The 57,671-nt window shown below is 73.9% G+C and carries 51 protein-coding genes and 1 riboswitch (1 of these 52 running past the window's edge); of the genes, 41 read left to right on the plus strand and 10 right to left on the minus strand.

Annotated features, from left to right (window positions below; genetic code table 11):
* Positions 1-72: 72 nt before the first annotated feature.
* From DFQ13_RS16015 to DFQ13_RS16105, 19 genes are all read left to right on the plus strand, one after another.
* Entirely contained in the window at positions 73-1,635 is a 1,563-nt protein-coding gene (locus DFQ13_RS16015; protein WP_110080366.1) for a UDP-N-acetylmuramoyl-L-alanyl-D-glutamate--2,6-diaminopimelate ligase, read from the plus strand.
* Positions 1,632-3,092, plus strand: a complete 1,461-nt coding sequence (locus DFQ13_RS16020) for a UDP-N-acetylmuramoyl-tripeptide--D-alanyl-D-alanine ligase (protein WP_035280146.1) — start codon at positions 1,632-1,634, stop codon at positions 3,090-3,092. Before DFQ13_RS16015 ends, DFQ13_RS16020 begins: the two co-directional genes overlap by 4 nt.
* On the plus strand, positions 3,089-4,177 hold the full coding sequence (mraY, locus tag DFQ13_RS16025; RefSeq protein WP_035280148.1) for a phospho-N-acetylmuramoyl-pentapeptide-transferase: 1,089 nt from the start codon (positions 3,089-3,091) through the stop codon (positions 4,175-4,177). Before DFQ13_RS16020 ends, mraY begins: the two co-directional genes overlap by 4 nt.
* Positions 4,174-5,559: a UDP-N-acetylmuramoyl-L-alanine--D-glutamate ligase gene (murD, locus tag DFQ13_RS16030; RefSeq protein WP_035280150.1), complete on the plus strand. Its 1,386-nt coding sequence runs from the start codon at positions 4,174-4,176 to the stop codon at positions 5,557-5,559. The genes mraY and murD overlap by 4 nt, the downstream gene beginning before the upstream one ends.
* On the plus strand, positions 5,559-7,028 hold the full coding sequence (gene ftsW / locus DFQ13_RS16035; protein ID WP_035280152.1) for a putative lipid II flippase FtsW: 1,470 nt from the start codon (positions 5,559-5,561) through the stop codon (positions 7,026-7,028). The genes murD and ftsW overlap by 1 nt, the downstream gene beginning before the upstream one ends.
* Positions 7,025-8,167, plus strand: coding sequence for an undecaprenyldiphospho-muramoylpentapeptide beta-N-acetylglucosaminyltransferase (murG, locus tag DFQ13_RS16040; RefSeq protein ID WP_110080367.1), 1,143 nt, complete (start codon positions 7,025-7,027; stop codon positions 8,165-8,167). The genes ftsW and murG overlap by 4 nt, the downstream gene beginning before the upstream one ends.
* The gene (gene murC, locus DFQ13_RS16045) at positions 8,164-9,579 is read left to right on the plus strand and encodes a UDP-N-acetylmuramate--L-alanine ligase (RefSeq protein WP_035280156.1); all 1,416 of its coding nucleotides are present in this window, start codon (positions 8,164-8,166) and stop codon (positions 9,577-9,579) included. The genes murG and murC overlap by 4 nt, the downstream gene beginning before the upstream one ends.
* Positions 9,576-10,337: a cell division protein FtsQ/DivIB gene (locus DFQ13_RS16050; protein ID WP_035280158.1), complete on the plus strand. Its 762-nt coding sequence runs from the start codon at positions 9,576-9,578 to the stop codon at positions 10,335-10,337. The genes murC and DFQ13_RS16050 overlap by 4 nt, the downstream gene beginning before the upstream one ends.
* A 46-nt stretch (positions 10,338-10,383) precedes the next feature.
* Entirely contained in the window at positions 10,384-10,887 is a 504-nt protein-coding gene (locus DFQ13_RS16055; RefSeq protein WP_035280160.1) for a DinB family protein, read from the plus strand.
* Between the two features lie 197 nt (positions 10,888-11,084).
* Positions 11,085-12,470, plus strand: coding sequence for a cell division protein FtsZ (gene ftsZ, locus DFQ13_RS16060; RefSeq protein WP_035280162.1), 1,386 nt, complete (start codon positions 11,085-11,087; stop codon positions 12,468-12,470).
* A gap of 126 nt (positions 12,471-12,596) precedes the next feature.
* On the plus strand, positions 12,597-13,304 hold the full coding sequence (gene pgeF, locus DFQ13_RS16065; RefSeq protein WP_084175389.1) for a peptidoglycan editing factor PgeF: 708 nt from the start codon (positions 12,597-12,599) through the stop codon (positions 13,302-13,304).
* The gene (locus DFQ13_RS16070) at positions 13,301-14,029 is read left to right on the plus strand and encodes a YggS family pyridoxal phosphate-dependent enzyme (RefSeq protein WP_035280166.1); all 729 of its coding nucleotides are present in this window, start codon (positions 13,301-13,303) and stop codon (positions 14,027-14,029) included. Before pgeF ends, DFQ13_RS16070 begins: the two co-directional genes overlap by 4 nt.
* A 102-nt stretch (positions 14,030-14,131) precedes the next feature.
* Positions 14,132-14,788, plus strand: a complete 657-nt coding sequence (locus tag DFQ13_RS16075) for a cell division protein SepF (RefSeq protein WP_035280167.1) — start codon at positions 14,132-14,134, stop codon at positions 14,786-14,788.
* A 19-nt stretch (positions 14,789-14,807) separates the two neighbouring features.
* On the plus strand, positions 14,808-15,092 hold the full coding sequence (locus DFQ13_RS16080) for a YggT family protein (protein WP_035280169.1): 285 nt from the start codon (positions 14,808-14,810) through the stop codon (positions 15,090-15,092).
* A gap of 46 nt (positions 15,093-15,138) precedes the next feature.
* Entirely contained in the window at positions 15,139-15,969 is an 831-nt protein-coding gene (gene wag31 / locus DFQ13_RS16085) for a DivIVA-like cell division protein Wag31 (RefSeq protein ID WP_035280171.1), read from the plus strand.
* 76 nt (positions 15,970-16,045) lie between these two features.
* Positions 16,046-16,615, plus strand: coding sequence for a hypothetical protein (locus DFQ13_RS16090; RefSeq protein ID WP_110080368.1), 570 nt, complete (start codon positions 16,046-16,048; stop codon positions 16,613-16,615).
* Positions 16,616-16,732: 117 nt separating this feature from the next.
* Positions 16,733-18,061: an MFS transporter gene (locus DFQ13_RS16095; RefSeq protein WP_110080554.1), complete on the plus strand. Its 1,329-nt coding sequence runs from the start codon at positions 16,733-16,735 to the stop codon at positions 18,059-18,061.
* 151 nt (positions 18,062-18,212) lie between these two features.
* On the plus strand, positions 18,213-21,353 hold the full coding sequence (gene ileS / locus DFQ13_RS16100) for an isoleucine--tRNA ligase (RefSeq protein WP_110080369.1): 3,141 nt from the start codon (positions 18,213-18,215) through the stop codon (positions 21,351-21,353).
* Positions 21,354-21,509: 156 nt separating this feature from the next.
* A complete protein-coding gene (locus DFQ13_RS16105; RefSeq protein WP_233438434.1) occupies positions 21,510-23,138 on the plus strand; it encodes a penicillin-binding transpeptidase domain-containing protein in 1,629 nt (542 codons plus the stop codon).
* 21 nt (positions 23,139-23,159) lie between these two features.
* Here DFQ13_RS16105 and DFQ13_RS16110 read toward each other — a convergent pair whose 3' ends face one another.
* The 4 genes from DFQ13_RS16110 to DFQ13_RS16125 all read right to left on the minus strand — a co-directional run bounded on the left by DFQ13_RS16110 (position 23,160) and on the right by DFQ13_RS16125 (position 27,243).
* Complete coding sequence (locus tag DFQ13_RS16110) at positions 23,160-23,741, minus strand: class F sortase (RefSeq protein WP_233438435.1); 582 nt, start codon at positions 23,739-23,741, stop codon at positions 23,160-23,162.
* Positions 23,738-24,568 (minus strand): DUF4397 domain-containing protein, encoded by an 831-nt coding sequence (locus DFQ13_RS16115; protein ID WP_110080370.1) that lies wholly within the window; start codon positions 24,566-24,568, stop codon positions 23,738-23,740. The genes DFQ13_RS16110 and DFQ13_RS16115 overlap by 4 nt, the downstream gene beginning before the upstream one ends.
* A gap of 21 nt (positions 24,569-24,589) precedes the next feature.
* The gene (locus DFQ13_RS16120; RefSeq protein ID WP_110080371.1) at positions 24,590-26,395 is read right to left on the minus strand and encodes a glycosyl transferase; all 1,806 of its coding nucleotides are present in this window, start codon (positions 26,393-26,395) and stop codon (positions 24,590-24,592) included.
* A 371-nt stretch (positions 26,396-26,766) separates the two neighbouring features.
* Positions 26,767-27,243 (minus strand): hypothetical protein, encoded by a 477-nt coding sequence (locus tag DFQ13_RS16125; RefSeq protein ID WP_110080372.1) that lies wholly within the window; start codon positions 27,241-27,243, stop codon positions 26,767-26,769.
* A gap of 53 nt (positions 27,244-27,296) precedes the next feature.
* Between DFQ13_RS16125 and DFQ13_RS16130 the strand changes: the two genes are divergently transcribed.
* From DFQ13_RS16130 to DFQ13_RS16160, 7 genes are all read left to right on the plus strand, one after another.
* Positions 27,297-27,857, plus strand: coding sequence for a TetR/AcrR family transcriptional regulator (locus DFQ13_RS16130; protein ID WP_035280182.1), 561 nt, complete (start codon positions 27,297-27,299; stop codon positions 27,855-27,857).
* The gene (locus DFQ13_RS16135) at positions 27,857-28,129 is read left to right on the plus strand and encodes a DUF167 domain-containing protein (RefSeq protein ID WP_035280184.1); all 273 of its coding nucleotides are present in this window, start codon (positions 27,857-27,859) and stop codon (positions 28,127-28,129) included. Before DFQ13_RS16130 ends, DFQ13_RS16135 begins: the two co-directional genes overlap by 1 nt.
* A gap of 94 nt (positions 28,130-28,223) precedes the next feature.
* A complete protein-coding gene (locus DFQ13_RS16140) occupies positions 28,224-29,708 on the plus strand; it encodes a potassium/proton antiporter (RefSeq protein ID WP_407643171.1) in 1,485 nt (494 codons plus the stop codon).
* 71 nt (positions 29,709-29,779) lie between these two features.
* Positions 29,780-29,896, plus strand: a riboswitch (SAM riboswitch).
* 122 nt (positions 29,897-30,018) lie between these two features.
* On the plus strand, positions 30,019-31,374 hold the full coding sequence (locus tag DFQ13_RS16145; protein ID WP_110080558.1) for an aminotransferase class V-fold PLP-dependent enzyme: 1,356 nt from the start codon (positions 30,019-30,021) through the stop codon (positions 31,372-31,374).
* 47 nt (positions 31,375-31,421) lie between these two features.
* Complete coding sequence (gene lspA, locus DFQ13_RS16150; protein WP_233438436.1) at positions 31,422-31,991, plus strand: signal peptidase II; 570 nt, start codon at positions 31,422-31,424, stop codon at positions 31,989-31,991.
* A gap of 37 nt (positions 31,992-32,028) precedes the next feature.
* Positions 32,029-32,913, plus strand: coding sequence for an RluA family pseudouridine synthase (locus DFQ13_RS16155; protein ID WP_052020891.1), 885 nt, complete (start codon positions 32,029-32,031; stop codon positions 32,911-32,913).
* 98 nt (positions 32,914-33,011) lie between these two features.
* A complete protein-coding gene (locus DFQ13_RS16160) occupies positions 33,012-33,242 on the plus strand; it encodes a hypothetical protein (protein WP_110080373.1) in 231 nt (76 codons plus the stop codon).
* Here the strand turns inward: DFQ13_RS16160 and DFQ13_RS16165 are convergent.
* Positions 33,239-34,231 carry an AsnC family protein gene (locus tag DFQ13_RS16165; protein ID WP_233438437.1) on the minus strand — a complete coding sequence of 331 codons (993 nt, stop codon included), beginning with the start codon at positions 34,229-34,231 and terminating at the stop codon, positions 33,239-33,241. The two genes, DFQ13_RS16160 and DFQ13_RS16165, sit on opposite strands and share 4 nt — an antisense overlap.
* A gap of 68 nt (positions 34,232-34,299) precedes the next feature.
* Complete coding sequence (locus DFQ13_RS16170) at positions 34,300-34,935, minus strand: nucleoside/nucleotide kinase family protein (RefSeq protein ID WP_110080374.1); 636 nt, start codon at positions 34,933-34,935, stop codon at positions 34,300-34,302.
* A gap of 107 nt (positions 34,936-35,042) precedes the next feature.
* Here DFQ13_RS16170 and dnaE point away from each other — a divergent pair, with 107 nt between their 5' ends.
* From dnaE to DFQ13_RS16210, 8 genes are all read left to right on the plus strand, one after another.
* Positions 35,043-38,576: a DNA polymerase III subunit alpha gene (gene dnaE / locus DFQ13_RS16175; RefSeq protein ID WP_110080375.1), complete on the plus strand. Its 3,534-nt coding sequence runs from the start codon at positions 35,043-35,045 to the stop codon at positions 38,574-38,576.
* Between the two features lie 130 nt (positions 38,577-38,706).
* Positions 38,707-39,921 carry a cytochrome P450 family protein gene (locus DFQ13_RS16180; protein ID WP_035280213.1) on the plus strand — a complete coding sequence of 405 codons (1,215 nt, stop codon included), beginning with the start codon at positions 38,707-38,709 and terminating at the stop codon, positions 39,919-39,921.
* A gap of 155 nt (positions 39,922-40,076) precedes the next feature.
* Complete coding sequence (locus tag DFQ13_RS16185) at positions 40,077-40,784, plus strand: hypothetical protein (protein ID WP_110080376.1); 708 nt, start codon at positions 40,077-40,079, stop codon at positions 40,782-40,784.
* Between the two features lie 49 nt (positions 40,785-40,833).
* Complete coding sequence (locus DFQ13_RS16190; RefSeq protein ID WP_110080377.1) at positions 40,834-42,102, plus strand: adenosylmethionine--8-amino-7-oxononanoate transaminase; 1,269 nt, start codon at positions 40,834-40,836, stop codon at positions 42,100-42,102.
* 406 nt (positions 42,103-42,508) lie between these two features.
* Positions 42,509-43,249, plus strand: a complete 741-nt coding sequence (bioD, locus tag DFQ13_RS16195; protein ID WP_110080378.1) for a dethiobiotin synthase — start codon at positions 42,509-42,511, stop codon at positions 43,247-43,249.
* 99 nt (positions 43,250-43,348) lie between these two features.
* Positions 43,349-44,401, plus strand: coding sequence for a biotin synthase BioB (gene bioB / locus DFQ13_RS16200; protein ID WP_035283384.1), 1,053 nt, complete (start codon positions 43,349-43,351; stop codon positions 44,399-44,401).
* Between the two features lie 25 nt (positions 44,402-44,426).
* Positions 44,427-44,630 (plus strand): biotin synthase auxiliary protein BsaP, encoded by a 204-nt coding sequence (gene bsaP / locus DFQ13_RS16205; RefSeq protein ID WP_035283385.1) that lies wholly within the window; start codon positions 44,427-44,429, stop codon positions 44,628-44,630.
* 69 nt (positions 44,631-44,699) lie between these two features.
* Positions 44,700-45,353 carry a DUF2567 domain-containing protein gene (locus DFQ13_RS16210; protein ID WP_084175667.1) on the plus strand — a complete coding sequence of 218 codons (654 nt, stop codon included), beginning with the start codon at positions 44,700-44,702 and terminating at the stop codon, positions 45,351-45,353.
* 37 nt (positions 45,354-45,390) lie between these two features.
* Here DFQ13_RS16210 and DFQ13_RS16215 read toward each other — a convergent pair whose 3' ends face one another.
* Together DFQ13_RS16215 and DFQ13_RS16220 are read right to left on the minus strand one after the other, a co-directional pair.
* Positions 45,391-46,071, minus strand: a complete 681-nt coding sequence (locus DFQ13_RS16215; protein WP_035283386.1) for an LON peptidase substrate-binding domain-containing protein — start codon at positions 46,069-46,071, stop codon at positions 45,391-45,393.
* A 70-nt stretch (positions 46,072-46,141) separates the two neighbouring features.
* The gene (locus DFQ13_RS16220) at positions 46,142-46,843 is read right to left on the minus strand and encodes an NUDIX hydrolase (RefSeq protein ID WP_181400001.1); all 702 of its coding nucleotides are present in this window, start codon (positions 46,841-46,843) and stop codon (positions 46,142-46,144) included.
* Positions 46,844-46,902: 59 nt separating this feature from the next.
* Between DFQ13_RS16220 and nadA the strand changes: the two genes are divergently transcribed.
* From nadA to nadC, 3 genes are read left to right on the plus strand one after another with little or no spacing between them, the layout of a single operon-like run.
* Complete coding sequence (gene nadA, locus DFQ13_RS16225) at positions 46,903-47,910, plus strand: quinolinate synthase NadA (protein WP_110080379.1); 1,008 nt, start codon at positions 46,903-46,905, stop codon at positions 47,908-47,910.
* The gene (locus tag DFQ13_RS16230; protein ID WP_110080380.1) at positions 47,907-49,535 is read left to right on the plus strand and encodes an L-aspartate oxidase; all 1,629 of its coding nucleotides are present in this window, start codon (positions 47,907-47,909) and stop codon (positions 49,533-49,535) included. The genes nadA and DFQ13_RS16230 overlap by 4 nt, the downstream gene beginning before the upstream one ends.
* Positions 49,532-50,380, plus strand: a complete 849-nt coding sequence (gene nadC, locus DFQ13_RS16235; protein WP_110080381.1) for a carboxylating nicotinate-nucleotide diphosphorylase — start codon at positions 49,532-49,534, stop codon at positions 50,378-50,380. Before DFQ13_RS16230 ends, nadC begins: the two co-directional genes overlap by 4 nt.
* Before the next feature lie 9 nt (positions 50,381-50,389).
* On the opposite strand, the gene DFQ13_RS16240 is transcribed toward nadC, so the two are convergent.
* Positions 50,390-50,974 carry a TetR/AcrR family transcriptional regulator gene (locus DFQ13_RS16240; protein WP_035283391.1) on the minus strand — a complete coding sequence of 195 codons (585 nt, stop codon included), beginning with the start codon at positions 50,972-50,974 and terminating at the stop codon, positions 50,390-50,392.
* 71 nt (positions 50,975-51,045) lie between these two features.
* On the opposite strand from DFQ13_RS16240, the gene DFQ13_RS16245 reads away from it, so the two are divergent.
* A complete protein-coding gene (locus DFQ13_RS16245; RefSeq protein ID WP_110080382.1) occupies positions 51,046-52,353 on the plus strand; it encodes a cytochrome P450 in 1,308 nt (435 codons plus the stop codon).
* A gap of 609 nt (positions 52,354-52,962) precedes the next feature.
* On the opposite strand, the gene DFQ13_RS16250 is transcribed toward DFQ13_RS16245, so the two are convergent.
* Positions 52,963-53,739, minus strand: a complete 777-nt coding sequence (locus DFQ13_RS16250) for a carbon-nitrogen hydrolase family protein (RefSeq protein WP_110080383.1) — start codon at positions 53,737-53,739, stop codon at positions 52,963-52,965.
* Positions 53,740-53,783: 44 nt separating this feature from the next.
* Between DFQ13_RS16250 and DFQ13_RS16255 the strand changes: the two genes are divergently transcribed.
* From DFQ13_RS16255 to hisD, 3 genes are all read left to right on the plus strand, one after another.
* Positions 53,784-55,289 (plus strand): ABC transporter substrate-binding protein, encoded by a 1,506-nt coding sequence (locus tag DFQ13_RS16255; RefSeq protein ID WP_233438438.1) that lies wholly within the window; start codon positions 53,784-53,786, stop codon positions 55,287-55,289.
* Positions 55,259-56,479 carry an aminotransferase class V-fold PLP-dependent enzyme gene (locus DFQ13_RS16260; RefSeq protein ID WP_233438439.1) on the plus strand — a complete coding sequence of 407 codons (1,221 nt, stop codon included), beginning with the start codon at positions 55,259-55,261 and terminating at the stop codon, positions 56,477-56,479. The genes DFQ13_RS16255 and DFQ13_RS16260 overlap by 31 nt, the downstream gene beginning before the upstream one ends.
* 76 nt (positions 56,480-56,555) lie before the next feature.
* Positions 56,556-57,671, plus strand: partial view of a histidinol dehydrogenase gene (hisD, locus tag DFQ13_RS16265; protein ID WP_035286666.1) — the 5' portion only. 207 nt of this gene lie beyond the right edge of the window; 1,116 of the gene's 1,323 nt are visible here — the first part of the coding sequence; it begins with the start codon at positions 56,556-56,558; its stop codon lies beyond the right edge, outside the window.

Genomic DNA, 57,671 nt, shown 5'->3' on the forward strand with positions numbered 1-57,671 from the left:
CCCCATGCTCCCGGCACCGGGTGATCGAGGTGCCGCTCGGTAGCCCTCCGTGCGCAGGTAGCCTTCCGCCCCGTGCCCGCCAAGCTCGACGGCAAGGCTGTCACAGCGCCGCCTCGCCCCTCCCGAATCCTGCCCGTGCCACTGGCCACACTGGCCTCCCGCGCCTCGGCGCGACCACTCGCGCCGGGGAGCACCCCGGTGTCCGAAGTGGTCGTCACCGGTGCCGCGCTGCGCGCGCAGCACGTGCTGCCCGGCGACCTGTTCGCCGCCCTGCCCGGTGCCCGCGCGCACGGCGCCGACTTCACCGCCGACGCGGTGGCCGCCGGTGCCGTCGCCGTGCTCACCGACGAGGCGGGCGCGGCCCGACCCGCCGTGCGCGACAGCGGTCTGCCGGTGCTGGTGCACCCGGACCCGCGCGCCGCGCTCGGCCCGCTGGCCAGCCACATCTACGGCGAGCCGTCCCTGGCGCTCAAGGTCCTGGGCGTCACCGGCACCTCCGGCAAGACCACGACCTCCTACATGGTCGAGTCCGGCCTGGCCGCCGCCGGGCACCGCACCGGCCTGATCGGCACCGTGGAGACCCGGATCGCGGGCGAGCGCCTCGACAGCGCCTTCACCACCCCCGAGGCCCCCGACCTGCAGGCCCTGTTCGCGGTCATGCTCGAACGCGGTGTCACGCACGTGCCGATGGAGGTCTCCAGCCACGCGCTGGCCCTGGGCCGCGCGGCGGGCACCCGGTTCGCGGTGGGGGCGTTCACCAACCTCTCCCAGGACCACCTGGACTTCCACCCGGACATGGAGGACTACTTCCGGACGAAGGCGCAGCTCTTCGACGGCCGCTCCGCCGTCGAGGTGGTCTGCGTGGACGGCGAGTGGGGCCGCAGGTTGGTGACACCCGCAACGGTGACGGTCGCCACCACCGGTGATGCCCGGTGGACGGCGACCGACGTGCGCACCTCGCTCTCGGGCGAGCAGTCGTTCACCATCCACGGGCCCGAGGGGCGCACCCTGGCCGCGACGCTGCCGATCCCGGGCACCTTCAACGTGGCCAACGCCCTGCTCGCCGCCGCCGTGCTGCACGAGGTGGGCGTGCCGGACGAGGCGATCGTGGCCGGGCTGGCCGACGTGCGGGTGCCGGGCCGGATGGAGCGGGTGGCGCTCGGGCAGGACTTCACCGCCGTCGTCGACTACTCGCACAAGCCCGAGGCCGTCGCGGTCGCGCTGGACGCCATGCGCGCGCGCACCGACGGCCGGGTGATCACCGTGCTGGGCTGCGGCGGCGACCGCGACACCGCCAAGCGCCCGCTGATGGGCGCCGAGGCGGCCCGGCGCAGCGACCTGCTGGTCGTCACCGACGACAACCCGCGCACCGAGTCCCCGGCGGCCATCCGCGCGGCGGTGCTGGCGGGCGCGGAGTCCGTCCCGGCCGCGCAGCGCGGCGAGGTGCGCGACATCGGCGACCGCAGGCAGGCCATCGCGGCCGCGGTGGCCGCGGCCCGCACCGGCGACGTGGTCGTGGTGGCGGGCAAGGGGCACGAGACCGGCCAGGAGGTGGCGGGTGTCGTGCACCCGTTCTCCGACCGCGACGAACTGGAGGCGGCCATCCGCGAGCGACTGGGCACGGTGACCGGATGATCCCGCTGACCCTGCGGGAGGTCGCCGACGCCGTCGGCGGCCGACTGCACGACGCCGACCCGGACGCCGTGGTCACCGGCACCGTCGAGTTCGACTCCCGGAAGATCACCCCGGGCGGGCTGTTCCTGGCCCTGCCAGGGGAGAAGGTCGACGGGCACGACTTCGCCGCCCGGGCCGTCGCCGCGGGCGCGGTGGCGGTGCTGGCCGCCCGCGAGGTCGACGCCCCCGCCGTCGTCGTCCCGCCGGTCGACTCCGCGCACACCCGCTCGGTCGCGCTGGCGGGGGACACCGACGGCTCCGGCGCCGCCGTGCTGGCCGCGCTCGCCGCGCTGGCCAGGGTGGTCGTGGACCGGCTGACCCCCGGCGGCCTCACCGTCGTCGGCGTCACCGGTTCCTCCGGCAAGACCTCCACCAAGGACCTCATCGCCCAGGTGCTGACCCCGATGGGCGCGACCGTGGCGCCGCCGGGGTCGTTCAACAGCGAGCTGGGCCACCCGTGGACCGTGCTGCGCGCCGACGAGACCACCCGCCACCTGGTGCTGGAGCTGTCCGCGCGCGGGCCGGGGCACATCGCCGCGCTGTGCGACACCGCCCCGCCGCGCATCGGCGCCGTGCTCAACGTCGGCAGCGCCCACCTCGGTGAGTTCGGCTCCCGCGAGGACATCGCCCGCACCAAGGGCGAGCTGGCCGAGAAGCTGCCCGCCGACGGCGTTGCCGTGCTCAACGCCGACGACCCGCTGGTCGCCGCCATGGCCGAGCGCACCTCGGCGCGGGTCGTGCTGGTCGGCGAGGCGCCCTCGGCGCAGGTGCGCGCGGTCGACGTCGTGCTCGACGAGCAGGCCAGGGCGACCTTCCGCCTGGTCGCGCCGCAGGGCGAGGCGACCGTGTCGCTGTCGCTGCACGGCGCCCACCACGTCGGCAACGCGCTGTCCGCCGCCGCGATCGCCCTGGAGCTGGGGGCGACCCCGGCCGAGGTGGCCGCGCGGCTCTCCGGTGCCCGCCGGGTCTCGGCGCGGCGGATGGAGGTGATCACCCGCCCGGACGGCGTCACGGTGGTCAACGACTCCTACAACGCCAACCCGGAGTCGGTGCGCGCCGCGCTCAAGACGCTGGCGACGATGGCCCGCACGGGCAACCGACGCCGGTCCTGGGCCGTCCTGGGTGTGATGGGTGAGCTCGGCGACGACTCGGTCGCCGCGCACGACGAGGTGGGCAGGCTCGCCGTTCGACTGGACATCAACCGCCTGGTGGTGGTGGGCGACGAGGCCCGCGCCATGCACCAGGGGGCGAGCCTGGAGGGCTCGTGGGGAGAGGAGTCGGTGCTCGTGCCGGACGTCGATGCCGCGGTCGCGCTGTTGCGCGCCGAACTGGCACCCGGTGACGTGGTTCTCGTGAAGGCGTCCAAGGTCGCCGCCCTGTGGCGGGTCGCGGACGCGCTGCTGGAGGCGGGTCGGTGAAGAGCATCCTCATCGCGGCCGCGATCGCCATGGTCGCGTCCATCCTGCTCACCCCGTACCTGATCCGGGTCTTCTCCCGGCAGGGCTTCGGGCAGGAGATCCGCGAGGAAGGCCCCGAGGGCCACAAGAGCAAGCGCGGCACCCCCACCATGGGCGGGGTGGCGATCATCATCGCCATGTGGGTCGGGTACGGCGTCTCGCACATCGCCAACGCCACCTCCGCCACCCCCGGCGAGGCGCCGACCGCCTCCGGGCTGCTGGTGCTGATGCTGGCCACCGGCCTGGGCCTGGTCGGCTTCCTGGACGACTTCATCAAGATCCGCAAGCAGCGCAACCTGGGGCTGAACAAGACCGCGAAGCTGGTCGGGCAACTGGTCGTCTCCATCGGGTTCGCCGTCCTGGCGCTGCGCTTCCCCGACGAGCGGCAGCTCACCCCCGCCTCGGACAACCTGTCGTTCGTCCGCGACATCTCCATCGTGTCCTTCGGCGCGCTGGGCTTCATCGTGTTCTGCTACCTGGCCGTGTCGGCCTGGTCGAACGCGGTGAACTTCACCGACGGCCTCGACGGCCTCGCCGGTGGCTCCTCGGCGATGGTGCTGGGCACCTACGTGGTCATCTCGTTCTGGCAGTTCAGCCACGACTGCGGCCGGGTGGCCGAGGCCGCCTGCTTCGACGTGCGCGACCCGCTGGACCTGGCGGTGGTCGCCGCCGCGGCCATGGGTGCCTGCATCGGCTTCCTGTGGTGGAACGCCGCCCCGGCGAAGATCTTCATGGGCGACACCGGCTCGCTGGCGCTCGGCGGCCTGGTCGCGGGCCTGGCCATGGCCACCCGCACCGAGCTGCTGATGATCATCATCGGCGGCCTGTTCGTGGTCGAGATGGTCTCGGTCGTGCTGCAGATCGCGGTCTTCCGCACCACCCGGCGGCGGCTGTTCCGGATGGCGCCCTTCCACCACCACTTCGAACTCGCCGGGTGGGCCGAGACCACGGTCATCATCCGGTTCTGGCTGCTCGCGGGCGTCTGCGCGATGTTCGGCCTCGGCCTGTTCTACGCCGACTGGCTGTCCGCGGGCGGCGGCATATGACACCGGCCCGGCGGGTCCTGGTCGCGGGGGCCGGGGTCGCGGGCCGGGGGGTCGTCGCGGCCCTGCTTGCCGACGGCGCCTCGGTCACCGTCACCGACGGCAACGCCGAGCGGCTGGCGGCCTTCGCCGACACCGGCGCGCGGACCGCGCTGGGCCTGACCGAACCGCCCGCGGGCACCGACCTGGTGGTCACCAGCCCCGGCTGGCGCCCGGACAGCCCGCTGCTGCTCGCCGCCGCGGCCGCCGGGGTCGAGGTGATCGGCGACGTCGAGCTGGCCTGGCGGCTGGCGCGGCGGCTGCCGCGACCGCCGGTGTGGTTGGCCGTCACCGGCACCAACGGCAAGACCAGCACGGTCACCATGCTGGAGTCCATGCTGCGCGCCGCCGGGCTCAACGCCGTGGCCTGCGGCAACGTCGGGCTGCCGGTGGTCGACGCGGTGCGCGCGGGCCACGAGGTGCTCGCGGTGGAGCTGTCGAGCTTCCAGCTTCACTGGCAGTCGTCGATGCGCGCGCACGCCTCGGTCGTGCTCAACGTCGCCGAGGACCACCTGGACTGGCATGGCGGCATCGACGACTACGCCGCGGCCAAGGGCAAGATCCACACCGGGGCGAAGGTCGTGGTGCACAACACCGCCGACGAGTGGTCGGGCAGGCTCGCCGCCGCGCACGAGGGCACCCGGGTCGGCTTCGGCCTGGGCACACCGCGCCCCGGTGAGCTGGGCGTGGTGGAGGACCTGCTGGTCGACCGCGCCTTCGTCGACGACCCGGCCTCCACCGCGGAGGAGCTGGCCACCCTCGGCGACGTGCTCCCCGGCGGCCCGCACAACGTGGCCAACGCCCTCGCCGCAGCCGCCCTCGCCCGCGCCCACGGCGTCCCCCCGGAGGCGGTCCGCGACGGCCTGCGCGCCTACCGCCCCGGCCCGCACCGGGCCGCCCCGGTCGCCGAGGTCGACGGCATCCGCTACGTCAACGACTCCAAGGCCACCAACCCGCACGCCGCCGCGGGCTCGCTGCGCGCCTTCGAGTCCGTGGTGTGGATCGCGGGCGGGCAGCTCAAGGGCGCCTCGGTCGACGGCCTGGTCGCCGAGGTGGCCGGTCGGCTGCGCGGCGCGGTGCTGCTCGGCGCCGACGCCGACGTGGTCTCCGCCTCGCTGGCGCGACACGCGCCGGATGTCCCCGTGAGCAGGGTGCCGCCGGGAGACGATGGGGCCATGACCGCCGCCGTCCACGCCGCCCGCGCCCTGGCACGTCCCGGTGACGTCGTGCTGCTGGCGCCCGCCGCGGCCTCGCTCGACATGTACCGCGACTACGCCCACCGCGGCGACGCGTTCGCCGACGCCGTGCGCGGGCTGCTCACCGACGGCGGACCCGGGACCGGCTGATGGTCACCCAGGCCGAGGCCCGCCCCCAGGCCGAGCGGCCGCGCCGGACCGGGCGCGCGCCCGGTCGGGTGACCGCCTTCCGGGTCGCGCTGACCGCGTGGCTGGGCAGGCCGCTGGCCTCGTTCCACCTGGTGCTCGCCGTGTTCGGCCTGCTCACCGTGCTCGGCCTGGTGATGGTGCTGTCGGCGTCCTCAGTGGTCTCGTTCAACACCCCGGGGTTCGGCCTCTACACCGTCTTCTTCAAGCAGCTCATCTACGTCTCCGTCGGGGCGGTGCTGTTCTGGGTGGCGCTGCGCGTGCCGCTGGCCCGCATCCGCGCGCTGAGCCCGACCGCGATGGTGGGCAGCATCCTGCTGCTGATGGCCGTGCTGACCCCGCTGGGCGCCGAGCTGAACGGCACCAGGAGCTGGTTCGTGCTCGGCCCGGTGTCGTTCCAGCCGGTGGAGGTCTGCAAGCTGGCGCTGGCGCTGTGGGGGGCGCACGTGCTGGTGGTCAAGAAGGCCGTGCTGCACCGCTACCGGCACCTGCTGGTGCCCGTGGTGCCCGCCGCGCTGCTGATGTTCGCCCTGGTCATGCTGCAACCCGACCTCGCGGGCACGGTCACCCTGGGCATCGTGCTGGTGGCGCTGCTGTGGTTCGCGGGCGCCCCGGTGCGGATCTTCGGCGCGCTGGCGCTGGGCGGCCTGGCCGGGGTCGCGCTGCTCGCGGTGGGCACCGAGTACCGGCTCGACCGGGTGGTCAGCTTCCTCAACCCCGAGCAGGACCAGCTCGGCAAGGGCTTCCAGGCGGTGCAGGCGCAGCTCGCGCTGGCCGACGGCGGGCTGTTCGGCCGGGGGCTGGGCCAGGGGCCGTCGAAGTGGAACTTCCTGCCCAACGTGCACAACGACTTCATCTTCGCCCTCATCGGCGACGAGCTGGGCTTCCTCGGCTGCTCGCTGGTGCTGGGCCTGTTCGCCATGCTGGCGGTGGTCGGGATGCGGGTGGCGACCCGCAACATCGACCCGTGGATTCGGATGGTCGCCGCGACGCTGACCGTGTGGCTGGTCGCGCAGGCCGCCATCAACATCGGCTACGTCGTCGGCCTGCTGCCGGTCACCGGCATCACGCTGCCGATGATCTCCTCCGGCGGCACGTCCGCGGTGGTGACCATGGTGGTGTTCGGCCTGCTCGCCAACTGCGCCCGGCACGAGCCCGAGGCCGTGTCCGCGCTGCGCTCGCAGGGGCCGGGCCGGTTCGGCAGGCTCATGCGGCTGCCCGCGCCGGACCCGTACAAGCCGCCGAAGAAGCGCAGGCCCGCCCGACCGTCGGCGCCGCCGCGGGGCGTCGCGCGCTCGACGGTCGACCACAGCAGGCGTGGTGCCCCCGACGGGCGCACCATGTCCGGCCGGGTCGCGGGTGGTGCGCCCGCCGCCCGGCAGAAGAAGACGAACCGCGGTGCGCCGCGGACCGCTAAAGGAGGACGTCGTTGACCGTAGGTCCCACCGGTGGGAACAGGGCGGCCCGCAAGGGACCGTGCGTGGTGATCGCGGGGGGTGGCACGGCCGGGCACATCGAGCCCGCGCTGGCGCTGGCCGACGCGGTCATGCGGCTGCGCCCGGACGCCCGGGTCGTCGCGCTGGGCACCGAGCGGGGTCTGGAGAAGACCATCGTGCCCGCGCGCGGCTACCCGCTGGAGATGATCCCGCCGGTCCCCATGCCCCGTAAGCCGAACGTCGACCTGCTGAAGCTGCCGCTCAAGGTGCGCTCGGCGATCAAGACCACCCGGGAGGTGCTCGACCGCGTCGGCGCCGACGTGGTGGTGGGCTTCGGCGGCTACGTGTCGCTGCCCGCCTACCTCGCCGCCCGCGGCCGGGTGCCGATCGTGGTGCACGACTCCAACGCCAAGGCGGGTCTGGCCAACAAGGTCGGCGCCAAGTTCGCCGCCCGGGTCGCGGTGGCCGTGCCGGACACCGGGCTGCCCCGCGAGGAGGTCATCGGCATCCCGCTGCGGGAGTCGATCCTGCGGCTGGACCGGGCCGCGCTGCGGGCCGAGGCGCGCCGCTTCTTCGGCCTGCACCCGATCGCGCCGACGCTGCTGGTCACCGGCGGCTCGCAGGGCGCCCGCTCGATCAACGCCGCCGTCTCCGGGGCCGCCGCCGAGCTGGCCGCCGCGGGCATCGGCGTGCTGCACGCGCACGGGCGCAACAACACCCTGGCCGTGCAGCAGGTGCCGGGTGCGCCGCCGTACGTGTCGGTGCCCTACCTGGAGCGGATGGACCTGGCGCTGGCCGCGGCCGACGCCACCGTCTGCCGCTGCGGGGCGATGACCGTCGCCGAGGTGTCCGCCGTCGGCCTGCCCGCGGTGTACGTGCCGCTGCCGCACGGCAACGGCGAGCAGGCGCTCAACGCCGAGCCGGTGGTCCGGGCGGGCGGGGCGCTGCTGGTGCCGGACGCGGAGCTGACCCCGCGCCGGGTCGCCGAGTCGGTGATCCCGATCCTGCGCGACCGCGGCCGGACCGCCGCCATGTCCGCCGCCGCCCGGGGTTCCGGGCACCGCGAGGCGGCCGACGTGCTGGCCGCGATGGTGCTCGACGCGATCGAGAAGAACCCCGCGGGGGATTCCCGATGAACCCGGCCGACGGTGTGCTCGACCGCACCCACCTCGTCGGGATCGGCGGGGCGGGGATGAGCGGCATCGCGCGCATCCTGCTGGCCAGGGGCAAGGCCGTGTCCGGTTCCGACGCCAAGGACGCCCGGTCCAACCTGGCCCTGCGCGCGCAGGGCGCGCGGATCGCGGTCGGGCAGGCGGCGGCGAACCTCGACCTGCTCGACGGCGGCCCGACCGCGGTCGTGGTGTCCACCGCGATCAAGGAGGACAACCCGGAGCTGGTCGAGGCCCGCGCCAGGGGGCTGGCGGTGCTGCACCGGTCCGAGGCGCTGGCCGAGCTGATGGCCGGGCACCGGGTCGCCTGCATCGCGGGCACCCACGGCAAGACCTCGACCACCTCGATGCTCACCGTGGCGCTGCAGCGCTGCCGCCTGGACCCGTCGTTCGCCATCGGCGGCGACCTCAACGAGTCCGGCGCGAACGCCCACCACGGCAGCGGCGGGATCTTCGTCGCCGAGGCCGACGAGAGCGACGGGTCGTTCCTGGTGTTCTCCCCGTCGGTGGCGGTGGTGACCAACGTGGAGGCCGACCACCTCGACCACCACGGCACGGTCGAGGCGTACACGGCGGTGTTCGACGAGTTCCTCGGCCGGATCGAGCCGGGCGGCGTGCTGGTGGCCTGCGCCGACGACCCGGGTTCGGCCGCGCTGGCCGACCGGGCGCGGGACCGGGGCATCCGGGTCCGCCGCTACGGCCGCGACGCCAAGGGCCCGGAGGACGCGACGCTGCTGGACTACCGGCCCGAGGGCGGCCTGGGTGTGGCGCGGGTGTCGGTCTCCGGGCAGGAGCTGGAGCTGCGCGTCGCCGTGCCCGGTGAGCACATGGCGGGCAACGCGCTGGCCGCGTTCCTGGCCGGGCTGGAGCTGGGCGCCCCGCCCACCGAACTGGGCGAGGGCATCGCCGCGTTCGGCGGGGTGCGCAGGCGGTTCGAGTACAAGGGCACCGCGGGCGGCGTGCGCGTCTACGACGACTACGCCCACCACCCGACCGAGGTCGCCGCGCAGTTGGCCGCGGTGCGCCCGGCCGCGGCGGGCGGGCGGGTGGTGGTGGTGTTCCAGCCGCACATGTACTCGCGCACCGAGACCTTCGCCGCGGAGTTCGGCGCCGCGCTCGCCGCCGCGGACGAGGTGGTGGTGCTCGACGTGTTCGGCGCCCGCGAGGAACCCAAGCCGGGGGTCAACGGCGCGCTGGTCGCCGACGCGGTGCCGCTGCCCGCCGAGCGGGTGCACTACGAGCCCGCGTTCGACCGGGCCACCACGCTGGTGGCGGGCCTGGTGCGCGCGGGTGACCTGGTGCTGACCATGGGCGCGGGCGACGTCACGATGCTCGGCCCGGAGTTGGTGGCCGAGCTGGAGCGGCGGGCCACCGGATGAGCGCCACCGCCTCCCGGCGGACCGGGGACCGGGTGCGGCGCGACCCGCCCCGGCCCGCGCGGCGGGCGCCGGGGAGAGCACGTCCCCGGCGCCGGGTGCACCGCCGCTACCTGGTCCGCCGGTGGGCGGTGCTCGGCTCCTTCGCGTTCGTCGTCGGCGTCGTTGTGGTGGTGTTCTTCACCCCGCTGCTCGGCGCGCACGACGTCGAGGTCAGCGGCACCGACCAGCTCACCGCCGACGACGTGCGCGCGGCCGCCGCGGTGGCCCCGGGCACCCCGCTGGTGCGGCTGGACACCGACGAGGTCGCCGCCCGCGTCGCCCAGCTCCCCCGGGTGGACACCGTGCAGGTGCGCCGGTCCTACCCGGGCACCGTGCGGATCGCCGTCTCCGAGCGCACCCCGGTGCTGGCCGTGCAGGCGGGCGACGGGGTGCACCTGGTCGACGGCACCGGCCTGGACTTCAGCACCGTCAAGGCCGCGCCCCCGGGGCTGCCGGTCCTCAGCGCCCCCGACCAGCCCAGCCGGGCCGCCGCCGCTGCCGCGGTCAGCGCGCTGCCGCCCGCCCTGACCGCCCTGGTCGCGTCGGTGGCCGCGACCACCCCGGTCGACATCCGGCTGACCCTGGGCGACGGCAGGCTCGTGGTGTGGGGCGGCGCCGAGGACTCCGCGCGCAAGGCCGCCGTCCTGGGGCCGCTGCTGACCCGGCCGGGCAAGACCTACGACGTCGCCGCCGCGGACTTCCCGACGGTGGCCGAGTAGACAACTCGCTCGCGGATTGTCGTACCCCCGCGCGAGACTGCGCGGCATGGCACAGGACGACCCCCGGATCGACCCGCCGCGGGTGGCGGGCGACATCGATCAGATCAACGGTTTCCTCGACTACCTGCGCGGGTCCGTCGTGCTCAAGGCCGAGGGGCTGTCCGAGGAGGACGCGCGCCGCTCGGTGCTGCCGTCGCCGCTGATGACGGTCTCCGGGCTGCTGGCCCACCTGCGCTGGGTGGAGGCGTACTGGTTCGGCACCGTCCTCGACGGCAGGCCCGACCTGGCCCCCTACACCGACGAGGACCCGGACGCGGAGTTCCGCGGCGCCGTGGAGATCCCGCTGCGGCAACTGGTCGACGACTACACCGCGCAGTGCGCCGACAGCCGCGCCGTCGCCGCCCGGGTCGGCCTCGACACCGTCGTGCCCTTCCGCGGCGAGGAGGTCAACGCGCGCTGGGTCCTGCTGCACATGATCGAGGAGACCGGCAGGCACGCGGGCCACCTCGACGTCATCCGGGAACTGCTGGACGGCACCACCGGGGAGTGACCGGGCGGCGTACACCGCCGGGCGGGCACGTCCCGTGACCAACAACCGCGACACCGCACGGCGTGGCGGCTGGATACCGCGCGTCGCTATGCCTACCTTTCCTGTTAGTCCGGGGTTGACAGAACTCTCACTCTCTGGTTGAGGTCGAGGGTTCCCGGGCCCGCACATGCAGGACCACTATCAGGAAGGCGGCTTCGATGACGCCCCCGCACAACTACCTCGCCGTGATAAAGGTCGTCGGCATCGGTGGCGGCGGCGTGAACGCCGTCAACCGCATGATCGAGGTCGGTCTCAAGGGTGTCGAGTTCATCGCGGTGAACACCGACGCGCAGGCGCTGCTGATGTCCGACGCCGACGTCAAGCTCGACATCGGCCGCGAGCTGACCCGCGGCCTCGGCGCGGGGGCCAACCCCGAGGTCGGCCACAAGGCCGCCGAGGACCACCGCGAGGAGATCGAGGAGGTCCTCAAGGGGGCCGACATGGTCTTCGTCACCGCGGGCGAGGGCGGCGGCACCGGCACCGGCGGCGCCCCGGTGGTCGCCTCGATCGCGCGCAAGCTCGGCGCGCTGACCATCGGCGTGGTCACCCGCCCGTTCTCCTTCGAGGGCAAGCGGCGGGCCAAGCAGGCCGAGGACGGCATCCAGGAGCTGCGCAACGAGTGCGACACGCTCATCGTGATCCCCAACGACCGGCTGCTGCAGCTCGGCGACGTCGGCGTCAGCCTGATGGACGCCTTCCGCTCCGCCGACGAGGTGCTGCTCTCCGGTGTCCAGGGCATCACCGACCTGATCACCACCCCGGGTCTGATCAACCTCGACTTCGCCGACGTGAAGAGCGTCATGTCCGGCGCGGGCAGCGCGCTGATGGGCATCGGCTCCGCCCGCGGTGAGGGCCGGGCGGTGCAGGCCGCGCAGAAGGCGATCAACTCGCCGCTGCTGGAGGCCTCCATGGACGGTGCGCACGGCGTGCTGCTGGCCATCGCCGGTGGCTCCGACCTGGGCCTGTTCGAGATCAACGAGTCCGCCTCGCTGGTGCAGGAGTCCGCGCACCCCGAGGCCAACATCATCTTCGGCACGGTCATCGACGACTCGCTCGGCGACGAGGTCCGGGTCACCGTGATCGCCGCCGGGTTCGACGCGGGCCAGCCCACGCACAAGAAGCTGGACCCCTCGGCCATCGGCTCGCGCCCGGCGACCCCCGCGCCCCAGGCCGAGCGCGCCCCGGAGCCGCCCGCCCCGGAGCCGCAGCAGCAGGCCCCGCAGCAGCAGGCCCCGGCGCCCACGCAGTCCTCGGGCTACGGGCAGTCCTCCGGTCAGTCCACCTCCGGTTACGGCCAGTCCAACCCCGGCTCCGGCTACGGGCAGTCCGGCTCGAACTCCAACTCCGGGTACGGGCAGTCGAACCCCGGGTACGGCCAGCAGTCCTCGGGGTACGCCCCGCCGGTCTCGGCCACCCCGCCCCCCGGTTCGGTGCCGCGCCCGCTGTCGGGCGTCGGCTCGCAGGGCAGCCTGCCCGGCCGACCCGTCCCGGTGACCGACGACCCCGACGACGAGGTCGACGTGCCCCCCTTCATGCGCCGGTAACCCCCCGGTCCCCCCGTTTTCCCCGCGAACCCCGGCGTTCCCGCGCCGGGGTTCGCCGCATCGTCGGTCCACCCGGATAGGTTGTGGGCCGACATGCTCCGCACGTGATCGACGAGGAGTCACAGGGTGCGCATTCGCCGGGTGGTCACCACGCGCGAGGGCGGGGTCTCGCGGCCCCCCTACGACTCGTTCAACCTCGGCGGGCACGTCGGGGACGACCCGGCGGCGGTCCGGGCCAACCGCGAGCGGCTGGCGGGCGAGCTGGGGGTGCCCGGGGACCGGCTGGTGTGGATGGAGCAGGTGCACGGCCGCACCGCCCAGGTCGTCGACGGGCCGGTCGCCGAACCGCTGGAGGCCACCGACGCCGTGGTCACCGCCGAGCCGGGGCTGGCCCTGGTCGTGCTGGTCGCCGACTGCGTGCCGGTCCTGCTGGGCGACCCGGTGGCCGGGGTCGTCGGCGCGGTGCACGCCGGGCGCGTCGGCGCCCGGGTCGGGGTGGTGCCCGCCGCGCTGGCGGCCATGCGCACCGCCGGGGCCGACGTGGCGCGGGTCGAGGTGCTGCTGGGGCCCGCGGTCTGCGGCGACTGCTACGAGGTGCCGCAGGCGATGCAGACCGACGTGGAGAAGCACCTGCCCGGCAGCGCCTGCCGCACCCGCCGCGGCACCCCGGGGCTGGACCTGCGCGCCGGGCTGTGGCGCCAGCTCGCCGACGCCGGGGTGGCCAGGATCGGCATCGACCCGCGGTGCACCAACGAGGAAGCCGCGCTGTTCAGTCACCGCAGGGAAGGGACCACTGGGCGATTGGCCGCGGTGACCTGGGTGGACCCCCGATGACCGACCGCGCCGTCGAGATCGCCGCCAACCTCGCCGAGGTCCGGGCCCGGATCGAGGCCGCCTGCGCGAAGGCGGGCCGCGACCCGGCGGGCGTGCGGCTGCTCGGGGTGAGCAAGACCTTCCCGGCCGAGGACGCGATCGCCCTCGCCGACCTCGGCGTGCTCGACCTGGCCGAGAACCGGGAGCAGGACGCGGGGGCCAAGGCCGCCCGGGTCGCCGAACTGCGGCCGGACCTGCCGATCCGCTGGCACATGGTCGGGCAGTTGCAGCGCAACAAGGCGCGCGCGGTGGTGCGGTGGGCGGCCGAGGTCCAGTCCGTCGACTCCGGCCGGTTGGCCGCGGCGCTGGCCAGGGCCGTGGGCAACGCCGCGGCGGTGGGGGAGTGCGAGGGGCCGCTCGACGTCCTGCTCCAGGCGAGCATCGACGGCGACCCGGCCCGCGGCGGCTGCCCGTTGGAGGACCTGCCCGCGCTCGCCGAGGACGTGGCCGGGACGCGTGATCTTCGCCTCCGCGGGATCATGGCGGTGGCCCCGCGCGGGGTGGAACCCGCGGCCGCCTTCGCGCGTCTTGCCAGTGCGGCGGAACGGTTGCGGGCCGAGTACCCCCAGGCCACGGAGCTTTCCTGCGGCATGAGTAACGATCTTGAAGAGGCGATCGACTACGGGTCGACGTGCGTGCGTGTCGGAACCGCCCTCCTGGGGGGTCGCGGGCTAGCCTCCCCCTAACGGGGGTCTGGGAACCCGAACCCCGGAGTGACGGTTGAGACGTGTGAGGCGCGGGTAGGTCGTCTTGCGCGGGAGCCACGCCCGGGAGTCACGGAGGAAGCCATGAGTACGCTGCAGAAGTTGAAGGCCTACTTCGGGATGGTTCCTGCCGACGAACTCGACGACTACGACCTCGACGACTACGACCGGCGTGGCTACGGCCACCGCCCGGAGTACCTCGCCGACGACGAGTTCGACGAGTACACCCCCGGACGTGGCCGCCGCTCGGGGCGCTACCGTTCCGAGTCCGAGGTGGACGACGACTACGAGCCCGTCGAGCGGTTGCGACCGCGCGGCTGGTCGCCGCCGTCGGCCATCGGGTCGACCGTGTCCGCGGTCGCGGACACCTCGACCACCCAGGGAGCACTGGCCATGGATGCCCGCCGCGACGCGGCGCCCCGCCCCCGACCCAGCGAGCCGCCGGTCCCGACCGGCTACCCGCTCGGCCGGGTGGTCACGCTGCACCCGAGCAGCTACTACGAGGCCAGGACGATCGGCGAGCACTACCGCGACGGCCGCCCGGTGATCATGAACCTGACCGAGATGGAGGACGGCGACGCCAAGCGGCTCGTCGACTTCGCCGCCGGTCTGGCGTTCGCGCTGCGCGGCTCGATGGACAAGGTCACCAACAAGGTGTTCTTGATCTCACCCCCCAACGTCGACCCGACCGCCGAGGACAAGCGGCGGTTGGCCGAGGGCGGGTTCGCGGGCCGAAGCTGAGTGATGGCAGAGTTGACCTGTGGAACCAGTGCGTCTCGCCGCTTATTGGGTGTTTTTCGCCTTCTGGCTGCTGCTGACCGCCCGCGTGGTGGTCGAACTCGTCCGGACGTTCGCCAGGGAATGGCGACCGGCCGGTGGGGTTGCGGTGGCGCTGGAGACCATCTACACAGTGACCGACCCCCCGGTCAGACTCGTCCGTCGGCTCATCCCGACGGTGCGGATCGGGGGCGTGGGCCTGGACCTATCGATTATGGTGCTGCTGTTGGTCGTATTCATTCTGATGCGGCTGGCCTATCCCGGGTAACGGGGAACTTGGGTGCCTGCAGCCCTGGAGCGCGTGAGGTGATCAGATGTCGTTGACCCCCGCTGACGTGCACAACGTCGCGTTCAGCAAGCCTCCCATTGGCAAGCGGGGCTACAACGAGGACGAGGTGGACGCCTTCCTCGACTTGGTCGAGGTGGAGCTCTCCCGCCTGATCGAGGAGAACAACGACCTGCGTGCGCAGGTCGAGCAGCTCGACGCGCAGCTCGAATCCGCGCGAGCCGACCTCGACGACGCTCGCTCGGGCGCCGCCCCGGCTGCCCCGGTCCGGGCCGTGGAGGAGCCGCGCAGGCTCAACCCGGTCCCGCCGCCCAGCGCGCTGGAGCAGACCAGCCCCGGCGGTGGCGGTGACCACCACGTGCAGGCCGCCAAGGTCCTGGGCCTGGCCCAGGAGATGGCGGACCGGCTGACCGGCGAGGCCAAGGCCGAGGCGGACACCATGCTGGCGGAGGCCCGGACCAAGTCCGAGCAGTTGCTCTCCGAGGCCCGCACGAAGTCGGACACCATGGTCAACGAGGCGCGCACGCGCGCCGAGACCATGCTCAACGACGCCCGCACCCGGGCCGACACGCTGGAGCGGCAGGCGCGGGAGAAGGCCACGTCGCTGGAGCGCGACGCCCAGCGGCAGCACACGGAGATCCTCGGCGCGGTGCAGGCGGAGCGCACCACGCTGGAGAAGAAGATCGACGAGCTGCGCACCTTCGAGCGCGAGTACCGCACCCGCCTCAAGACCTTCCTCGAGTCCAGCCTGCGCGAGCTCGGAGACCGCGGTTCCGCCGCGCCCACCTCCGAGGGCGCCCGGGCGGCGGCGGGGCAGCAGAGCGGCTACTCGTTCGGCCCCCGCGCCGAGGCGGGCTGAGCCGGAGTAGCCGGGACAGTGGCCCGCGGACCGGGATCGGTTCGCGGGCACGACGTCCCGGTGGGTGGGGTCAACAGTGCTGATCATCGTGTTGGTGCTGGTCCTGGTGGCGTTCGGCCTGCTGGTCGGCGCGCTCACCACGGCCAACACCCTGTTCGCGTGGATCTCGGTCGCGGTGAGCGTCGCCGCGGCGGCCATCCTCGTCGTCGACTGGGTGCGGTCCCGCCGCACGCGGTCTGCGGCGCGGTCCGCCCCGGCGGTGGCCGACGACCACCTCGACGACGAACCCGAACCCGTGGTGGCCGCCGGGCCTGATCCGGCCCGGGACGAGCCCGGGGCCACCGGGGCGGAACCCGAACCGGGTCCCGCCGAGGGGGCCGGGGACGAACCCGCCGAGGAGGCCACCGACGCCGCCGACCTGCTGGTGGTGTCCGACCTCGACGCCGAGGTCAGGGTCCTCGACGAGCGACCGCGCTACCACCTGGGCCGGTGCTCGTTCATCTCGGGCAAGCCCTCGCTGACGCTGCCGGTCGCCGAGGCGCGCCAGCTCGGCTTCACGCCCTGCGCCCTGTGCACGCCGGACGCCGTGCTGGCGGCCCGGCACCGCGAGGGCCGCAGCGCCGAGCAGCCGCACGAGGCGGGCTGATCAGCGCCCTGTGGACAACTCCCGACGCCGATCGGGAAGTCCGGATAACCTCGCGTTCGTTCGGTTGAGCCGAAGGAACCCGGGGGTTTCCGTGTCCACGTGGTGCTCGTCATGTCCATGACCACAGCCACACCCAAGCTCGGTGGTGACTTCCACCGCCTGTGGTTGGCGTCCCTGGCGACCAACCTCGGCGACGGTGTCGCCCTGGCGGCCGGGCCGCTGCTGGTGGCGGGCCTCACCCGCGACCCGGCGCTGGTCGGCATGGCCGTGTTCGTGCAGCAACTGCCGTGGTTGCTGCTGTCGCTGTTCAGCGGCGCGCTCGTCGACCGGCTCGACCGGCGGCGCCTGGTCGTCGTGGTCAACCTGGTGCGCGCCGTCGTCCTCGGCGCGCTCACCGGCGCCATCGCCACCGGGCACGTGTCCATCCCGGTGGTCTACGCGGCGTTCTTCCTGCTCGGCACCGCCGAAACCCTCGCGGACACCGCCTCGGGGGCGTTGGTCCCCGCGGTCGTCCCGGTCGAGGCCCTGCCCGCGGCCAACGCCCGCCTCATGGGGGTCCACCTGCTGGGCAACCAGTTCGCCGGGCCACCGCTCGGCGCAGCGATCTTCGTGTTCAGCGCAGCGCTGCCGTTCGGGGTCAACGCGGCCACCTTCCTCATCGGGGCGCTGTTGGTGCGCGGCGTGCGCCACCGCGCGGTGCCGCCCGACCCGGCCGGGCGGCGCCCGATGCGGCAGGAGATCGCCGAGGGGGTGCGGTGGCTGCTGGCCCACCGGTTGCTGCGGATGTTCTTCGTCTGCCTGTTCTTCATGAACCTCACGCTGATGGCCACCGTGTCGATCATGGTGCTCTACGCGACCGAGCGGCTGGGCCTGCCCGCGATCGGGTTCGGTCTGCTCACGACGGTGATGGCGGTCGGCGGGCTGCTCGGCACGGTGCTCGCCAGCCGGTTGGTCCGCCGCTTCGGGGAGAGCCCGCTGATGCGGGTGGGCCTGCTCGTGGAGACCGCCACCCACTTCGTCCTGGCAGGCACCCGGTCCGCGTGGGTCGTGGGTGTGGTCCTGTTCGTCTTCGGCGTGCACGGCGTGGTCTGGGGCACGATCATCGCCGCCGTCCGGCAGCGGGTGGTGCCCGACCGGTTGCGCGGCCGGGTCGGCAGCGTGTCGATGCTGCTGTCGATCGGCGGGTCCGCCCTCGGTTCGCTGGGCGGCGGGCTGCTGGCCAAGGTGTTCGGCCTGACCGCCCCGTTCTGGACCGCCGGGGCCGCGATGGTCGTGCTGACCGCCGTGGCCTGGCGCGGTTTCGGGCCCGCGGCGTTCCGCGAACAGGCTCCCGGGAACCCGGTTGCGGACACGCAGTACCCTGGGGGTACAGACGTCGATCCGGCCATCACCGGGGAGTCTCCGGAAGAACGGGCCTGCGCTCCGCCAGGGGAGCGGCCCCAGTAGAACCGGACGGGGCCGGCCCGTGACAGCCGGGTACGAGAGGTCACCGGGTTCCCGGTGGCAAGCGGGGTGGTACCGCGGCGCGGACCGGCGCAGGACCGGGACGGGTCGTCCCCGCGTGGGTCCGACCGATCTCGTACGAGGAGTGCCACCCATGGGTTACCCCAAGGCGACCAGTTCCGCCGCCGGGGACGCCGTCCCGGCGCAGCCGTCCTTCCCCGCCCTCGAGACCACCGTGCTCGACTACTGGGCGGCGGACAACACGTTCCAGGCCACTGTGGACGCCCGGCCCGCGGGCGACGACGGGGACAACGAGTTCGTCTTCTACGACGGACCGCCCTTCGCCAACGGCCTGCCGCACTACGGGCACCTGCTGACCGGTTACGTCAAGGACGTCGTGCCGCGCTACCAGACCATGCGCGGCCGCCACGTCGAGCGCCGCTTCGGCTGGGACACGCACGGCCTGCCCGCCGAGGTGGAGGCGGAGAAGCAGCTCGGGTTCTCCTCGAAGAGCGACATCGAGGCGTTCGGGATCGAGAAGTTCAACGACGCCTGCCGCACCTCGGTCATGCGGTACGCCGACTCGTGGCGGGCGTACGTGACCCGGCAGGCGCGCTGGGTGGACTTCGACAACGACTACAAGACCCTCGACCTGGACTACATGGAAAGCGTCATGTGGGCCTTCAAGTCCCTGTACGACAAGGGTTTGGTGTACGAGGGCTTCCGGGTGCTCTGGTACTGCTGGCGCTGCGAGACGCCGCTGTCCAACACCGAGACGAAGATGGACGACACCTACCGCGACCGGCAGGACCCGGCCGTCACGGTGGGCCTGCGGCTGCGCGCGCCCGGCACCGACCTCGACGGCGTGCAGGCCCTGGTGTGGACGACCACCCCGTGGACGCTGCCGTCGAACCTGGCCGCCGCGGTCAACCCGGAGGTCGACTACGTCGTCGTGGAGAGCGCGGGCACCAGGTACCTGCTCGCCGAGGCGCGGGTTGCCGCGTACGCCCGCGAGCTGGGGGAGGACCTGCCGGTCCTGGCCCGGTACCGGGGCAGCGAGCTGGTGGGCACGCGCTACCAGCCGCCGTTCGACTTCTTCGCCGGGCGGGAGAACGCCCACCAGGTGCTGGCCGCCGACTACGTCACCACCGACGACGGCACCGGTGTCGTGCACATCGCGCCCGCCTTCGGTGAGGAGGACAAGGTCGTCACCGACGCCGCCGGGATCGAGGTGGTGGTCCCGGTCGACAGCCACGGCCGGTTCACCGCGGAGGTGCCGCCGTACGCGGGCGTGCACGTCTTCGAGGCCAACAAGCAGATCATCCGCGACCTCAAGGACGCGGGCCTGCTGCTGCGGCATGAGACCTACAACCACCCGTACCCGCACTGCTGGCGCTGCGACAACCCGCTGATCCAGCGCGCCGTGTCGTCCTGGTTCGTCGCGGTCAGCACGTTCAAGGACCGCATGGTCGAGCTGAACCAGCAGATCAACTGGGTGCCGGGGCACATCAAGGACGGCCAGTTCGGCAAGTGGCTGGACAACGCCCGCGACTGGAACATCTCCCGCAACCGGTTCTGGGGCTCCCCGATCCCGGTGTGGGTCTCCGACGACCCCGCGTACCCGCGCGTGGACGTCTACGGCTCGCTCGACGACCTGGAGCGCGACTTCGGCACCCGGCCGACGGACCTGCACCGGCCGACCATCGACGAGCTGACCCGGCCCAACCCGGACGACCCCACCGGCGCCTCCACCATGCGCCGGGTGCCGGAGGTGCTCGACTGCTGGTTCGAGTCGGGCTCGATGTCCTTCGCCCAGGTGCACTACCCGTTCGAGAACCGCGAGTGGTTCGAGGACCACTACCCGGGTGACTTCATCGTCGAGTACAACGGGCAGACCCGCGGCTGGTTCTACACGCTGCACGTGCTCGCCACCGCCCTGTTCGACCGGCCCGCGTTCACCAACTGCGTGGCGCACGGCATCGTGCTCGGCGACGACGGGCAGAAGATGTCCAAGTCGCGCAAGAACTACCCGGACGTCAACGAGGTCTTCGACCGCGACGGCTCCGACGCCATGCGGTGGTTCCTCATGGCCAGCCCGATCCTGCGCGGCGGCGACCTGGTCGTCACCGAGCGGGGCATCCGCGACGCGGTGCGCCAGGCGGTGCTGCCGCTGTGGAACTCCTGGTACTTCCTCGCCCTCTACGCCAACGCCGAGGGCACCGACGGCACCTGGCGGACCGACTCGCCGCACGTGCTCGACCGCTACGCGCTGGCCAAGACCCGGCAGCTCGTGGAGTCGGTGACGGCTGCGCTGGACACCTACGACATCTCCGGGGCGTGCCAGTCGGTGCGCGAGTACCTGGAGGTGCTGACCAACTGGTACGTCCGCCGGTCGCGGGACCGGTTCTGGTCCGGCGACACCGACGCCATCGACACCCTGCACACCGTGCTGGAGGTCGTCTCCCGGCTGGCCGCGCCGCTGCTGCCGCTGACCACCGAGGAGGTGTGGCGGGGGCTGACCGGCGGTCGCTCGGTGCACCTGGCCGACTGGCCGGACGCCGGGGCGCTGCCCGCCGACGACGCACTGGTGGCGGGCATGGACCGGGTGCGGCAGGTGTGCTCGTCGGCGCTGGCGCTGCGCAAGGCCAACAAGCTGCGCGTGCGGCTGCCGCTGGCGAAGCTGCTGGTGGCGGCCGAGGACGCGGCGGTGCTGGAGCCGTTCGCGTCGCTGATCTCCGACGAGGTCAACGTCAAGGCGGTCGAGCTGACGACCGACGTGGCCGCGCACGGCCGGTTCGAGCTGGCGGTCAACGCCCGCGCCTGCGGGCCGCGGCTGGGCAAGGACGTGCAGAAGGTCATCAAGGCGGTCAAGGCCGGGGAGTGGAGCACCACCGACGCCGGTGCCGTGGTGGCGGCCGGGGTGGAACTGCTCGACGGCGAGTACGACCGGCGCCTGGTCGCGGTGGACGCCGGGGCCACCGCCGAGCTGCCCGGCAGCTCCGGGCTGGTCGTGCTGGACACCGAGGTCACCCCGGAACTGGCCGCCGAGGGCCTGGCCCGCGACCTGATCCGGGTCGTGCAGCAGGCCCGCCGCGACGCCGGGTTGCAGGTGTCGGACCGGATCGCGCTGACCGTCGACGCCCCCGGAGAGGTGCTTGACGCCGTGCGCGTGCACGAGGCGTTCGTGGCGGGGGAGACCCTGGCCGACTCGGTCGCGTACGCCCTGGTCGAGGGCGGTTCCGCCGGGACCGTGGGCGATGGCGTGCAGGTCCGCGTGGACGTCCGGCGCGGCTGACCGGAACCGTTCGGCGGCGGGGGTGCCCTTCGGGGTGCCCCCGCCGTTGTGCGTTCGTCACCACGGGGAACTGGTCCGGTCCCCGGGCGGCCGGCACGCTGGGGGCAGCGCGACGTCCGCGCGTCGGGGGTACTGGGGTTCCACTGGGGGTTTCGCGTGTCCGAGACGCGCAAGCGCTGGATACTGTCCATCGGCGGTGCCGCCGTCCTGGCGGTCGTCCTGCTCGCCTGGTTCGTGCTGTTGCCCGACGCGCGGCCGTCGCCCGCACCGCCGGACAGGGTCGCGGCGCAGGGCCGGGCCGCCGCTCCGCTCACGGCGGCGCAGACCGCGCAGGCGTTCCTCGACCGGGTCCGCCGGGGTGATCACGCGGGCGCGGGCGCGTTGACCGACAACGCCCCCGCCGCCACCCAGGCGCTGACCGACATCCGCACCGCCCTGGGCGCGCAGGGCGTGGTGTTCGCGCTGGACCCGGTGGAGCCCGCCGCGGGCGCGGTCGAGGCGCAGGAGGCGTTCACCACGACCTGGACCCTCGGGTCCGGCAAGGCGTGGGCGTACTCCAACACCCTGCGCGTGGTCCGCACCGGCGAGACCTGGCTGGTGGCCTGGACACCGGCGGTCATCCACCCGCGGCTCGCGGTCGGGCAGCGGCTCGCTCACCTCGCCGCCCAGCAGAACACCGTCGCCGTGGTCGGCGCGGGCGGCGCCCCGCTGTTCACCTGGTCCGGGACCGACCTCGCCCCGGTGGGGGACACGCGGGTGGACCCGACGCTGGCGAGCGCGATCAAGAAGGGCGCCACCCCGGCGACCGGGGCAGGCGACGGCGTGGTGGCCGCGGTCGACGCGAACGGCACGCCGGTGGCCACGCTGTTCGGGACCGCGCCGCCGCCCGCCGAACCGGTGGCGACGACCCTGGACCCGAAGGTCCAGGCCGCCGCGAACGCCGCCGTCGCGGGCGCGGGGAAGCCGACCACCCTGGTCGCCCTGCGCCCCTCCACCGGCGGCATCCTCGCCGTCGCCACCTCGGGCGGCTCCGACGGCGCCCGCGCGTTCAGCGGCCTCTACCCGCCGGGCTCCACGTTCAAGGTCGTCACCGCTGACGCCGTGCTCAGCGCGGGCGCGGCGACCATCGACACCGTGCTGCCCTGCCCCGGCACGCAGACCATCGGCACCCGCACCATCCGCAACGCCGACTTCGACCTGGGCCCGGTGCCGCTGCGCACGGCGTTCGCCCAGTCCTGCAACACCACCTTCGCCGCGCTCGCGGGTGACCTGCCCGCCGACGCGCTGTCCACCGCCGCGGCCCGGTTCGGCCTGGCCGCGGACTTCTCGGTGCCCGGCCTGAACACCCAGACCGGGCGCGTGCCACCGGCCGGGGACCGCTCCGAGCAGGTGGAGAACAGCATCGGCCAAGGCACCGTGCGGGTCAGCCCGTTCGGCATGGCGCTGGTGTCGGCCACCGTCGCGTACGGCGGCGCGGTCACCCCCCGGCTGTTCACGGGCGTCGACACGACCGTCAACACCGGCTACCGGGGCCCGGCGGCGGCGACCGTGCGGTCCCTGCGCACCATGATGCGCGAGGTGGTCACCACCGGCCGGGCCACGGCGCTGGCGAAGTACGGCGCCTCCGGCAAGACCGGCACCGCCCAGTTCGGCGACGGCACCCAGGCGCACGGCTGGTTCACCGGTTACCGGGGCGACGTGGCGTTCGCCGTCCTGGTCGAGGATGCGGGCGCCGCTGTTCCCGCCGTGGACGTCACCGGCCGCTTCCTGGCCGCGCTGGGGTGATCCGGCGCCGGGTGGTCCGCCTCACCCCGCCCAGCGGGCCGAGGCGAACACCACCACGTTGTCCTCATAGGACCGGCGGGCGCGGTCGAACTCGCCGCCGCAGGTGATCAGCCGCAGCGCGGCCCCCGGCACCGGGCCGTAGACGGCGTCGGTCGGGAAGGCGTCCTTGGGGTACCGGCGCACCTCGTCGACGGTGAACACCGCCGCCGCGCCGTCGGAGCGGTGCACGGTGACCCGGTCGCCCGGTTCGAGTTCGCGCAGCCGGGAGAAGACGGCGGGGCCCGCCCGGGAGTCGACGTGCCCGGCGAGCACCGCGGGCCCGACGTCGCCCGGTGCGGTCCCCTCGGCGTACCAGCCGACCCTGGCGAAGTCGGCGGGCGGTTCCAGTTCACCCGCCGCGCCGAGCCGCAGCGGCACCACTTCCCGTTCCAGGACGCCGATCGCGGATATCTCCAGTCCCACGGGCGACACCCGCACCGCCGCGATCGGCGCCGGGAGCGGGGCGGGCAGTGGCATGGTGGCGGGTGGTGCCACCGGTGGTTCGGGCGCGCAGCCGGTGACCGCGACCAACGCCAGGAGGACCACCGCGGCGCGCTTCCTCACCCCCGCGCCCGGGTGCGGAACCGCAGCGCGGCACCCGCGCCCGCCGCCGCCAGCAGGGACAGCACAACCAGAACCCACACCGGTGAGTCCACAGTGGAGGTCCTGCCCGCACCGGTTTCCACCCCCAGCAGGGGTTTGACCTCCGGGCCTGCGCTGTCGGTGAGCGGTGTGCTCTTGAGCGCGCCGTCGGACTCGGTCACCAGCAGCGTCGTCGAGGTGCCCGCGCGGACGTCGACCTGCGTCGGTGCCCGCCCGGTGGACCCGCTCAGCACCACGTCGTGGCGGCCCTGCGGCAGGTCCCGGTATGGGGTGGTCATGCCGTAGGAGGCGTCGACGACGAGCGGGGTGCTCGTGCCGCCCACCTCGACCGTCACCGGGGCGAGCGCGGCGGTGCCCTGCACCACCCGGACCCGGCCCGTGCCCGGCTCCGGCGCGCCCAGGTCGTCGGTGACCAGGTCGCCGCGCAGCGAACCGCCGGGGCCGGTGGCGAAGACCAGCAGCGAGTGGGCGGTGGCGGCGGTGATGTCCACGGTCGCGGTCAGCGCGGGCGGGGAGGTCGGCGCGGCGTCGGCCGGGCGCATGGCCACGGTGTAGGCGCCCGCGCGCAGCGCGGAGTACGGGGTGACCGCGCCGTACCCGGCCTTGCGGACCACCACCTGCTCGGCGCGGCCGAAGGCGGCGAGGTAGATGTCGACCGGTGGCGCCCCGGGGGCGAGGTGGCCCAGGCGCACCCAGCCCAGGTCGGGGCCGGGGGCGGCTCGGGCGGCGGGCGGGGCGCAGGCGAGGAGGAGGACCGCCGCAACGAGCGGTGCTGTCCGACGCGACATCGTCGGTGTTCCTTTCGGGGTTCAGGGAGGTGGGTCGAACGGGGTGAGCAGCCCGGCGGGTGCCCCGGGCGGGTAGCGGACCAGGACGCCCTCGGCGGTGCTGGTCACGGACAGGGGCCGGTAGGCGCCGCGCTGGCCCGCGAAGTACCGGGCGACCTGGTCGGCCTGCTCGCCCGCGGTGGTGACCAGCAGTTGGCGGCGGGGTTGCCCGGCCGCGTCCTCGCCCGGCACCGCGGGCAGCGCGGTGACCCGCACCGGTCGCGACGAGGTGAGCCCGGCGAGGACGGTCAGCACCCTGGGGTCGACGCGGCCCGTCCGCAGCAGGGCGGTGACGTCGGGGCGCGCGGTGAGCCGCGGTGAGTCGGCCAGCGCGGACCCCGCGTGCCTGCGGGCGCCGGTCTCCCCGGCCGCGCCCCGGCCCGGGGCGCCGGGTCGGTCGACCTCGACCCGGTCGGGGCCGGTGCCGAACACCGCCACGGTCTCCCCGCCCGGGACCGCGCCCCGCGCGCGCAGCGCCGGGGTCAGCAGCACCCAGGCGTCGGGCGGCGGTTCGCCCGCGGCGGCGCGGGTGGTCAGGGCGGGGTCGCGGCCTGCGCGCACCAGGTCCACCCAGGCGGCGTCGTCGACCACGACCGGGGTGGCGGGCAGGTTCTCCCGCAGCCACCGGGTCGCCCCGGCGAGCGGGCCGGGGTCGGTGCGCCGGGCCGCCGCCGCGTCCAGCGCGCCCGGCCACACCGGCACCACCAGCACCGCCGCGACCAGGAGGCCGACCGCGGTCGGTCCCAGCAGCAACCGGCTCCCGGTGTGCCTGCCGATCCGGAACCGGTGGGTCAGCGCCAGCTCGGCCGCCCCCGCGGCGAGCAGCACGGCGGGCGCGGCGGCCACCGTGAGCGCTCCGGAGCCGGGGCCGCCCGGCACCAGCGCCACCGCGAGCAGCCCGAGCACGCCGATCGCCAGCGGGCGCAGCCGGGCCGAGCACAGCCCACCCACGGCACCGAGCACCACCGCGACCGCCAGCACCGGGTCCACCGCCGCCCACTGCGCGGGCGTCGGCCCGCGGCCCGCCAGGTGCAGGCCGCTCAGCGCCGAGGAGGCACCGAGCCCGACGGCGACGCCGAGCGCGAAGCCCGCGCCGAGGACCTGCGCCAGGCGCCTGCGACCGCGCCGCCACACCAGCCAGCCCGCCGAGGCCGCGAGCACCAGGGTGACCGGGGCGGTGATCACGGCGACGACCAGCAGCACCACCGCCCACAGGTCCGGTTCGAGCCTGCGGTGCCGGTGCGGGGTCCACAGCAGCACCAGCGCGCCCAGCGCCCAGGGCGTCGCCACGTTCTCCGGGCGCAGCCCCAGTTGCACCTCGACGACCAGCGGCGACAGCGCGGCCACGCCCACCGCCGCGGCGGCCGTCCACCAGCGCAGCCCCATCCGGCGGGCGAGCAGCCAGACCAGCACGGCGGTGACCGCCGCGGCGACGGCCATGCCCTCGCGGGCTCCCGCGAGGGCGGCCGTGTGGCGGGTGAAGGCGTCGGTGAGCGCGGTGTAGGCGCCCGCCTGCAACCAGGCCAGCGGGGCGTCGGCGGCGCTGTCGAGCAGCAGGTCGAGCCGGTCGGCGGCGAAGACGTGGGCCAGGTGCCCGGCCTCGCCCGCCTGCGCCGGGGAGCCGCCCGCGGCGAGGCGGACCACGGCGGTGAGCGCGGCCAGCGCGAGCACGGCGGCGAGCGCCAGCAGGTGGCGTTCGGCGGCCCGGGTGCGTTCGTCGGCGGCCAAGCGCCAGGTGTGCGGGGGCAAGCGCACGGCGGAGCCGTCGTTCCAGCGGTGTGAGGTCATGGTGGTGCCCGCCCGGTCACCCCGGTCGGGTGACCGGGGCTGGGCCGGAACCTCCTTCTCCGGGTGCTCCGTGGGATGTCCTTCGAGGTCAGGGGCACCGCTGCGCGCTGCGGTCGGGCCATCGTAGAAGGTGTGACCGCGCGTGCGAACTGCAACTTTCCGTGCGCTGGACACGGCCGGACGGGTGATGGGGCGACGTGCGCTGCGCCGAACGGGGAGCCCGGTGCCGGGCATCCGAGACCGGTTTCAGCCCGCTCCGTGCGAGTGGACCGCCGCACCGCGCCACGATCCGGTGACGCGGTCGGTGTTGCCACGACCGGGTGACACCGCTGGGGGTGAGGGCGATCGCCCGCCGGGCTGCCCCGGACGGCTCAGTCGCGCCGCTTCCCGTCGTCCGCCACGGCACGCAGCACGCGGACGTAGCGGGAGTGGGGTGCCGGGCGCGGGGGAGGGTCGCCGAGCGCGGTGGCCGCGCGGTCGAGCAGGTCTTTGATCAGGGCGTCGTGCAGCCAGCGGATGGCCAGCGGCCAGGTCAGGTGACCCGCGCCGGTGGGGCGGGCGCGGAGGTCGTGGCGCAGCACCCGGCCGGGTCGGGCGGTGAAGGTGTGCGTGCCGCGCAGACCGATGCCCGGGTCGAAGGTGAACTCGACCAGCCTGCCCGGCTCGTGGGCCGTGCAGGTGTAGCGGACCGGGCCGTGCCCGCCGCGGGCACCCGGTCCGAGCGGGCGGTCGAGCCGCAGCGCGGGCCACCGGTGGTGCGGCCACAGCGGGCCCTCGGGCTCGGCGATCGCGTCGAGCAGCGGCCCGGGGTCGGCGGGCAGGACGCGTTCGTGCCGGTTGTGGATCATGGTGAACCTTCCGTACGGAACCGTATGGTCCGCCGTACGCTAGCGTACGGAAGGTGCGGAGGAGTAGGGACGACTGGACGGCGCTGGCCCTGGAGGTGCTCGCCGAGGGCGGGGTCGCCGCGCTCGCGGTCGAACCGCTGGCGGCCAGGGGCGGCTCGACCAAGGGCAGCGTCTACTGGCACTTCGCCACCCGCGACGCCCTGCTCCGGGCCACCCTCGACCGCTGGGAGGCCGAGCACACCGCCGCCGTGATCGCGCACGCCGACCGCGGCGCCGACCCCGCCGAGCGGCTGCGGCTGCTGTTCGAGGCGGTGCTGCCCGCCGGGGCCGCCGTCGAGCTGGCCCTGCACGCCTCGCTGGCCGACCCGCTGGTCGCCGCCGCGGTGGCCAGGGTGGGGCGACGGCGGGTCGGGTACCTGGCCGAGCAGTTCACCGGGCTCGGGTTCACCGCCGAGCAGGCCCACCGCCGCGCGGTGATCACCTACTCCGCCTACCTCGGGCAGGTGCAGCTCCTGCACGGCGCCCCGGAGACCCTGCCGCACTCGGCCGAGGACCGCCGCGCGCTCGTCGACGACGTGCTGCGGGTGCTGCTCACCGCCCCCGCCGAGGGCTGATGCGCTTCGCGGTCCGGGTCCGGCCGGGTGCGCGCCGCGCGGCCGTCGGCGGGCGCCGGGGCGACGCGCTCGTGGTCGCCGTCGCGGCACCCGCGGTGGCGGGCAAGGCCAACGAGGCGGTGTGCCGCGCGCTCGCCGCGGCGTTCGGCGTGCGCCCCGGGAACGTGCTGATCATCAGCGGTGACCGCGCGCGGGACAAGGTCGTCGAACTCGACCCGGCACCGCCGGACGCCCCGGCCACACTGGACCGATTGCGGGACAACGGGCCGTGACGGTTGCCTCACCTGGGCCGCCACCGGGACGCCGATTACGACAATCCGCCCCCTACGGGGGAGAATGCCCCGACAACTGATTGCCCGGGAGGTGATGGTGGACGACCTGACCGTTGCACTGGGCATCGGGGCGTTGGTGCTGCTGCTGGCGGTGCTGGCCGTGCGGGTGTCGGTCCGGCTCGGTCTGCCGTCGCTGTTGCTCTACCTGGGAATCGGCGTGCTGCTCGGCGAGGCCGGGCTGGGCATCGAGTTCTCCAACGCCGACCTGACCCAGTCGCTCGGTCTGGCCGCGCTGGTCATGATCCTGGCCGAGGGTGGCCTCACCACCCGCTGGGTCGAGGTCAAACCGGCGCTCTGGCCGGGAGTGGCACTGTCCACTGTGGCCGTCGGGGTCAGCATCGGGGTGACCGCGCTCGGGTTGCACCTGGTCCTGGACTTCGACTGGCGGTTGGCCCTGCTCTGGGGCGCGGTGCTGGCCTCCACCGACGCCGCCGCCGTGTTCAGCGTGCTGCGCAACCTCTCGGTCACCCGGCGGCTGGTCGGGTCGCTGGAGCTGGAGAGCGGCATGAACGACGCCCCCAGCTACATCGCCGTGGTGCTGCTGGCCTCCACCGACCCGGTCACCTGGTCGCTGCCGCTCACCCTGGCCTACGAACTCGCGGTGGGCCTGGCCCTCGGCGTCGGCCTGGGCTGGCTGGGGGCCCTCACCCTGCGCCGCGCCGCGCTGCCCGCCACCGGCCTGTACCCGCTGGCCACGGTCGCGGTGTGCGTGCTCGCCTTCGCGGGCGGGCAGGCCGCGCACGCCTCCGGGCTGCTCGCCGCCTACGTCGCCGGGTTGGTGCTGGGCAACTCCAAGCTGCCGCACCGCTCCGACACGGTCTCCTTCGCCGAGGGGCTGGGCTGGTTGGCGCAGATCGGCCTGTTCGTCCTCTTGGGACTGTTCGCCTCACCGAGCAGGCTGCTCGACGCGATCATCCCCGGGCTGGTCGCCGGTGCCCTGCTGACCCTGCTGGCCCGGCCGCTGTCCGTGCTGGTGTCGATGGTGCCGTTCCGGATGCCCTGGCGCGAACAGGTCTTCCTGTCCTGGGCCGGGTTGCGCGGGGCCGTGCCCATCGTGCTGGCCATGATCCCGCTGTCGCAGGGCATCCCCGGCGCGCAGCAACTCGTCGACGCCGTGTTCGTGCTGGTGATCGTGCTGACCCTGGTGCAGGGCACCACGCTCGGGCTGCTGGCGAAGCTGCTGCGGCTCGACACCGGTGCGCAGCCCAAGGAGGTCGACGTCGACGTGGCCACCCTCGACGAGCTGAACGCGGAGCTGTTGCAGGTCACCATCCCCGTCGGGTCCAAGCTGCACGGCGTCTACCTGTCGGAGCTGCGGCTGCCGCCGGGCGCCTCGGTCAGCCTCGTCGCCCGCGGCGCGGGCGCGTTCACCCCGGTCACCACGACCCGGTTGCAGGAGCTGGACCAGGTCCTGGTGGTCACCACGCAGGAGGCCAGGGCCGCCGCCGAGACCCGCATCCGCGCGGTCGACCGGGCGGGCCGCTTCGCCCGCTGGAAGGGCGAGACCGGCAAACCCTGAGCCGTGACGCCGATCCCACCCGGTGGATCGGACTCGATCCGCGGCGCCGCGTCGGCTATGGTCTTCGGCAAGGTCATGAGTGCCAGCGTCAAGCCCCGGTTTGCTGGCCGGCAACCCTCCTCCGCGGTGGGGTGCCCCGGGTGAGGACCTGGTCCTCCCGCGAGGTGCGGGACGGGCAAGCGCGGACCCCCCTCACCGGCCAGGGTCCTGGAGACCTTGGAGGCACCCCGTGACGCTCGCCATCCCCAGCCGCCGCACCGCCGAACCGGCCCGCGACACCGGGTGTCCCACCGGCTGCACCACCGAGCCCGTGCCCGCGACCGCCGCTGTCGAGGCCGCCGCCGGTATCCCCGCCGTGCCGCCCGTGGTGGGGGCGCGGCTGGCGGTCCCGCTGGTCGACGGCCGCCGGGTGCCCTACGCCAACCTCGACCACGCCGCCAGCACCCCCGCCCTGGAGGCCGTGCGCGACGCCGTGGACGAGCTGCTGCCCTGGTACGCCAGCGTGCACCGCGGCGCGGGCTTCGCCTCCCAGGTCTGCACCCGCGTGCACGACCAGGCCCGCGATGTGCTCCGCCGGTTCGTCGGCGCCCACCGCACCGACCAGGTCATCTTCACCCGCAACACCACCGACAGCCTGAACCTGCTGGCCGGGGCGCTGCCCAGGGGCACGTCCGTGGTCCTGTTCGACACCGAGCACCACGCGGCGCTGTTGCCCTGGCGCGGCCCGCGCGTGCACCGCCTGCGCACCCCGGAGAGCGCGGGCGACGCTGCCCTGGCGCTGGACCGGGCGCTGGCCGACTGCGCCGTCGGGCCGCGCCTGGTGGTGCTGACCGCCGCCTCCAACGTCACCGGCGAGGTCTGGCCGATCGCCGAGCTGTCCGCCGTCGCCCGCCGCCACGGCGCCAGGGTCGCCCTCGACGCCGCGCAGCTCGCCCCGCACCGGCCGGTCGACATCCGCGCCCTCGACGTCGACTGGGTCGCCCTGTCCGGGCACAAGCTCTACGCCCCGTTCGGCGCGGGCGCCCTCGTCGGCCGCGCCGACTGGCTCAGGGCCGCCGAACCGCACCTGGTCGGCGGCGGCGCCACCGCCTCGGTCACCGACCGCGGCGACCGGCTCGCGGTGACCTGGTCGACCGGCCCGGAGCGGCACGAGGCCGGGTCGCCGAACGTGGTCGGCGTGCACGCGCTGGCCACCGCCTGCGAGGCGATCACCCGGCACGGCTGGGACGCCGTGGTCGAGCACGAGCGGGTCCTGCTGCACCGGCTGCGCGCCGGGCTCGCCACCGTCCCCGGCCTGCGCCCGCTGAGCCTGTTCGGCGCGGAGCACGACCGGGTCGGCGTCGTCAGCTTCACCGTCGACGGCCTCGACTCCGGCCTGGCCGCGGCGGTCCTGTCCGCCGAGCACGGCATCGGCGTGCGCGACGGCGCGTTCTGCGCGCACGTGGCCACCGCCAGGCTGCTCGACCGGGCAGGCAGCTCCGAGCGGCGGGCGCTGCGGGTCAGCATCGGCCTGGGCACGACGCCAGAGCACGTGGACCGGCTCGTCGCCGCGCTGCACGCCCTCGTCGACGGTGGCCCGGCCGCCGAGTACGCCCTCGTCGACGGCCGCTGGGCGCCGGTGGAGGACCCCCGGCCGCTGCCGCCGTTCCTGCGCGAGCTGCCCTGAGCCCGGTCGACGGCCGGGCGGGTCGGCCGACCGTGGACAATGGGGTGGTGAGCAGTGAGGAACGCGATGGGGTGAGCGCGGCACCGGTGCCGCCGCGCAGGGCAGCGCTGCTGGTCGGCACGGCGGTGGTGGTGTACGCGCTCGACCTGGTCACGAAGATCCTGGTCACCGCCAACCTGGAGGGCGAGCCGCCGGTGCGGCTGCTCGGCGGGCTGGTCTACCTCGACCTCATCCGCAACCCCGGGGCCGCGTTCTCCATGGCCACCGGGATGACCTGGCTGCTGACCCTGGTCGCCATCGGGGTCGTGGTCGCCATCGTCTGGGTCATCCCCAAGCTGCGCTCGCCGGGCTGGGCGCTGGGCCTGGGCCTGGTGCTCGCGGGCGCGCTGGGCAACCTGACCGACCGGCTGTTCCGCGCCCCCGGGGCGTTCCAGGGGCACGTGGTCGACTTCGTGTCGGTGTTCGGCCCGAACGGCGAGTACTTCCCGGTGTTCAACGTGGCCGACTCCGGCATCAGCGTCGGCGGCGTGCTCATCGTGCTGATGGCCCTGCTGGGCCGCGACTACGACGGCAGCCTGACCACGAAGTCCGAGAAGAAGGCGGCCACCGGTGAGTGACACGCGGACCCTGCCCATCCCCGACGGCCTCGACGGCATGCGCGTCGACGCCGGTCTGTCGAAGCTGCTTGGCATCTCCCGCACCGTCGTCGTGGCCCTCACCGAAGCCGGTGACGTGCTGGTCGACGGTCGACCCGCGGGCAAGTCCGACCGGCTGCTGGCGGGCGCCTGGCTGGAGGTGACCCTGCCGCAGCCGGACCGCCCGGTGGAGCTGAAGGCGGTGGCGGTGCCCGGCCTGGAGATCATCCACCAGGACGACGACGTGGTGGTGGTGGACAAGCCGGTCGGCGTCGCCGCCCACCCCAGCCCCGGCTGGTCCGGCCCCACGGTCATCGGCGGCCTCGCCGCGGCGGGCCTGCGCATCTCCACCTCCGGGGCCGCCGAGCGCCAGGGCGTCGTGCACCGCCTCGACGTCGGGACGACCGGGGTGATGGTGGTCGCCAAGAGCGAGCACGCCTACACAGTGCTCAAGCGGGCGTTCAAGGAGCGCACCGTCGAGAAGCGCTACCACGCGCTGGTGCAGGGCCACCCCGACCCGAGCGTCGGGACGATCGACGCCCCCATCGACCGCCACCCGCGCCACGACTACCGGTGGGCGGTGGTGGCGGGCGGCAAGCCGAGCATCACCCACTACGAGACCATCGAGGCCTTCCGCGCCGCGTCGCTGCTCGACGTCAAGCTGGAGACCGGCCGCACCCACCAGATCCGGGTCCACTTCAGCGCCCTGCGCCACCCCTGCGTCGGCGACCTCACCTACGGTGCCGACCCCACCCTGGCCAAGCGCCTCGGCCTCACCCGCCAGTGGCTGCACGCCCGCACCCTCGGCTTCCACCACCCCGCCGACGGCCGGTGGGTCGAGTTCACCAGCGAGTACCCCGCCGACCTCGCCGCCGCCCTGGCCACCCTGGCCGACGACTACTGACCGACCGGTTCCTTCGCGTGTCCGGGTGCGCGGGCGGGGTTCGAGCGGTTACGTTGGGGCCCCGCCCGACGCCCTGGTGGCGACCCCCGGAGGCCGCGATGACCAGCCCACGCGACACCGAGCAGCTCAACGACCACCTGGTCGTCGACGGCGTGATCGGGGGTGTCCCGGGCCAGGCCGCGGATCTCGACACCGCGGATCTCGACACCCCCGCCCGCGGTCTCCCGGCACCCGACTACGACCGGGGCCCGCCCACCTCGCCGATCCCGGCGCAGCGGACGGCGCAGGCCAAGAAGGGGTTCTTCTCCCGGTTGTTCAACCGGGGCTAGTTCTCCACGGCCCAGGTCAGGGCGAGGTCTTCCTCGTCCGGCCGGGGGCTCCAGCGGACCGAGGTCACCGCCAGTTGCTCGGGCACCACGTACACCGTGTGCCCGCCCGCCGTCTCGCCCGGTGCGACGCCGATGCGGTGCGGGGGGCGGGAGGACAACGACACCGGGGCCTTGCCGACGGTCTCGCCCTCCGGGGTGACCAGCACCAGGTACAGGTCCGGCAGCGTGGAGAAGTGGACCGACCCGCGGTTGGTCAGCTCGGTGTGCACGACGATCGAGCGCTCGCCCGGTTGCAGGCGGTAGCCCGCGGCGGTGAACAGGTAGTCGGCCGGGTCGACGACCTCGACCAGGCGCACGGCGAGGCGTTCGCCCTCCAGGCCGGTGGTCTCCAGGCTGTTGCCGACGGTCCCGGTGCGGCTCGCCGCGGTGCGGGTGGTCGGCTGGGTGCGCTCGACCGGCAGCTCCACCTGGGTGGGCGGCTGGTCGCCGCGGGCCCAGGTCGACACCTGCGGCGGGCCCCAGGTGCTCATCGGCTCGTTGGGCGCAGGGAACGGCTGGCTCTGCGGGGCGTGACCGGCGTTGTGGTTGTGGTGCGGCGGGGCCTGCGCCGGGAAGGGTTGGCTCGGCGGGCCCATCTGCGCCGGGAACGGCTGGCTCTGCGGGTTGACCTGGTACGGCCCGCTCTGCTGGCCGGGGTGGTTGTTCTGCTGGTACTGCGGCGGGTAACCGGGTTGCTGCTGGGGTTGCTGCTGGTACTGCCCCGGCATCGGGTAGCCGACCGGCGCGCTCTGCCGGGCCAACGCCTGCCGCAGGCCGTTGGGGTCGCACTCGACGCCCACGAGCAGCGGCAGCCCGGAGCCGGACAGCGCGACGAGCCGGGAGGCCACCTCGCGCGGGTCCATGCCCAGGCGCGCGGCCACCTCGTGCACCGCGGCCCTGCCCATCTCGGCGACCACGCCGAGCAGGCGGACGTCTACTGGATCGACCACGGTTGGCACGCTACCCGGTCGCCGGGACGGCCGCGCCGGAAGCCGGGGGCCGACACGGCCATGATCGATCAGACCGGGGTGTCGTCGAGCACCGCGGGGTGGCGGGGGTCGTCGGCGCGCACCCCGGTGTCGGCCGTGTGCAGGGGGCGCACCTCGGCGTCGTAGCGGGCGAAGGCGGGCAGCGCCCAGTGCTCCTCGGCGGGCAGCCGCCGGGCCAGGGCGGGCGCGGACAGCCACAGGTGCACCGACAGCTCGTGCGGCAGGCCCCGGCCGAGGAGCAGTTCACCGTCGAGCAGCAGCACGCCCCCCGGCGGCAACCGGGTGTAGTCGGCGCGGGTGGCGCGGTCGGTGGCGGCGTTCCACAGCGCGGGCAGCACCCGGCCGGTGCCGCCGGGGGAGAGCGGGTCGAGGACTTCCCGGCGCAGCGCGCCCTCGTCCAGCCACAGCTCGTAGCGGGCGTCCGGGTCCGCCCGGCCCCGCTCGAACCGCAGCGAGGCGGGCCGCAGGAAGTCGGCCGCGGCGACCCGCAGCACCGGTCGGCCGAGCACCCGCAGCGGCTCCACCAGCGCCTCGGCCAGCTCGTCCGGCCGCGCGGGCGGGGCGCCGTCCAAGATCACCCGAGTCCACTCGGTACGCTCCCCGGCCGTCACCCGGTCGGTGAGTTCGCGGACCAGCACCTCGGGTGTCACGGGGCGGAAGCGCATGGCGTAGTTGTATCAGCTTTCTTGATATGGAAAGGGATTCGCCCACCCGTTCGACACGCGCGCCCCCAATGCCGCAGACCGTCAGACCCCCTCGCTAGGGTGGCGTCGTGGCTGACTCCTTCGCTCATCTTCACGTGCACACCGAGTACTCGATGCTCGACGGAGCGGCCAAGCTCAAGGACATGTTCACCGAGTGCGAGCGGCTCGGGATGCAGTCCGTGGCGATCACCGACCACGGGCACACCAACGGCATCTACGACTTCTTCACCCAGGCCACCAAGGCGGGCATCAAGCCGATCCTGGGCGTCGAGGCCTACGTCGCGCCCGCCTCCCGGTTCACCAAGGAGCGGGTCCGCTGGGGCGACCCCGGCCAGAAGTCCGACGACGTCTCCGGCAGCGGCGCCTACACCCACCAGACGATCTGGGCGCGCAACGCGACCGGCCTGGGCAACCTGATGCGCCTGTCCAGCCTGGCCTCCATGGAGGGCCAGCTCGGCAAGTGGCCGCGGATGGACCGGGAGCTGATCACCGAGCACGCCGACGGGCTGATGGCCACCACCGGCTGCCCGTCCGGCGAGGTGCAGACCCGGCTGCGGCTGGGCCACTTCGACGAGGCGCTGCAAGCCGCCGCCGACTGGCGCGACATCTACGGCAAGGAGCACTTCTTCGTCGAGCTGATGGACCACGGCATCGAGATCGAGAGCCGGGTCCGCGGCGGGCTGGTCGACATCGCCCGCAAGCTCGACATCCCGTTCGTGGTGACCAACGACTCGCACTACACCTTCAAGGGCGAGCGCGAGTCGCACGACGCGCTGCTGTGCGTGCAGACCGGCAAGACCCTGCAGGACCCGACCCGGTTCAAGTTCGACGGCGACGGCTACTACCTCAAGTCCCCGGACGAGATGCGCGCGGTCGACGCCTCCGACCCCTGGCAGGAGGGGTGCCGCAACACCCTGCTGGTGGCCGAGAAGGTCGACCCGACCGGCATGTTCGAGTTCCGCAACCTGATGCCGAAGTTCCCGATCCCCGACGACAAGACCGAGGACGAGTTCTTCCGCGAGCAGGTGTGGGCCGGGATGCGGCGGCGCTTCCCCGAGGGCGTCGACGAGGAGCACACCCGGCAGGTCGAGTTCGAGATCGGCGTCATCACCCAGATGGGCTTCCCGGCCTACTTCCTGGTGGTCGCCGACCTCATCGGCTGGGCCAAGTCCAACGGCATCCGGGTCGGCCCCGGCCGCGGCTCGGCCGCGGGCGCGCTGATCGCCTACGCGATGGGCATCACCGACCTCGACCCGCTGGCGCACGGGCTGATCTTCGAGCGGTTCCTCAACCCCGACCGGGTCAGCCCGCCCGACATCGACATCGACTTCGACGAGCGCAGGCGCGGCGACGTCATCCGCTACACCACCGAGAAGTGGGGCGCGGACAAGGTCGCCCAGGTGATCACCTTCGGCACCATCAAGGCCAAGGCGGCGATCAAGGACTCCGCCCGGGTGCTGTTCGGCCAGCCCGGCTACGCCATCGCCGACCGCATCTCCAAGGCATACCCGCCCGCGGTCATGGCCAAGGACATCCCGCTCAACGGCCTGTTCGACCCGCAGCACAAGCGCTACAACGAGGCCACCGAGATCCGCGAGCTCTACAACAGCGACCCGCAGGTCAAGGAGATCATCGACACCGGCCGCGGGCTGGAGGGCCTGATCCGCAACGCCGGTGTGCACGCCTGCGCGGTCATCCTCTCCGCCGAGCCGCTGATGGAGACCATCCCGCTGTGGAAGCGGCCGCAGGACGGCTCCATCATCACCCAGTTCGACTACCCGACCTGCGAGTCGCTGGGCCTGCTCAAGATGGACTTCCTGGGGCTGCGCAACCTCACGGTCATCGACGACGCGCTGCGCAACATCGAGACCAACGGCAAACCGGTCCCGGACCTGGAGACCCTGGGCCTGGAGGACAAGGCCACCTACGAACTGCTCTCCCGCGGCGACACCCTGGGCGTGTTCCAGCTCGACGGCGGGCCGATGCGCGACCTGCTGCGGCTGATGCGCCCCGACAACTTCGAGGACATCTCCGCGGTCGGCGCGCTCTACCGGCCGGGTCCGATGGGTGCCAAGTCGCACACCAACTACGCGCTGCGCAAGAACAAGCAGCAGGAGATCACCCCCATCCACCCCGCCCTGGCGGAGGCGCTGGAGGACATCCTCGGCACGACCTACGGCCTGATCGTGTACCAGGAGCAGGTCATGGCGATCGCGCAGAAGCTGGCGGGCTACACGCTCGGCCAGGCGGACCTGCTGCGCCGGGCGATGGGCAAGAAGAAGAAGGAGGTCCTGGACGCGGAGTTCGTCAACTTCTCCGGCGGCATGGAGAAGAACGGCTACCCCAAGGACGCGATCAAGACCCTGTGGGACATCCTCGTCCCGTTCGCCGACTACGCGTTCAACAAGGCGCACTCCGCCGCGTACGGGCTGGTCTCCTACTGGACGGCCTACCTCAAGGCGAACTACCCGGCCGAGTACATGGCCGCCCTGCTCACCAGCGTCCGCGACGACAAGGACAAGGCCGCGGTCTACCTGTCGGAGTGCCGCCGGATGGGCATCACGGTGCTGCCGCCGGACGTCAACGAGTCGGAGAAGGACTTCGCCCCGGTCGGCACCGACATCCGCTTCGGCCTCGGTGCGATCCGCAACGTCGGCGCCAACGTGGTCGACTCGATCATCAAGGCGCGCGCGGAGAAGGGCGACTTCGTCGACTTCTCCGACTACCTGCGCAAGGTCGACACCACCGCGTGCAACAAGAAGGTCGTGGAATCCCTGATCAAGTCGGGGGCCTTCGACTCGCTCAAGCACCCGCGCAAGGGCCTGTTCCTCATCCACACCGACGCCGTCGACGCCGTCATGGAGACGAAGAAGGCGGAGGCCGTCGGCCAGTTCGACCTGTTCGGCGCGGGCGGCGGCGCGGACGAGGACGTCTCCAGCGTGTTCGACGTGCGGGTGCCGGACGAGTTCTGGGAGTCCAAGCACCAGTTGGCCCTGGAGCGGGAGATGCTGGGCCTCTACGTCTCCGGGCACCCGCTCAACGGCGTCGAGCACATCCTCACCTCGCAGTCGGACACCTCCATCGCGGCGATCCTGGAGGGCGGCCTGTCCGACGGCGCCCAGGTCGTGATCGGCGGCATCCTCGCCTCGGTCAACCGGCGGGTGAACCGCAACGGCGAGCCGTGGGCGTCGGCGCAGCTCGAGGACCTCGCCGGTGGCATCGAGGTGCTGTTCTTCCCCAAGACCTACGCCGTGGTCGGCATGGGGGTGCTGGAGGACGCGATCGTGCTGGTCAAGGCGCGGGTGGCCAAGCGCGACGACCGCACCTCGCTGATCGCCAACGACCTGGCCGTGCCCGACCTGTCCAACGCCGCGGGCGCCCCGTTCCGGCTGAGCATGGCCGCGACCAAGTGCACCCCGCCGCTGGTCGCCCAGCTCAAGGACGTGCTGGCCGGGCACCCCGGCACCACCGAGGTGCACCTCAAGCTGATCAACGGGCCGCGGCAGACCCTGCTCAAGCTCGACGACGCGCTGCGGGTGCAGCCGTCGCCGTCGCTGATGGGCGACCTCAAGGCGCTGCTGGGACCGGGCTGCCTGTCCTGACCCCCGCTGTCCCGCCCCCCGCCATCCCGGTCCCTGCCCGGGATGGCGGGGGGCGGTGACACCCCGCCACCGCCCGATCACGGTAGGGTGGTTGGTGAACGGGGTTAACCGCTGGTGGAGGGGGATGGACATGTCGGTGCCGGACACCGTGCTCAGGCTGGACACGCCCGAGTACACGCAGGACCCGCACGCGCTGCACGCCGAGCTGCGCCGGGCCGCCCCGGTGCGCGAGGCGATCTTCCCGCGCGGGTTCAAGGGCTGGCTGGTCACCGCCTACGACGACGCCAAGGTCGCGCTGACCGACCCGCGGATCAGCAAGGGCGTCGCCGGGTTCGCCCCCGTCATGGACCGGCACCGGCTGACCGACGCCACCCCGCTGCCGTTCCGGGTGGAGCTGGCCACGCACATGCTCAACTCCGACCCGCCCGACCACACCCGGCTGCGCAAGCTGGTCACCAAGGCGTTCACCAGCCGGGTCGTCGGCAGGCTGCGCGACCGGGTCGAGGGCATCGCCGACGGCCTGCTCGACGCCATGGCGGGCCGCGACACCGTCGACCTCCTCGACGACTACGCCTTCCCGCTGCCGATCACGGTGATCAGCGAACTGCTCGGCGTCCCGGAGGCCGACCGCGACGACTTCCGCTCCTGGACCTCCACCATGATCACCACCGGCCCGCCCGAGGTCACCACGGCCGCGGGCGACGCCATGGGCCGCTACCTGGCCGAGCTGATCGAGCACAAGCGCCGCGAACCCGCCGAGGACCTGCTCTCCGACCTGGTCGGGGCGCACGACGACGGCGACCGGCTCAGCTCCGCGGAACTGGTGTCCATGGCCATGCTGCTGCTCATCGCGGGCCACGAGACCACGGTCAACCTCATCGGCAACGGCGTGCTGGCCCTGCTGCGCAACCCCGACCAGCTCGCCGCCCTGCGCGCCGACCCCGCGCTGCTGCCCGGCGCGGTCGAGGAGTTCCTGCGCTTCGAGGGCCCGATCAACATCGCCACCATGCGCTACACCACCGCCCCGATCACCCTCGGCGGCGTCGAGGTCCCCGAGGGCGAGTTCGTCATGGTCTCCCTCGTCTCCGCCAACCGCGACGAGGCGCACACCGACCGGCCCGACCGCCTCGACATCACCCGCGCCCAGTCCGCGCACCTGGCCTTCGGCCACGGCATCCACTACTGCGTCGGCGCCCCGCTGGCCCGCCTGGAGGCCGCCACCGCCATCGGCCGCCTGCTCGACCGCTTCCCCGCGCTGTCGCTGGCGGCCGACCCGGAGGAACTGCGCTGGCGCGACAGCACCCTGGTCCGCGGCCTGGAAACCCTCCCGGTGAAGCTGACCTGACCGGCCCGTACGCCATACAGCGCAGGGGCCGCGGCCTGCCCGGGCAACCACCACCGGAAATCCGGTTGCGGATACCGCGGTGTTGGGCGTGGCGTGCCGGGCAATCCCGGTGAATCCGGTTCCGGTCGGATAACGTTGGCCGGGTGCGGGGGCGGGTGAGTACGGCGGAGCGCGGGCTGGTCGACGCGCGGCTGCGCGCTGTCCGGCCGCACCTGGTGTTGATCGTCCTCGTCGGACCGCTGCTCGCGGCGGGGGCCACGCTGCTCGGCAACCCGCTGCCCCACCTGGTGGTCCCGCTGGTGCTCGTCCTGGCCGGGGCCTGGTACTTCCGCTCCCGGCTGATGCGCCCGCGCCGCTGGCCGGTGGCCGCGGCGGTCCTCGGCGGACTGGCCGGTCTGCACCTGGGGGCCATGGCGCTGTGGCCGCTGTCGCCCGTCACCGGGGCCGCACTCGGCACCGCCGGGTACTTCCTGGCGGTCGACGCGCGCAGGCGGTTGCTGGAGCCGTACACGCCGGAGCTGGCCGACTCGCGGGTCGAGGTGCCGTGGCAGGCGCGCGGCGACCGCGGGCTGCACCTGCTGGTGGCCCACGACCGGATCACCCTCGCCGGGTCGCGCGGGCGGTTCCGGCTGGTGCGGCCGATGGTGGCGCTCAGCGGGGTCGGCGCCGTGGAGCAGATCCTGGTGGCCCGCCGGGCCACGCTGGAGGTCCCCGGCGTGGGGGAGTTGCGGGTCACGGTCACCCCCGGGCCCGCCGTGCGCATCACCGTCCCGCCGGGGCAGTGGATCGTGCCGACCGACCACGGCCGCGAGATCGCCCGGCTCGTCGCCCGGCGCAAGGAACTCGCGGGCGTCGAGGGCTGACCGCCTGTCCACAGTGGATTCCGGGTTCCGGGGCGATAGGCTCCCCCGCGTGACCCCGGAGGAACTGCTCGCCCTGGACCGCGCCCACGTGTGGCACCCCTACGGCCCGATGCCGGGCACGCAGACCCCGCTGGTGGTCGACAGCGCCCGGGGCACCCGGCTGACCCTGGCCGACGGCCGCGAACTGGTCGACGGCATGTCGTCGTGGTGGGCGGCGATCCACGGCTACCGCCACCCGGTGCTCGACGCGGCGCTCACCGCGCAGGCGGGCCGGATGAGCCACGTCATGTTCGGCGGCCTCACCCACGAGCCCGCCGTGGCCCTGGCCGCGCGCCTGGTCGACATCACCCCGGAACCGCTGCGCCACGTGTTCCTCTGCGACTCCGGCTCGGTCGGCGTCGAGGTCGCGATCAAGATGTGCCTGCAGTACTGGCGCTCCACCGGCAAACCCGGCAAGACCAAGCTGCTCACCTGGCGCGGCGGCTACCACGGCGACACGTTCAACCCGATGAGCGTGTGCGACCCCGAGGGCGGCATGCACAGCCTCTGGCGCGGCGTCCTCCCGGTGCAGCGCTTCGCCGACGCCCCACCCACCGACTTCGACCACGACTACGTCGCCCACCTCGCCGACCTGGTCGAGGCGCACGCCGACGAGTTGGCGGCGGTGATCGTCGAACCGGTGGTCCAGGGCGCGGGCGGAATGCGCTTCCACGACCCGCGCTACCTGCACGTCCTGCGCGAACTGTGCCTCACCCACGACGTCCTGCTGGTCTTCGACGAGATCGCCACCGGCTTCGGCCGCACCGGGGAGCTGTTCGCCGCCGACCACGCGGGCATCAGCCCGGACGTGATGTGCGTCGGCAAGGCGATGACCGGCGGCTACCTGAGCATGGCCGCCACCCTGTGCACCCCCCGCGTCGCCGACGGGATCTCCCGGGGCGAGGTCCCCGTCCTGGCCCACGGCCCCACGTTCATGGGCAACCCGCTGGCCGCCGCCGTCGCCACCGCCTCCATCGACCTGCTGCTGGCCGGGGACTGGCGCGGCACGGTCGGGCGCATCGAGGCCGAACTGCGCACCGGCCTCGCCCCCGCCCTGGACCTCCCGGGCGTGCGGGAGGTGCGGGTCCTCGGCGCGATCGGCGTCGTCCAACTCGACCACGAGGTCAACATGGCCGCCGCCACCGCCGCCGCCGTCACCGCCGGGGTCTGGCTCCGCCCCTTCCGCGACCTGATCTACACGATGCCCCCCTACATCTGCACGACCGAGGACATCGGCCGGATCACCGCCGGGATCACCGCCGCGGCAGCGGTGGGCTGACCCCCACCGGCGCAGCCGCCGATCACCCCGCCAGCCGCCGGCCTGGCGGCCAGCCACCCCGAGCCGTCAGCGGCGCAGCCGCCGACCACCCCCGCAACCGCCGGCCCGGCGCCGGAATGCCCGGGTGGGTGGATGTGCTTGGGTGGGGGAAGCGATCATGTGCAAGCCTGCCTGGGCAGTGGGGCACTCTTTTCGCCCCACTCGGTCACACCAGGCGCATGATCGCTGTAGGGGCCCCGCCCAAGCAGATCCACCCACCCGGGCACGCCCAACAAACGACCGGGCTTTGAAACCCAACCACAGCCGAGCAGATCACAAGGAGCAAGGCCGCTCCGCCGGTCCAGCGCAGTGACGTTCGCCGGTTCCGGTGGGTGTTCGACAAGGCCCGGCGCTAGCCTGACCCACCGTGAGTGTCCTCGTGATCAGCGGGACCGGCACCGACGTCGGCAAGACCGTCGTCACCGCCGGGGTCGCCGCGCTCGCCCGGGCCGCGGGCCGCCGGGTCGCCGTGCTCAAGCCCGCCCAGACCGGCGTGGCCCTCGACGAGCCGGGCGACCTGGCCGCGGTGACCGCCCTGGCCGGTGCGGTGACCACCGCCGAGCTGCGCCGCTTCCCCGACCCGCTCGCCCCGGAGACCGCCGCCCGCCGGGTGGGGATGCCCCCGGTCCGCCCGTCCGAGGTGGCCGCCGCGACCGCCGAGCTGGCCCGCACCCACGACCTGGTGCTGGTCGAGGGGGCGGGTGGCCTGCTGGTCCGGTTCGACCCCGACGGCGGCACGCTGGCCGACGTGGCCTGGTCGCTGGGCGCCCCGGTGCTGGTGGTGGCGCACGCGGGCCTGGGCACGCTCAACACCGCCGCGCTGACCGCCGAGGCGCTGCGCACCCGGGGAATCGCCTGCGCGGGGGTCGTCGTCGGTTCCTGGCCCGCCGAGCCCGACCTGGCCGCCCGGTGCAACCTCGAGGACCTGCCGCTGGTGACCGGTGCCCCGCTGGTCGGGGTCGTCCCGGCGGGGGTGGGTGGTGCGAATCCCACCGCGTTCGCCGAGGGTGCCCGGCGCTGGCTCGCGCCCAGCCTGGGTGGCGAATTCGACGCCAAGGAGTTCACCGCGCGGGAGTTCGACCCCGCCCGGGGTGAGATTCCTCGCTGAAACCTGTCACCCCCATGCGGCACACTGTCCCATCGGACACGTACACGCAGGTGTCGGGGCGCGCAGTGGCGCCGGGACACCGGTTCGAGGAGGAACACCGTGACGGCAGCCGCCGAGCGCACCCACGACGCCGAGACCGCTCCCCAGGACGCGCCCGCGGACGTCCTCGCCGTCGCCCGCGAGCAGGTGCTGGAGCGCGGGGTCGGCCTGTCCGAGGAGCAGGTGCTCGCCGTGCTGCACCTCGGTGACGACCGGCTCGACGACCTGCTCGCGCTCGCGCACGAGGTCCGGATGAAGTGGTGCGGCCCGGAGGTCGAGGTCGAGGGCATCGTCAGCCTCAAGACCGGCGGCTGCCCGGAGGACTGCCACTTCTGCTCGCAGTCCGGCCGCTTCCCCAGCCCGGTCCGCTCCGCCTGGCTGGACATCCCCGGCCTGGTCGAGGCCGCCCGGCAGACCGCGGCCACCGGTGCCACCGAGTTCTGCATCGTCGCCGCCGTGCGCGGCCCGGACGCCCGGCTGCTCTCGCAGGTCCGCGAGGGCATCAAGGCGATCCGCGAGTCCGGCAACGACATCCAGATCGCCTGCTCGCTGGGGATGCTGACCCAGGAGCAGGTCGACGAGCTGGTCGGCATGGGCGTGCACCGCTACAACCACAACCTGGAGACCGCCCGCTCGCACTTCCCCGAGGTCGTCACCACGCACTCCTGGGAGGAGCGCTGGGACACCCTGCGGATGGTCCGCGAGGCGGGCATGGAGGTCTGCTCCGGCGGCATCCTGGGCATGGGCGAGACGGTGGAGCAGCGCGCCGAGTTCGCCGTGCAGCTCGCCGAGCTGGACCCGCACGAGGTGCCGATGAACTTCCTCATCCCGCAGCCGGGCACCCCCTACGAGCAGTACGAGCCGATCTCCGGCCGCGAGGCGCTGCGCCTGGTGGCCGCGTTCCGGCTGGCGCTGCCGCGCACCATGCTGCGCTTCGCGGGCGGTCGCGAGCTGACCCTGGGCGACCTGGGCGCGGAGAAGGGGATGCTGGGCGGGGTCAACGCGATCATCGTCGGCAACTACCTGACCAACCTCGGCCGCCCGGCGCAGCAGGACCTGGACATGCTGACCGACCTCAAGATGCCGATCAAGGCGCTGAGCGACACCCTCTGAGACCGGGAACCACAGGAGATCGAGCGTGTACTGCGTGCACTGCGGCAAGCCCGCCGCGGAGGGTGAGCACCTGCCCTGCCGGGGCGGGCGGGCCGCGTTGGAGCCGCCGCGCTTCTGCGCCGACTGCGGCAGGCGGATGGTCGTCCAGGTCACCCCGGTGGGCTGGTCGGCCCGGTGCAGTCGGCACGGTGAGCTGACCAGCGCGGGCGCGTCCCGGCTGACCGACTAGTCTCGGGTGATCGGGTCCGCTCCGCGCGGGCGGCCCGGTCACCAGCGGTTCGGCAGCGGGAGGACAGGCGTGGCGGAGGACGCGGTCGGCGCACGGGACGCGGCTCCCCCGACCACCCCGGACCACCCCGGACCCGGCCCCGCCGCGTTCGGGCCGTGGCAGCCGGGCGACGACCCGCACGGCCTCGCCGAGCTGTGGCCCGCGCGGCGACCCGCGCCGGTCGTGGTCAAGCGGGACCTGCTGCCCGCCGTGGGCGTGTTCGGCGTGATCGCGCTGTGCGGGCTGGCCCTGGGTTTCCTGTGGTCCCGGCTGGCGCCTGCGGAACTGGTGCAGATCGTCGACGGCGGCCGGTTGATCCCGCTGCGCTCGGAGAGCCACCACCGCTTCGACGACCTGGTCCTGTTCGTGCTCATGGCCATGGGCGCGGGTCTGGTCACCGGCGCCGCGGTCTGGGCGCTGCGGGAGCGCCGCGGCCCGGTCTACCTGATCGCCGCCACCGGTGGTGCCGCGCTGGCCGCCTGGCTGGCCACCCGGGTCGGCGTCTCCTGGGCCGAGGCGCACTACCCGGTGCCCGCGGCACCCGCCCTGGGCGACGTGCTCACCCTGGCGCCGCGGCTGGAGTCCGGGTGGGCCTTCGTCGCCTGGCCGTTCGGCACCGCGCTCGCCTACGGCCTGGCCGCGGCCTGGAACGGGATGGACGACCTCGGGCGCAGGCTCGGCTGATCCGGCGCCGGGAGCGGTGCGCTCCCGGCGCGGGCGTTCAGTTCAGGCAGATCGGTTCGCTGAACTCCGACGGGGGAGCGGGGACCGCGCGCAGGGTCGACAGGAAACCCGCCTCCCGGTTGAGCAGCTTGCCCACCATCCGCAGCCGGTGCAGCGGACGGGTCTCCTCCAGCAGGTCCTGCCGGTCCTCCATGCTCAGCAGGCAGTCCGCGGCCAGCGCGTGCGCCAGCTCGCAGGTCGCGGTGTCGGCGTCCGGTTCGGACCAGTCCTCGCGCTGCCAGGCCGCGGTGCAGTAGCGGCGGTGCGCCGAGCGCGCGGACTCCGCCAGCAGCGACACCGAGTCGGCGGCGGCGGTGGGCTGCTCGACGTCGGGCACCCACTCCACCCGGCCCATCAGGTACGGGGCGCTGGTGGTGTCCAGTTCGAGCAGTCGGAAGCGCCGCTCCCCGGTGGTGATGATGTCGAACCGCCCGTCCGGCAACCGCTTCGCCTCGCGCAGCGCCGCCGAGCAGCCGATGGCGCTGAGCTGGGCCAGCTCGGTCACCTCGCGCTCCGTCGACGGGCGCAGGGCGATCACCCCGAACTGCCGGTCCGGGACGGTGCCGTTGACCAGGTCCACCGTTAGCTGGCGGTAGCGGGGCTCGAAGATGTGCAGGGGGAGGTTCGCTCCGGGAAGCAGCACCGCCCTGAGCGGGAACAGCGGAAGCGAATCGGCCACCCGACCACGCTACGACGTGGCGACCGTCCCCGCTGTCCGATTGCGGCGTCCGGCGTACCGGAGGGTGCTCTCAGCGCTGCTGACCGGGGGGCTTGAGCACCGCGAAGGCGTCCGTGACGGCCATGCTGGCGTCGGCGAACCGGAACTCCGCCGCGGGCCGCCCGCCCGCCCGGCCGGGCCGGGTGGTGCGCCCGGTGGGCTCCAACAGACCCCGGCGGGACAGCACGCGCTGCAGGTTGGTCGCCGACACCCGGTAGCCCAGGGCGGCGGAGTACAGCTCGCGCAGCGCGGAGATGGTGAACGCGGGTGGGGCGAGGGCGAAGCCGATGTTCGTGTAGGACAGCTTCGCCCGCAGCCGGTCGCGGGCGCGCACGGCGATCGCCCGGTGGTCGAAGGCGGTGTCCGGCAGCGACTCGAGCTGGTGCCACTCGGTGTCGCCGGGCAGCTCCGGGTCCAGGTGCGAGGGCACCAGGCAGAGGAAGGCGCTGGCGATCACCCGCGCCCCAGGGGTGCGGTCGGGGGCGCTGAACACGGCCAACTGCTCGACGTGCGACACCTGCCGCACGTCGACCTTCTCGGCGAGCTGGCGCCGGATCGAGGTCTCCACGTCCTCGTCCATCCGCAGCAGGCCTCCGGGCAGTGACCACCTGTGCGCGTGCGGTTCCATCGCCCGCTGCCACAGCAGGACCCGCAGTGTTCCCTGCCTCACTTGCAGCACCGCGGCGAGCACTTCGTGGTGGATCGGGGCGGTCGCGGTGGTAGCATCAGCCATGTTTTCGATCCTAAGGCGAAAACCTCGGGAGCGAAAATCGGACATCTGAGGAGGGGCCCATGACCGCGGAAATGCTCGACCTGACCCCCTACGGCGGGGTGGAGGCGGACGCCGCGTGGCGGGACGAGGTGCGGCGGCTGGTGGCCGAGCGCGACGCGGTGCTGCTCGCGCACAACTACCAGCTTCCCGAGATCCAGGACATCGCCGACCACACCGGTGACTCGCTGGCGCTGAGCCGGATCGCGGTCACCAGCGACGCGTCCACCATCATCTTCTGCGGCGTGCACTTCATGGCCGAGACCGCGAAGATCCTCAGCCCGGACAAGACCGTGCTGATCCCGGACGAGCGCGCGGGCTGCTCGCTGGCGGACTCCATCACCGGCGCCGAGCTGCGCGCCTGGAAGACCGAGCACCCCGGTGCGGTCGTGGTGTCCTACGTGAACACCACCGCCGAGGTGAAGGCGGAGACCGACATCTGCTGCACCTCCTCCAACGCCGTCGACGTGGTCGCCTCGATCCCGGCCGACCGCGAGGTGCTGTTCCTGCCCGACCAGTTCCTCGGCGCGCACGTCAAGCGCGAGACCGGCCGGGAGAACATGCACATCTGGGCGGGGGAGTGCCACGTGCACGCGGGCATCAACGGCCCCGAGTTGGCCGAGCGCGCGGCGGCGAACCCGGACGCGGACCTGTTCATCCACCCCGAGTGCGGTTGCGCCACCTCCGCGCTCTACCTCGCCGGTGAGGGCATCGTGCCCAGCGAGAAGGTCAAGATCCTCTCCACCGGCGACATGGTGACCCAGGCCCGCGCCACCAAGGCCAGTTCGGTGCTGGTGGCCACCGAGATCGGGATGCTGCACCAGTTGCGCAAGGCCGCCCCCGACATCGAGTTCAACGCCGTCAACGACCGCGCGTCCTGCCGGTACATGAAGATGATCACCCCGGCGGCGCTGCTGCGGTCGCTGCGGGAGAACCGCGACGAGGTGCACGTCGACCCCGACACCGCCGCCCGCGCCCGCGGCGCGGTGCAGCGGATGATCGAGATCGGCCAGTCGGGCGGCGGGGAGTGAGCGCGCCGACCTGGGAGGCCCGCGCCGACCTGGTGGTCGTCGGGACGGGTGTCGCCGGGTTGACGGCGGCGTTGCGGGCACGGTCACTGGGGCTGCGGGTCCTGGTGGTCACCAAGGCCGCCGCCGAGGACGGCAACACCCGCTGGGCGCAGGGCGGCGTGGCCGTCGTGCTGCCCGGTGAGCACGACGAGGGCGACTCGGTGCGCGCGCACGTCGCCGACACCCTGGTCGCGGGCGCGGGCCTGTGCGACGAGGACGCGGTCCGGGCGATCATCGCCGACGGCCCCGCCGCCGTCGCCCGGCTGCGCGAGCGCGGCGCGGTGTTCGACGCGCGGCCCGACGGGAAGCTGGCCCGGACCAGGGAGGGCGGGCACACCGCGTTCCGGGTGGTGCACGCGGGCGGCGACGCCACCGGCGCCGAGGTCGAGCGCGCCCTGGTCGCCGCCGCCCGCGGCGGCCGGGTGCCGGTGCTGGAGGGGCACGTCGCCGTGCAGGCGCTGCGCACCCCCACCGGGGCGGTCGTCGGCCTGCACGTGCTCGACGACGCCGGGGTGCCCGGCGTCCTCAGCGCCCCGGCGGTGCTGCTGGCCACCGGCGGGCTCGGCCAGCTCTACCAGGCCACCTCCAACCCCGAGGTCGCCACCGGCGACGGGCTCGCGCTGGCGCTGCGCGCGGGCGCCCCGGTCGCCGACGTCGAGTTCGTGCAGTTCCACCCCACCGTCCTCTACACCGGTGCGGGCGCCCGCGGGCGCTGCCCGCTGGTGACAGAGGCGGTCCGGGGAGAGGGGGCGGTGCTGGTCGACGCCACCGGCGCCCGGGTCATGGAAGGCGTGCACCCGCTGGCCGACCTGGCACCGCGCGACGTGGTGGCCGCCGCCATCACCCGGCACATGGCGCTGGGCCGCGGCGGGATCGACGACCACGTCTTCCTCGACGCCACCCACCTCGACGCCGCGACGTTCCGCCGCCGCTTCCCGACCGTGCACGCCGCCTGCCTCGCCGCGGGCGTCGACCCGGCGGTCGCACCGATCCCGGTGGCCCCCGCCGCGCACTTCGCCTGCGGCGGCGTGCTGACCGACGTGGACGGCCGCACCCCGGTCCCCGGCCTGTACGCGGCGGGCGAGGTGGCGCGCACCGGCCTGCACGGCGCGAACCGGCTCGCCTCCAACAGCCTGCTGGAGGGCCTGGTCGTGGGGGAGCGCGCCGCCGAGGCGGTCGCCGCCGACCTGGCGGGCGGGCGGCTCGCCGACACCTGCCTGGCCGTCGTGCCCGACCTGCCGGTGGCCCCGGTCGCCGACCGGGACGTGCTGCAACGGGTGATGAGCCGCTACGCCGCGATCGGCCGCGAGGCCGAGGGCCTGGCGATCGTCGGGTCCGTGCTGGACGTGACCGCCGCCGAGCGGGTGCTCGACACCCGCACCCTGGTCGAGGACGCGGCGCTGACCCTGGTCGCCCGCGCCCTCATCGCCGCCGCCGCGACCCGCACCGAGTCCCGTGGCTGCCACGTGCGCACCGACTTCCCGGCCCGCGACGACGCGGCCTGGTCGCACCCGACCATCATCCGGCTGACGCCGTCCGGCCAGCCGGTCCCCGTCCACCCGATCGCGCTGCGAGGTGTCGCGTGAGCACCGAACCCCTTGGTGTGGAAGCCTTCTCGGGCATCATCGCCATCGCCCTGGCCGAGGACCTGGCCCACGGGCCGGACGCCACGACCGAGGCCACCGTGCCCGCCGACGCGGTCGCGGTGGCCGAGCTGACCCCGCGCGCAGCGGGCGTGCTGGCCGGGGTCGGGGTCGCCGAGGAGGTGTTCCGCCAGGTCCTGCCCGACGTCGAGGTCCTGGGCGCGCGGTCCGACGGGTCCGCCGCCGAGCCCGGGGTGCCCGCGCTGACGGTCCGGGGGACCACCCGCGCCCTGCTCACGGCCGAGCGCACGGCGCTCAACTTCCTGTGCCACCTCTCGGGGATCGCCACCGCCACCCACGAGTGGGTGCGCGCGGTGGAGGGCACCGGCGCTGCTGTGCGCGACTCGCGCAAGACCCTCCCGGGCCTGCGCGTGCTGGAGAAGTACGCGGTCCGCTGCGGCGGCGGGGTGAACCACCGGATGGCCCTCGGCGACGCGGTCCTGATCAAGGACAACCACGTCCTGGCAGCCGGGTCGGTGGCGAAGGCCCTTGCGGCGGTTCGTGCGCATGCGCCGGAGTTGCCGTGCGAGGTCGAGGTGGACACGTTGGTCCAGCTCGACGAGGCGCTGGCGGAGAACGCGGAACTGGTGCTGCTGGACAACTTCACCGTTGCCGAGTGCGCCGAGGCGGTCCGTCGTGCCGCAGGCACCGGGACCCGGTTGGAGGCCTCCGGCGGGTTGACGCTCGACGTGGCCAGGGCCTACGCCGAGACCGGCGTGGACTACCTGGCGGTCGGGGCGCTGACGCACTCCTCGCCCGCGCTCGACCTGGGCATGGACCTGCGCTAGGCCCCGGGTTCAGTTCTGGGACCGGGCGACCAGGTCGTTCAGGCCCGCCAGCAGGTGCTCCGGTCGGGGGGAGCGCTGCGGGTCGAGCAGCCACTGCAGGGCGAGCCCGTCGCAGACGGCGAGGATGAAGCCCGCCACGGCGGTGCAGCGGGGGTCGTCGGCGTGGACGTCGGCGTCGCCGTAGGAGGTGGCGACGATCTCGGCCACCCGGGTGCGGGTGCGGTCCTGCACCTCGGCGAGTTGTTCGCGCAGTGCAGGGTCGCGTTCGGCCTGGGCGAGGGCTTCGACGAAGCTCAGCAGCAGCGCGCGCTTGTCGGCCAGGTGCAGCAGCACGGTCGCCCAGGTGAGGTGGGCGCGTTGCAGCGGGGAGGCGTGCGGGTCGGCCAGGGCGACTTCGGCGAGGGCGTCGGTCCACTCCTCGAACACGTCGCCCAGGGCGGCGTTGAGCAGGCCGTTCTTGGAGCCGAAGTGGTAGCCGATCGAGGCCAGGTTGGTGCCGGAGGCGGCCACCAGGTCGCGCGCGGTGATGTGCGCGTAGCCCTTGTCCTCCAGCAGCCGCCGGGCGGCGTCGAGCAGCAGTTCCCGATGTCCCACCCGTGCAGGGTAGTTGCCCCGTCCATCTATACGGATGTATAAATCCGGGGAGCAGACCAGCGGGAGGTCCGATGAGTTCGGCCGAAGTCGACAACCACGCCAGCGACACCCTCCCCGACGGGCCCCGGCTGCCACGGGCGGTGCAGACGATCCTGTTCATGCGCTCCCGGGCCCGCTTCTCCCCGCGCTGGCAGGCCCGCTACGGCCACACCTACACCGTCCGCCTCGCCGCCGGGCGCACCGTGGTCGCGGTGACCCGACCGGAGGACATCCGCGAGGTCTTCGCCGGGTCGCCGTCGGTGTTCCACGCCGGGGAGGGCAACGCGATCCTGGCCCCGGTCATGGGGCACGAATCAGTCCTCATCCTCGACGAGGCCGCGCACCTGTCCGCGCGCAAGCGCTTGATGCCCGCGTTCAACGGGGCCGCCCTGCGCGGCTACGGCGGGATGATGGAGGGGCTGGCGACGGCGGCCGCGGAGAAGTGGCCGGTGGGCAAGCCGTTCGCCACGCACCGCACCATGAACGAGGTGACCCTGGAGATCATCCTCCGGGTCGTGTTCGGCATGGCCGAGGGCGAGCGCCTGGCGAAGCTGCGCCCGCTGATCAACAAGGTCACCGACATCGGCCCGATCGCGGTCCTCGGCTGGACCTTCCCGAAGCTCGGCGGCCTGTGGCCGTGGAAGCGCAACGCCGAGAACATCACCGCCGTCGACGCCCTGCTGTACGAGGAGATCGCCGAGCGCCGGGGCCGCCCCGACCTCGCCACCCGCGACGACGTGCTCTCCCGCCTGCTGGCCGCCGACCCGGACGCCCGCGCGGTCGAACTCCGCGACCACATGATGACGCTGCTGCTCGCGGGCCACGAAACCACCGCCACCGCGCTCGCCTGGTCCCTGCACGAACTCTCCCGCCGCCCCGAGGTCCTGCGCGCCGCCCAGCGGGCCGCCGACACCGGCGACGACGACTACCTCCAGGCGGTGGCCAAGGAAGCCATGCGCCTGCGCCCCATCATCTACAGCGTCGCCCGCCGCCTCACCGAACCCACGGTGATCGCGGGCCACCGCCTGCCGAGGGGCACCATCGTCTCGCCCAGCATCGGCCTGGTGCAGCGCAACCCGGACCACTTCGACGACCCGGACGAGTTCCGCCCCGAGCGCTTCCTCGGCACCTCACCGGAATCGGGCACGTGGATTCCGTTCGGCGGCGGCGTCCGCCGCTGCCTGGGGGCGGGGTTCTCGCTGCAGGAGGCGGTGGTGGTCCTGCGCGCGATCCTGACCCGCTACGACCTGGAACCGGTGGGGCCGCCCGAGCCGCCCAAGTCGCGCAACATCACGCTGATCCCGTCGAAGGGTGCCCGCGTCATCGCCCGTCGGCGCTGATCCGGCCCTGCTGAGTCATGTGTTTCGGGCTCAAGCCCGGGGTTTGTGGGTGTGCCTGGCTGGGTGTGCTCGGCTTTCGAGCGCCGGGTTTTTTGCGGGTGTGCCCGGCTGGGTGGATGTGTTTGGCCGGGGCCCCTATGGCGATCATGTGCTCCAGTGTGACCGGGTGGGGCTGAAAAGATGCCCCACCGCCCAGGCAGGCTGTCACATGATCGCCACCCCCGGCCAAACACATCCACCCACCCGGGCAGTTGACTCGCTGGACCGCCGGTTCTCGGGGTGGGCGGCTGGCCAATCGCATCCACCCACCCGGGCGTTTGCTTGGCCGGGCCGGCGGTTTTCGGGGTGGGCGGCTGGCCGAGCGCATCCATCCACCCGGGCATTCGCTCGCCGGGCCGCCGGTTCTTGGGGTGGTCGGCCTGCGTTCAGGACATTCACTCCACCCGGGCATTCGCTCGCCGGGCTGGCGGTGTGGTGGGTAGTTGGCGGCTGCGCTGATGGGGTTCGGCGCGGCTGCCGGGCCGCCGGGCCGGGGGCGGCTGGTTGTGCTGCGCCGGCCGGGTGGTTGGGCGGCGGTTTGTGGGTGGCTGGTTGGCTTTGGGGCGGGTCCTAGAGCCTGCGGTTGGCCAGTACCGGGATCGCCTCGCGGGTCTTGGTCACCGAGTCCGGGTCGATGTCCACCACCAGCAGGTCCGGGGTTGGGCCCAGTGAGGCCGCGATCGCGCCGGTCGGGGTCGCGACCAGGCTGTGGCCGATGCCGGTCGGGGCCTTGCTCGGGGTGCCGGGGTCGGCTTGGCCGCAGGCCAGCACCCACGCCGTGGCGTCGAGGGCGCGGGCGCGGACCAGGAGTTCCCATTGCTCCCGCTTGCCCTCGCCCGCCCCCCACGACGCCGCCACCAGCAGTGCCGCCGCGCCCTGGGCGGCCAGTGCTCGGTACAGCTCGGGGAACCGTACGTCGTAGCAGGTGGTGAGGCCGAGGGTCAGGTCGTCGACGGTCACCGTGACCAGTTCCGAACCCGGGGCGACCGTGCGGGACTCGGTGAAGCCGAACGCGTCGAAGAGGTGGATCTTGTCGTAGCCGCGGTGTTCGCCGCGGCCGGTGATCAGGAGGGTGTTGAACACCCGGCCGTCGTCGGCCGGGGTGAACATGCCCGCGACCACCAGCACGCCGTGCTCGTCGGCGATCTCGCGCACCGCCGAGGCCCACGGGCCGTCCAGCGGTTCGGCGATCGGGCCCAGGGGCACGCCGAAGCAGCACTGGGTGGCCTCCGGGAACAGCACCAGCGAGGCCCCCGCCCGCGCCGCCGCGGCGACCCCGGAGCGGACCGCCGCCAGGTTCGCCGCCGGGTCCGGGGTCGAGGTGATCTGACACAGCGCCGCGCGCACTCCGCAACCTCCTGCCGCCGGGGACCCGACTACCCTCGGGTCCCGTGCCGTTCCTGTCCCTCCGCCGCGGTCCGGTCGCGGTGGTGTTCGCCAGTGTCCTCCTGGTCCCCGCCTGCACCACCGACCCCACACCGCCCGCCTCGGGGGACCCGGACGGCAGTTCGCTGGTGATCGGGGTCGCCGCCGAGCCCACCACGCTGGACCCGGTGGCCGGGTACGCGCCGTTCGGTTCCGCGCAGGTCTTCGACGGGCTGGTGGAGCACGCGCCCGGCGGCGCGCTGCGGCCCGCGCTGGCCACCGGCCTGCCCACCCCGGCCCCCGACGGCCGCTCGTGGACCGTGGCGCTGCGCACCGACGTCAGCTTCACCGACGGCAGCGCCTTCGACTCCGGGGACGTGGTGGCGACCTACCGGTCGGTGCTGGCCGCCGACGCCCCGCTGCGCGGTCGGTTCTGGATGCTGTCCGGGGTGCAAGCGGTCGACAAGACCTCGGTGCGGTTCGACCTCAACGCCCCCTGGGCGCAGTTCCCGGAGCTGCTGACCCTGGGCGTGAAGTCCGACGGGCCGCCGTCCGACCCGCCCGTGGGCACCGGGCCCTACCAGGTCGTGAGCTGGACCCGGGGTGTCTCGCTGGAGTTGGAGGCGAACCGGGCGTACTTCGCCGGTCCGCCGGAGATCACCAGGGTGACCCTGGAGTTCCTGCCCGACGACGAAACCCGCGCCCGGCGGATGCGCGAGGGCAGGCTCGACGGCGCCGCGCTGCCGCCGACGCTGGCTGAGGAGTTCGCCAAGACCAATGGCCTGGCCGTGGTCGAGCACAGCAGCGCCGACCTGCGCGCCGTCTCGATCCCCGCGGGCTCGACCGCCGCCGACCCGGCCGTCCTGCTCGCGCTCAACCTCGCCGTCGACCGGGACGCGCTCGTCCGGGACGCGTTGGCGGGCAAGGGGACCGCCGCGTCGCAACCGGTGCCCGAGGTGGCCGCCGAGTTCGTCGAACCCGCCGCCGCCTTCCGGCGCGACACCGCCAGGGCGGCCGAGGTGCTGCTGGCGGCGGGCTGGGTGCCCGGGGCCGACGGGGTGCGGACCCGGGGCGGCGCGGTGGCCGCGTTCGACCTGGCCTACCCGGCGACCGACCTGGTCTCGCGCGACCTGGCCACGGCCTTCGCCAAGTCCGCCGCCGCCGTGGGCGTCAAGGTCACGCCCAAGCCCGCCGACGCCACCACCGACCCGGCCACGCCGAGGCTGACCGCCTTCGGTGACCCGTTCGACCCGGACCGGGCGCTGTACCCGCTGCTGCACCCCGGCGGCGGCGCGGTCGCCGCCGCCCTCGACGCGGAGCGGGCCACCACCGACCCTGCGCAGCGCGCGGTCGCGTTCCGCGCACTGCAACGCGCCTACGCCGCCGCACCGACCATGGTGGTGCTCGCCGCGGTCGACCACACCTACGTGCTGCGCGAGAACTGGAACGGCTACCGGCCGGTCGTCGACACGACCGGCACCGACCACACCTGGGGGCCCTGGTGGAACCTGTCGACCTGGACACCGCGCTGACCGCGCTCGACCCCGACGGCTGGGACGCCGCCCGGGTCCTCGCCGACACACCCGGCGCCCGGGGCCAGGTGTTCCTCGACAGCGCGGGTTCCTCGCTGCCGCCGACACCGGTCCTCGACACCGTTGTCGGGCACCTGCGCCGGGAAGCCGAGGTCGGCGGCTACCGGGCCGCGGCCGAGCGCGCCGACGACCTGGCCGAGGGCTACGCCGTGTTCGCCGAACTCCTGGGCTGCGCGCCCGACGAGGTCGCGTTCACCGACAGCGCCACCCGCTCCTGGCTCGCCGCCGTCGACGCCGTCCCGCTGGCCGAGGGTGACCGGGTCCTGGTCACCGAGGCCGAGTACGCGGGCAACGCCGTGCCGCTGCTCAACCTCGCCGCGAAGGCGGGCGCGACCGTCGAGCCGGTGCCGTCCGGCCCGGACGGCACCGTGGACCTCGACGCGCTGACCCGGCTCCTCGACGAGCGGGTCAGGCTGGTCTCGCTGGTCCACGTGCCCACCAACGGCGGCCTGGTCAACCCGGTCCGCGAGGTCGCCGACGCCGCGCACGCCGTGGGCGCCCTGGTCCTCCTCGACGCCTGCCAGTCCCTCGGCCAGCTCCCGCTGGACGTCGGCGCGCTGGGCGTCGACCTGCTCAGCGGCACCGGGCGCAAGTGGCTGCGCGGCCCGCGCGGCACCGGTGTGCTGGTCGTCCCCGCGCACGTCCGCGAGCGGCTGAGCCCGCGCCTGGTCGACCTGCACAGCGGTTCGTGGGTGGCTCCGGGGGAGATCGAGCTGCGCCGGGACGCGCGGGTGTTCGAGCTGTGGGAGTGCTCGATCGCCGACCGGCTGGGTCTGATCGCCGCCGCCCGCTACGCCCTCGACCTCGGGCCGGATGCCATCGCCGCCGCCGTGGGCGCCCGCGCGGAGCACCTGCGGGCGGGGCTGTCGGCGCTGCCCGGGGTCGAGGTGCGCGACCAGGGCACCCGGCGCTGCGGCATCGTCACCTTCACCGTCGAGGGGGTCGCGGCGGAGGCCGTGCGCGACGCGCTGCGCGGGCAGGGCATCACCGTGACGGTCAGCGGCCGGTCCTCGACCCGGCTGGACATGACCCGGCGCGGCTTGGAGCAGGTGGTGCGGGCCTCGCCGCACTACTTCGTCGGGCGGTCGCAGTTGGACACGGCGGTGGCCGCGGTGCGCACCATCCGGTGAGCTGGGGCACCGCGCGCTGAGCCGCCCGGCCCGACGCCTTACCCTGGTGGGGTTCGCCGAACTCCGGAAGGACCCCATGCTCTCGCGTACCGATCTGCGCTCCGCCGTCCCGTCCGCCGCCGAGCTGCGCACCACGCTGCCCCGCGCCGAGGTCGACGTGGACGCGGCGCTGCATCTGGTGCGACCCATCGTCGAGGACGTGCGCACCCGCGGGGTCGACGCCGCGCTGGAGCTGACCGAGCGCTTCGACGGCGTGCGCCCGGCGAGCGTCCGGGTGCCCGCCGAGGCGCTGGCATCCGCGCTGGCCGGGTTGGACCCGGCCGTGCGGGCCGCGCTGGAGGAGTCGACCTCCCGCGCCCGCCGGGTGCACGCCGACCAGGTGCGCGTCGACAAGACCACCCAGGTCGTGCCCGGCGGCACCGTCACCGAGCGCTGGGTGCCGGTCTCCCGGGTCGGGCTGTACGTGCCCGGCGGGCTCGCGGTGTACCCGTCGAGCGTGGTCATGAACGTCGTCCCGGCGCAGGCCGCGGGCGTGGAGTCGCTGGTGGTGTGCTCACCGCCGCAGGCCGCGTTCGACGGCCTGCCGCACCCGACGGTCCTGGCCGCCGCCGCGCTGCTCGGCGTCGAGGAGGTGTGGGCGGTCGGCGGCGCGCAGGCCCAGGCGCTGCTGGCCTACGGCGGCACCGACACCGACGGCACCGAACTGGCCCCGGTCGACCTGGTCACCGGGCCGGGCAACATCTACGTCGCCGCGGCCAAGCGGCTGCTGCGCGGCCTGATCGGCATCGACGCCGAGGCGGGCCCCACCGAGATCGCCATCCTCGCCGACGAGACCGCCGACCCGGTGCACGTCGCCGCCGACCTGATCAGCCAGGCCGAGCACGACCCGCTGGCCGCCAGCATCCTGGTCACCACCTCGGTCGCCCTGGCCGACGAGGTCGACGCCGAGCTGGAGCGCCAGGTCAAGGCCACCCGGCACGCCGAGCGGGTCACCACCGCGCTGACCGGCGCCCAGTCCGGCACCGTGCTGGTGGCCACCGTCACCGACGGGCTGCGGGTGGTCGACGCCTACGCCGCCGAGCACCTGGAGATCCAGACCGCCGACGCGCGCGCCGTCGCGGCCCGGGTGCGCAACGCGGGCGCGGTGTTCGTCGGCGCCTGGTCCCCGGTGTCGCTGGGCGACTACTGCGCG

Source organism: Actinokineospora spheciospongiae (genome assembly GCF_003182415.1).
GTDB lineage: Bacteria > Actinomycetota > Actinomycetes > Mycobacteriales > Pseudonocardiaceae > Actinokineospora > Actinokineospora spheciospongiae.

Excerpts from the sequence above, each read along its gene's own strand:
- DFQ13_RS16020 (WP_035280146.1), top strand. The coding sequence starts at position 1,632 with ATGATCCCGCTGACCCTGCGGGAGGTCGCCGACGCCGTCGGCGGCCGA.
- murD (WP_035280150.1), top strand. The coding sequence starts at position 4,174 with ATGACACCGGCCCGGCGGGTCCTGGTCGCGGGGGCCGGGGTCGCGGGC.
- ftsW (WP_035280152.1), top strand. The coding sequence starts at position 5,559 with ATGGTCACCCAGGCCGAGGCCCGCCCCCAGGCCGAGCGGCCGCGCCGG.
- murC (WP_035280156.1), top strand. The coding sequence starts at position 8,164 with ATGAACCCGGCCGACGGTGTGCTCGACCGCACCCACCTCGTCGGGATC.
- DFQ13_RS16050 (WP_035280158.1), top strand. The coding sequence starts at position 9,576 with ATGAGCGCCACCGCCTCCCGGCGGACCGGGGACCGGGTGCGGCGCGAC.
- DFQ13_RS16055 (WP_035280160.1), top strand. The coding sequence starts at position 10,384 with ATGGCACAGGACGACCCCCGGATCGACCCGCCGCGGGTGGCGGGCGAC.
- ftsZ (WP_035280162.1), top strand. The coding sequence starts at position 11,085 with ATGACGCCCCCGCACAACTACCTCGCCGTGATAAAGGTCGTCGGCATC.
- DFQ13_RS16070 (WP_035280166.1), top strand. The coding sequence starts at position 13,301 with ATGACCGACCGCGCCGTCGAGATCGCCGCCAACCTCGCCGAGGTCCGG.
- DFQ13_RS16075 (WP_035280167.1), top strand. The coding sequence starts at position 14,132 with ATGAGTACGCTGCAGAAGTTGAAGGCCTACTTCGGGATGGTTCCTGCC.
- wag31 (WP_035280171.1), top strand. The coding sequence starts at position 15,139 with ATGTCGTTGACCCCCGCTGACGTGCACAACGTCGCGTTCAGCAAGCCT.
- DFQ13_RS16095 (WP_110080554.1), top strand. The coding sequence starts at position 16,733 with ATGACCACAGCCACACCCAAGCTCGGTGGTGACTTCCACCGCCTGTGG.
- ileS (WP_110080369.1), top strand. The coding sequence starts at position 18,213 with ATGGGTTACCCCAAGGCGACCAGTTCCGCCGCCGGGGACGCCGTCCCG.
- DFQ13_RS16115 (WP_110080370.1), bottom strand. The coding sequence starts at position 24,568 with ATGTCGCGTCGGACAGCACCGCTCGTTGCGGCGGTCCTCCTCCTCGCC.
- DFQ13_RS16120 (WP_110080371.1), bottom strand. The coding sequence starts at position 26,395 with ATGACCTCACACCGCTGGAACGACGGCTCCGCCGTGCGCTTGCCCCCG.
- DFQ13_RS16125 (WP_110080372.1), bottom strand. The coding sequence starts at position 27,243 with ATGATCCACAACCGGCACGAACGCGTCCTGCCCGCCGACCCCGGGCCG.
- DFQ13_RS16135 (WP_035280184.1), top strand. The coding sequence starts at position 27,857 with ATGCGCTTCGCGGTCCGGGTCCGGCCGGGTGCGCGCCGCGCGGCCGTC.
- DFQ13_RS16140 (WP_407643171.1), top strand. The coding sequence starts at position 28,224 with ATGGTGGACGACCTGACCGTTGCACTGGGCATCGGGGCGTTGGTGCTG.
- DFQ13_RS16155 (WP_052020891.1), top strand. The coding sequence starts at position 32,029 with ATGCGCGTCGACGCCGGTCTGTCGAAGCTGCTTGGCATCTCCCGCACC.
- DFQ13_RS16160 (WP_110080373.1), top strand. The coding sequence starts at position 33,012 with ATGACCAGCCCACGCGACACCGAGCAGCTCAACGACCACCTGGTCGTC.
- DFQ13_RS16170 (WP_110080374.1), bottom strand. The coding sequence starts at position 34,935 with ATGCGCTTCCGCCCCGTGACACCCGAGGTGCTGGTCCGCGAACTCACC.
- DFQ13_RS16180 (WP_035280213.1), top strand. The coding sequence starts at position 38,707 with ATGTCGGTGCCGGACACCGTGCTCAGGCTGGACACGCCCGAGTACACG.
- DFQ13_RS16220 (WP_181400001.1), bottom strand. The coding sequence starts at position 46,843 with ATGGCTGATGCTACCACCGCGACCGCCCCGATCCACCACGAAGTGCTC.
- nadA (WP_110080379.1), top strand. The coding sequence starts at position 46,903 with ATGACCGCGGAAATGCTCGACCTGACCCCCTACGGCGGGGTGGAGGCG.
- DFQ13_RS16245 (WP_110080382.1), top strand. The coding sequence starts at position 51,046 with ATGAGTTCGGCCGAAGTCGACAACCACGCCAGCGACACCCTCCCCGAC.